Here is a 55,405-nt window from a genome sequence, read left to right as displayed (position 1 = left end):
TCTCAATTTGTTTGGTGGCGATAGCGAAGAGGTCACACCCGTTCCCATACCGAACACGGAAGTTAAGCTCTTCAGCGCCGATGGTAGTCGGGGGTTTCCCCCTGTGAGAGTAGGACGCCGCCAAGCATGGTAAAACCCAGCTCATTGAGCTGGGTTTTTTGTGTATTCAAGATCGATAAAATCAAACAAATACAAACACCGACAGCTTATATAGTCCATATACTGATTCCAAGTTTCGAAAAGATCTAAATAGTGTATACAATATCCGGTTTAAGGGAAGGCTAATTGTACGGAGGTGGGGACGATGGACGAAACAGTTAAACCTAATCATACATGTGTGATTTGTGATCAAGAGAAGAGTAGAGGCATTCATCTTTATACGAAATTTATATGCTTAGATTGTGAGAGAAAAGTAATTTCTACATCAACTTCCGATCCTGACTATGCCTTTTACGTAAAAAAACTAAAGAGCATTCATACACCGCCATTATATTCTTAGACCTGAAAAGGTCTTTTTTTGTATTCTTTCATAAGGAATGAGTTAATAAAAAGAAGATGAAACTTGTTTAGGGATTGAACGTAGTAGATAATAATATTAAAACTGAGTATATACACAGGAGTCGATTATCTCATGCAGAGATTTCTTCACTTTTTGATATGGAGTTTAACAAGCAGTGCGACTTTTGTTTTCATAGGGATATTGAGCTTTTTCGGTTTAAATCAGTCGCTTTTTTTATCTTTTGTTTATGGGCTCGCTTCAGGAGTGGTCGTATATACAGCTGGCATTTGGAACACCAGACGGTTGTTTCTTAAAAAGCATGCGTTGACAGGAAGAGAATATGCTTACATTAAGAAAAATCTCGAGGAAGCAAGGCTGAAAATCATACGCCTCCGGAAAGCTTTGTTTCAGGCAAAGAGCATACAAACGTTTAAACAAAATGCAGAAATGCTGAGACTTGTCAGAAGGATTTATATTCTCACCAAAAAAGAGCCAAAACGGTTTTATCAGGCCGAGCGCTTTTTTTATCAAACTCTCGATTCGGTTGTTGAATTGACAGAGAAGTATGCCTTTCTATCATCTCATCCAAAAAAAAGCAAAGAACTGTCGATGTCGTTGAGTGAGGCGCGTATCACACTTGCTGAGTTGACAAAGCGTGTAGAGGAGGATTTAACTCAAGTAATGGGTGATGAAATTGATGACCTGCAATTTGAATTAGATGCAGCAAAGCATTCATTAAAGAAATAATGGAAGAGGGTAAGAGCGATGAACCGAGATCAAAGCGACCTTCATATAGATGAATTATTGGCAGACCCTTTTGGCGATATAGAGATACCCAAGGCAGAGGCTGTAAAAGCAGAGAAACAGCAAGTACGTCTTGTTGATGTTCTTCCTGAGGAAAACAAGGAAAAGGCAATTCAGCTCGCTGGACAGATCGATCATAAAAACATGCAGAGCATTGTTTTATACGGCTCTCAAGCTCAGTCTAAGCTGCTGAATTTTTCTCATACCATGATTGATCATGTTCAAAAGAAGGATGTCGGAGAGATTGGCGAAATTCTTGGAGAGCTGATGAAAAAGCTGGAGCAGGTAAATCCTGATGATCTTCAGTCCAAGAAAAAGGGTTTTTTGGCGCGCATGTTTGGAAGAGTATCGAATTCTCTTCAGGAGGTGCTGTCTAAATATCAAAAGACAAGTGTACAGATAGACAGAATCAGCTTGAAGCTGGAGCATTCTAAAAATGCTTTAATCAGTGACAATAAGCTGTTAGAGCAGTTATATGAGAAAAACAAAGAGTATTTCACCGCGCTGAATGTTTATATTGCTGCAGGGGAACTGAAGCTGGAGGAATTAAGAACAAAAACGATTCCTGAACTGAAGCAACAGGCCGAATCAAGTGAGCACAACCAAATGGCCGTTCAAGAAGTAAACGATTTGATTCAATTTGCTGACCGGTTAGATAAAAGGGTGCACGATTTGCTTCTGAGCAGGCAAATTACAATCCAAAGCGCTCCGCAAATCAGGCTGATTCAGAATACAAACCAAGCGTTAGCTGAAAAAATCCAGTCATCCATTGTGACAGCGATTCCGCTTTGGAAAAACCAAGTAGCGATTGCGCTGACGCTTTTAAGGCAGCGCAATGCAGTAGATGCACAGCAAAAAGTAGCTGATACAACCAACGAGCTTTTACAGAAAAACGCTGATCTGTTGAAAACCAATACAATTGAAACTGTGCGGGCGAATGAACGAGGCCTTGTTGATATCGATACTTTAAAAAAGGTGCAGGAAAGCTTAATCAGCACGCTTGAAGAAACGCTGACGATACAAGAAGAAGGACGAATCAAACGCCGTCAGGCAGAAGAAGAGCTCATGATGATGGAAGGCGATCTGAAGCAAAAGCTGCTTACAATAAAGGAAAGATAGTTACCAGTAAGTCTAGCTTTAAGTTCTGTGAGAGGCACGATATAATAAAGTGTAAGAAGACACATTCAAAGGATTGTTTTAATGAACACACCTTTATATAAAGCACTGATTCAGCATGCGAGAAGAAATTCTCATTCATTTCATGTTCCGGGACATCACAATGGAGATGTCTTTTTTGATGACGCTAAGTCGATATTCAATCCGCTTCTCACCATTGATGTAACTGAACTGGCAGGATTGGACGATCTCCATCATCCTACTGGGGTGATTAAGGAGGCTCAAGAGCTTGTCAGTCAATTATATGGATCGGCGGAAAGTTTTTTTCTGGTGAATGGTACGACTGTCGGGAACTTAGCAATGATTTTATCTGTTTGTGAACCGGGCGATACAATTTTAGTTCAAAGAAACTGTCATAAATCTGTATTTCATGCTGTTGATTTGGCTGGTGCTGAGCCGGTTTATCTTGCACCTGACATTGATGCAGCGTTGCATGTGCCTACGCATGTTCCGCTTGATACAATAAAAGAAGCCTTGGCAGCATATCCAGATGCGAAAGGCTTGGTGCTGACCAATCCGACATATTACGGGCATAGTGCTGATTTAACCGAAATTATTTCAGAGGCCCATCGTTACGGGATTCCTGTTTTGGTGGATGAAGCGCATGGCGCACATTTTGTTTTAGGGGAGCCTTTTCCGGTCTCAGCTTTAAAAATGGGGGCAGATATTGTTGTTCAGTCGGCTCATAAAACGCTGCCTGCCATGACGATGGGTTCTTATTTGCACCTCAACAGCAGCTGCAGAATTGATCGGGATCGGGTGGCAGAGTATTTAACCCGATTACAAAGCAGCAGCCCGTCTTATCCGATCATGGCTTCATTAGACATTGCCCGTGCTTATGTGGAGCATATTATAGAAGAACAAAAGCTTGCTGACATTCTGCAGCGAATACAATCACTTAAACAAACGTTTGATTCACTTACAAATGCAGAAGCTGTCAAACCGGCCGACCCACGGATAATAACGGATCCGTTGAAGCTCACGATTCGTTCAAAACGGGGCCATTCTGGATATACGCTGCAAAACATATTAGAGCGTGTCAACATATTCACTGAGCTTGCTGATGAAAATCAAGTACTGCTCGTTCTTCCATTGGGAGGAAAGCGCAGAATAAACGCTGAAACGATTAAAAGCATTGATGAAGAGATTGAAAAAATGCCTCCGGATCAGATGTTTGTTTCTGCAGAATGGGGAGCGCAGCCTGTTACTGTCTTGCCATATCAAAAAAAGGTCTTACAAACGTTCAAGAAAGAATATGTGGACTTTGATGAAGCAGCAGGCCGGCTGAATGCAGATGATATCATCCCTTATCCTCCAGGTATCCCGATGATCATGGCGGGAGAAAGAATGACGAAAGAAAGTGTGCAAAAGCTCAGCCGCTTGATCAGCATGAAAACGCATGTTCAAGGGAATATGAAAATCAAAGAGAAACAACTACTTGTTTATATAGAAGAGGAGAAATCATGAGCGGTTTATTTATTACATTCGAAGGTCCTGAAGGTGCGGGAAAAACGACTGTTCTGCAGGAAATCAAAAACATACTGACAGCAGAAGGCCTTCAGGTTACAGCAACTCGAGAGCCGGGCGGCATAGACATAGCAGAACAAATTCGAGAGGTTATTCTGAATGAGAACAACACATTAATGGACCCGAAAACAGAAGCTCTCTTATATGCAGCTGCAAGACGCCAGCATTTAGTTGAAAAAGTAAAACCAGCATTGGAACAGGGGCATGTGGTTCTTTGTGACAGATTCATAGACAGTTCACTCGCATACCAAGGATACGCAAGAGGCCTTGGGATTGATGAGGTTCTGTCAATTAATCAGTTTGCCATCGGAGATATGATGCCCCATGTAACGGTTTATTTTTCAATTGATCCGGAAGTAGGCCTGCAACGTATTCACGCAAACGGCTCGCGGGAGAAAAACAGGCTCGATTTAGAAAAATTAAGCTTCCATACAAAGGTACAGGAAGGTTATCAAGAGCTGATGAAGCGATTCCCGAAAAGATTTCACTCAATTGATGCCAGCCAATCCAAAGATCTCGTCGTTCAGGACGTTCTAAAGGTTATCAATGAAGCGTTGAAAAAAATTCAATTGTGACCTGTTTCCCAATAGTTGATATAATAATGTAAACGAGATCATTGTTGTTTCCAATCTAAAGGAGGCCTTCACAGATGAAATTGATAGTGGCAGTTGTACAGGATCAGGACAGCAACAGACTTTTGAAAACCTTAACGGATCACAACTTTAGAGTCACAAAGCTTGCGACGACGGGAGGATTTCTTAAATCAGGCAATACAACGTTTATGATTGGTGTCGAGGATATACGCGTCGATAAAGCATTGAGTCTCATTAAAGAAAACGGACAGAAACGTGATCAGATGATTGCCCCTGTATCTCCAATGGGTGGAAATGCTGATTCATATGTCCCTTATCCAGTCGAAGTTGAAGTTGGCGGAGCGACAGTATTTGTCCTTCCAGTCGATGAATTTCATCAATTTTAAGGATTTGAAACTGTGAAAATTAATAAAGATATACGTACATTTATAGATAATAAGCAGCTTCCTTCTGTGAAAACATCTGAGATCACAGCGTCGTTTAAAACATCAATGGAAAACCAAAGCAGCAAATTGAAATTTGATCAGCTCACCAGGCTGTTATCGGATATAGAAGCGTTTGGAAAAAGACTGACGAAATCCCGGAATTTTAAAGACTTAGCGAGATTTAAAGGACTTGTGAAACGTTTTGTCAAAGAAGCTGTAGACAGCGGTCTGTCACATGAAACGTCAAAAAGCTTTGACCTGTACGGAAACAGCAGAACGCTGGGACTTGTGAAAGAAATAGATGACAAATTGATACAGCTTACGGAAGAAATGATGGATCAGGAAAAACCGGCAATTGATTTGCTGGAGCGTATTGGCGAAATAAAAGGTTTATTGATTAACCTTTACACATAGAGAGTGATACAATGGCAATATCCTGGAAGGAAATGACCGAGCTTCAGCCCAGAGTGATGAAGCTTTTATATAATAGTATTGAGAAGGACAGATTATCACACGCTTATTTGTTTGAGGGGAAAAAAGGAACAGGAAAGCTTGATGCTGCGATGCTTCTTGCGAAAAGCTTTTTTTGCCTGGAGGACGGCGCGGAGCCTTGTGAGAGCTGCCGAAACTGTAAACGGATAGAGTCAGGGAACCACCCTGATCTCCATCTTGTTCAGCCTGATGGTTTGTCGATCAAAAAGGCGCAAATTCAAGCGCTGCAAGAAGAGTTTTCTAAGACTGGGCTTGAATCGCATAAAAAGCTGTATATTATTTCGCACGCAGATCAAATGACAGCAAATGCAGCGAACAGCCTGCTGAAATTTTTAGAAGAACCGAATAAAGACACAATGGCCATCCTCATCACTGAGCAGCCCCAAAGGTTATTGGATACCATCATTTCAAGATGCCAAACCCTTCCTTTTCAGCCTTTGCAGCCTAAAGCAATTGAAGACAGATTAATCGAACAGGATGTTTCGCCTCATATGGCAAGGCTTCTGGCCAACATGACCAACAATGTAGCGGAAGCAGTCGAATTAAGTCGAAATGATGAGTTTGCAGAGTCTAGAGCGAAAGTGATAAAATTGTATGAAGTCCTACACCAGCGGAAAGGACATGCTTTTTTCTTTATTCAAGATCAATGGATGCCCTTTTTCAAAGAAAAAACCCATCAAGAAATGGGTCTTGATATGCTCTTATTGATATATCGTGATGTGTTGTCCATCCAAATAGGAAATGAAGATAAATTGATTTATCAAGACTTATTCCAATCAATAAAACAGCATGCGCTACAATCAACACAACAAAGCGTTACGAATCAAATTCTTGCTGTTTTAGAAGCAAAGAAACGGCTTCATTCCAATGTGAATGTACAAGGATTAATGGAGCACTTGGTGTTAATGTTGCAGGAGGGATAAGCTTGTACAATGTAATTGGAGTCCGCTTTAAGAAAGCGGGTAAAATATATTATTTTGATCCAAATGGATTTCATATAGAACATGACAGCTGCGTAATTGTAGAAACTGTCAGAGGCGTTGAGTACGGCCAGGTCGTGATTGCGAATAAACAGGTGGATGAGCATGATGTCGTGCTGCCCCTTCGAAAAGTGATACGTGTGGCTGACGAACGCGATCTTCTCATCGTAGAAGAAAATAAACAGGAAGCTTTATCAGCATTTGATATCTGCCAAAAGAAAGTGGCTGAACATGGCTTGGATATGAAGCTGGTCGATGTCGAATTTACGTTTGACCGCAATAAAGTTATTTTTTACTTCACTGCTGACGGCCGAGTAGACTTTAGAGAGCTTGTAAAGGATTTGGCTTCTATCTTTAAAACAAGAATTGAGCTGCGCCAAATTGGAGTAAGGGATGAGGCGAAAATGCTCGGAGGAATCGGTCCTTGCGGAAGAATGCTTTGCTGTTCAACGTTTCTTGGAGATTTTGAACCCGTTTCCATTAAAATGGCCAAGGATCAGAACTTGTCTTTAAATCCTACGAAGATTTCAGGTCTTTGCGGACGTTTGATGTGCTGTCTAAAATATGAGAACGATGAGTATGAGACGGCAAAAGAGCAGCTTCCGGATATTGGAGAAATGATTACGACAGCAAACGGCCCAGCGAAGGTCGTTGGACTAAATATTCTGGAACGGGTGCTTCAGGTGGAACTGATAAACCGTGAAAAAGTGATAGAATATACTTGGGAAGAGCTCTTGGAAGAGGGCGTCGTATCCGCACAAACCACAGATTAACGAGGTGTGGAACCTTGGATAAAAAAGAGTTATTTGATACAGTCATTAACTTAGAAGAACAAATTGGCTCACTGTACCGGCAGCTGGGGGATTTGAAGCAGCATATCGGTGAGATGATTGAAGAAAATCATCATTTACAGCTTGAAAACAAGCATTTGCGCAAACGGCTGGACGATACGACGCAGCAGATTGAAAAGTTCAAAGCTGATAAAAAAGAATCAAAAACACAGAAGACAGAGCAAACTGATATAGGGGAAGGGTATGATAATCTGGCACGTCTGTATCAAGAAGGATTTCATATCTGCAATGTCCACTATGGAAGCGTTCGAAAAGAAGATTGTCTTTTCTGTCTGTCATTCTTAAATAAAAAATAAGGAAAAGGCTTCCGCATAAGACGGGAGCCTTTTTCAAAGGTACTGAAAGGATAAGAAGATGGTTTCATTACGTGATGATGAAAGATTAGATTATTTGCTCGCAGAGGACATGAAAATCATACAAAGTCCAACGGTGTTTGCTTTTTCATTGGACGCTGTGCTTCTGTCCAAATTTGCGTACGTTCCGATTCAAAAAGGAAAAATCGTTGATTTGTGCACCGGCAATGGCATTGTGCCGCTGCTGCTCAGCACAAGATCAAAAGCAGACATTCTTGGAGTTGAAATTCAAGAAAGACTTCATGATATGGCTGTTCGCAGTGTGGAGTATAATAAGCTGCAGGATCAGATTCAGATCATACATGATGATCTGAAAAACATGCCGGAAAAGCTGGGACATAATCGATATGATGTTGTCACCTGCAATCCGCCGTATTTTAAAACGCCGAAGCAAACTGAGCAAAATATGAATGAGCATCTCAGAATCGCCAGACATGAAATTCACTGCACACTGGAGGATGTCATTTCAGTCAGCAGCAAGCTGCTCAAGCAAGGAGGAAAGACAGCCCTTGTTCACCGGCCGGGACGGCTTTTGGAGATTTTTGAACTGATGAAGGCTTATCAAATCGAACCGAAGCGTGTGCAATTTGTCTACCCGAAACAAGGAAAAGAAGCCAATACCATCTTGGTTGAAGGCATAAAGGGCGGACGTCCGGATTTAAAAATTCTTCCCCCTTTGTTCGTTTATGACGAACAAAATGAATATACAAAAGAAATCAGGACCATTTTATATGGAGACAAATAACCATTTCTTCTACGTCGTGAAATGTAAGGACAATAGTTGGTATGCCGGGTATACCAACGATCTGCAGAAACGAGTAAAAACACATAATGATGGAAAGGGCGCAAAGTATACAAAAGTAAGACGTCCGGTTGAATTGATTTTTGCCGAAGCTTTCACAACGAAACGGGAAGCCATGCAGGCGGAATATTATTTCAAAAAACTGACTCGAAAGAAAAAAGAGCTTTATATAGAAGAAAAGCGGAACAGCAAGGAGGCTGTATATGTTAAGGCGCCAAATGAGCTTTAATGGAAAGTCGGACATGGGGATTCTATATTTGGTCCCAACCCCAATCGGAAATTTAGAGGATATGACATTCCGGGCGATCGACACGCTGAAATCAGTGGATGCGATTGCTGCGGAAGATACGAGACAAACAAAAAAGCTTTGTCATGTATACGAAATTGAAACACCGCTTGTTAGTTATCACGAACATAATAAGGAGAGCAGCGGCCACAAAATCATTGAATGGCTGAAATCAGGAAAAAACATTGCCCTTGTCAGTGACGCCGGGCTGCCGACGATTTCTGATCCTGGAGCGGAAATCGTGAAGGATTTCACGGAGTTAGGCGGTTATGTCGTTCCGCTACCGGGAGCAAATGCTGCATTAACAGCCCTAATCGCTTCAGGAATTGTACCACAGCCTTTCTTCTTTTACGGTTTTCTTAACAGGCAGAAAAAAGAAAAGAAGAAGGAACTTGAAGCTCTTAAAAAACGGAGAGAAACAATTATCTTTTATGAAGCGCCTCACCGATTGAAGGAAACCTTGTCAGCGATGGCAGAGATATTAGGAGATCGGGAAATTGCTGTAACGCGTGAACTCACTAAGAAATATGAAGAGTTTATCAGAGGCACGATATCCGAAGTCATCGAATGGGCAAACGAAGACCAGATACGTGGTGAGTTTTGTCTTGTCGTAGAAGGAAGTAAAGCAGAGGAATCAGATGAGGAAGCACAATGGTGGGAAACCCTCACCGCGAAAGAACATGTCGAGCATTACATCTCGAAAGGCGCTACTTCTAAAGAAGCTATTAAAAAAGCAGCAGTCGATCGCAATGTTCCAAAGCGTGAAGTGTACGATGCTTACCATATTCAGCAATAAAAAAACGTTCTTGTGTCATAACAAGAACGTTTTTTGTAAAAGAAATGATTATTTAAGGTTTTGAAGCTGGTTTTGGATTTCGCTGATGATTTGCTCAGCGCCTTCTTTACTAAGAACCAATTTACCGCCTGCAAGTTTAAGGTTATCATCAGAAACTTCACCAGTTACTTGGCAAGTCATGTTTGGTTTATATTTTTTAAGGATGATTTTTTCATCATCAACATAAATTTCAAGAGCATCTTTTTCTGCGATTCCAAGAGTACGACGCAATTCGATAGGAATAACTACACGTCCTAATTCATCAACTTTACGTACAATACCAGTAGATTTCATAAACATTCTCCTCCCAAGAGATAATTATTTGTTTAAATTATATTTTTCTTCGTCATTATTCGACAAAATCCTTACCTTCATAGCATAACAAGGTTTCCAATAATCGTCAATCATTTTGTTTACTATTGATTGTAAGAATTAGTTCTTATAGTCAGTAATGTCTTGAAAACTACCGGAATAACAGCATTTTATAAATTTTTAATAAAGCTATTATCCTACTAAAACTCCTTTTAAATCAAGACTTTCGAACCAAGGTTTTTTATTTCATTTGATTATATACGACAAAATTCGACATAAACAGACTTTTTTTATTTTCATTAAAGATTTTTAATTTTAATTATTCTTTTTCAGGGCATACGTATATATTCTTGATCTTAAAGGCTAAGATGGTATCATAGATAAAGGATAAATATAAATAATAATCATATATGATTTGCACTTATCGCCGCTCTCGTCCTTTGGGCGGGAGCTTTTTGACATTCTGATTGGGAGGTTTCAAGATGCCGCAAGAAAACAATACATTTTATATTACAACACCGATTTATTATCCGAGCGGAAAATTACATATCGGCCATGCATATACGACAGTCGCGGGAGATGCAATGGCACGCTACAAAAGATTAAAAGGGTTCGATGTTCGCTATTTAACGGGAACGGACGAGCATGGACAAAAGATTCAGCAAAAAGCTGAGCAGGAAAACATTACACCTCAGGAGTATGTGGATCGCGCAGCGGCAGATATTCAGAAACTGTGGAAACAGCTTGAAATCTCAAACGACGACTTTATCCGTACAACTGAAAAACGGCATAAAGTTGTGATTGAAAAGGTGTTTCAAAAGCTTCTTGATAATGGGGACATCTATCTTGATGAATATGAAGGCTGGTATAGTATCCCAGATGAAACGTTCTACACGGAAACTCAGCTGGTTGATATCGAGCGGAATGAAAAGGGAGAGGTCATCGGCGGAAAAAGCCCTGACAGCGGACACCCAGTTGAATTGATCAAAGAGGAATCATATTTCTTCCGTATGGGGAAATACGCGGATCGTCTTCTGAAATATTATGAAGAAAACCCGACATTCATCCAGCCGGAATCACGCAAAAACGAAATGATTAACAACTTTATCAAGCCTGGACTTGAGGATTTGGCTGTATCGCGTACCACTTTTGACTGGGGCGTGAAGGTGCCGGAAAATCCAAAGCACGTTGTATATGTTTGGATCGACGCACTATTTAACTATTTAACAGCACTCGGCTATGATACAGAAAATGATGAGCTTTATCAAAAATATTGGCCTGCCGATGTTCATTTAGTCGGTAAGGAGATTGTGCGATTCCATACCATTTACTGGCCAATTATGCTGATGGCTCTTGATCTGCCGCTTCCGAAGCAAGTATTCGCGCATGGCTGGCTTTTAATGAAAGACGGAAAAATGTCGAAATCAAAAGGGAACGTTGTAGATCCCGTTACATTAATTGAACGCTACGGTTTAGACGAACTTCGTTATTACCTGCTTCGCGAAGTGCCGTTTGGATCTGACGGTGTCTTCACGCCGGAAGGTTTTGTTGAGCGGATTAACTATGATTTAGCGAATGATTTAGGAAACCTATTGAATCGTACGGTTGCAATGATCAATAAGTATTTTGACGGACAAATCGGTTCTTACAAAGGTGCAGTAACGGAATTTGATCAAACGCTCACTTCAGTTGCTGAAGAAACAGTGAAGGCTTACGAGAAAGCAATGGAAAACATGGAGTTCTCGGTAGCTCTTTCAACATTATGGCAGCTCATCAGCCGCACAAATAAATACATTGATGAGACAGCTCCATGGGTGCTTGCGAAGGATCCTGCAAAAGAAGAAGAACTGCAATCAGTTATGTATCATCTGGCTGAATCATTGCGTATTTCAGCTGTGTTGCTTCAGCCGTTCTTAACAAAGACACCGGAAAAAATGTTCGAGCAGCTGGGCATTACTGATGAAGCTTTAAAAGCTTGGGACAGCATTACAGCTTTCGGCCAGCTGAAAGATACAAAAGTACAAAAAGGCGAGCCTTTGTTCCCTCGTTTAGAGGCAGAAGAAGAAATTGCTTACATCAAAGGGAAAATGCAGGGCTCAGCGCCAGCTAAAGAAGAAACAAAAGAAGAAGAGCCGCAAGAGGTTGATCGCTTACCTGAAATCGCGATTGATCAATTCATGGATGTAGAACTTCGCGTGGCAGAGGTTATCGAAGCAGAGCCGGTGAAAAAAGCAGATCGACTATTGAAGCTGCAGCTGGATCTTGGTTTTGAAAAACGCCAAGTCGTATCCGGTATTGCGAAGCATTATACGCCTGAAGAGCTCGTTGGGAAAAAACTCGTATGTGTAACAAATCTAAAACCGGTTAAGCTGAGAGGAGAGCTTTCTCAAGGTATGATCCTTGCTGGGGAGGCAGACGGCGTATTAAAAGTCGTATCTATCGATCAGTCGTTACCGAAAGGCACAAGAATTAAATAATGACAAACAAAAGGTGTTTCACGTGTAACAATTCGTCGAACACCTTTTGTGTTTCGACAAGAAAGGAGTTTTCACTTATGTTGTTTGACACACATGCACATTTAAATGCAGAACAATATGATACTGATCTGGAAGAGGTTATTGAGCGGGCAAAATCTGAAAAAGTAGAACGAATAGTCGTAGTTGGTTTTGACCGACCGACCATTACCCGTGCGATGGAAATGATTGAGGAATATGATTTTATTTATGCAGCCATCGGCTGGCACCCTGTTGACGCGATTGACATGACAGAAGAAGATTTAGCATGGATTAAAGAGCTCTCTGCTCATGAAAAAGTGGTAGCGATAGGTGAAATGGGACTGGATTATCATTGGGATAAATCTCCTGAAGATGTTCAAAAAGAGGTGTTTAGAAAACAAATCGCCTTAGCAAAAGAGGTCAATCTGCCTATTATCATTCATAACCGTGATGCAACGGAGGATGTCGTGACGATTTTGAAAGAGGAAGGCGCAGAAGCCGTGGGCGGAATCATGCACTGCTTTACAGGAAGTGCGGAAGTGGCAAGAGAATGCATGAAAATGAATTTTTATTTATCATTTGGGGGACCGGTGACATTTAAAAATGCGAAGAAGCCGAAGGAAGTTGTGAAGGAAATACCAAATGATCGTTTGCTGATTGAAACTGACTGCCCATTTCTCACACCTCATCCTTTTCGCGGGAAAAGAAATGAGCCAAGCTATGTGAAATATGTGGCAGAGCAAATTGCTGAATTAAAAGGAATGACCTTCGAAGAGATTGCATCAATCACGACTGAAAATGCAAAAAGACTTTTCCGTATAAACTGACAAAAAACGCTAGCGGTTTTTGTAAGAGCTTGTCCCTTACGGCGTTTTTCTATAAAAGTTCTACATGCTTTCTTCTCCTCATAGGATAGGTTTGTCGACAAGTCTTTCTTCCGTTTCTCATTGTATTTCAGGATAATGAAGAAGACACTGAGCTTTTGGGAGAAAGAGAAGGGAGGGTTGACAGCCTTTTAGATACTCTATATAATCTCTCCGAGGAGAAGGAGGCGTTTTTCATCATACAAAAAATGAAAAAGCTGTTTTCCGTAAAGCTTAGCAAAAGCAAAGTCATTCTGGTTGCTGCTTGTTTGCTATTGGCAGGAAGCGGGACTGCGTATGCGGCTCATGAGCTGACAAAACAATCAGTCTCAGTTTCTATCAATGGCAAAAAGAAACATATACGCACACATGCAAAAACGGTCGGTGATCTTTTAGAGACGCTTGATATAAAGACAAGAGACGAAGACAAGATCACACCTGCTAAACAGACAAATATAACAGCAGATATGGACGTTGTGTACGAGGCTGCAAAACCTGTGAAGCTTACAAAAAACGGGGAAGAAAAGACATTATGGTCAACAGCAAAAACGGTCGGTGCATTACTGGACGAAAAAGATGTTGATGTAAAAGAACACGATCAAATTGATCCCGCAATAGATACAGATATTTCGAAAGACATGAAGATTAACATAGAACCCGCATTTCAGGTTACTGTGAATGATGCAGGAAAACAAAAGAAGATCTGGACGACTTCGACTACGGTCGCTGACTTTTTAAAACAGCAAAAGATGAACATAAAAGACGAAGATAAAATCAAGCCTGCGTTAGATGCAAAGCTGACGAAAGGAAAGGCTGATATTACAATTACTCGTATCGAAAAGGTCACCGATGTAGTTGAAGAGAAAATCGCGTTCGATGTGAAAAAGCAAGAAGACGCTTCTCTTGAAAAAGGGATAGAAAAGGTCGTCCAAAAAGGAAAAGAAGGCAAGCTTAAAAAACATTTCGAAGTCGTTAAAGAAAACGGCAAAGAAGTGTCCAGAGAGCTTGTAAAAGAAGAAACAGCTGAACAAAGCAAAGATAAGGTGGTTGCTGTCGGCACAAAGCAAAGCAGTCCAAAGATTGAAAAGGTCAGTGCTTCCGGTGATTCAAAAACAGTCGTGTCCCGCAGCAATGAATCAACAGGCAAAGTTATGACTGTATCATCTACGGCTTATACAGCAAGCTGCAGCGGTTGTTCAGGACATACAGCTACAGGCGTCAATTTGAAAAATAATCCGAATGCGAAAGTTATCGCTGTAGATCCAAATGTTATTCCGCTAGGCTCCAAAGTTCACGTTGAAGGCTATGGATATGCCATTGCTGCAGATACTGGTTCAGCGATTAAAGGGAACAAAATAGACGTCTTTTTCCCAGAAAAATCATCGGCCTACCGATGGGGAAATAAAACAGTCAAAATTAAAATCTTAAATTAATATATACTTATGTATTCAGAGGGTTTTGCGCCCTCTGTTTTTTTCGTTATAATAGACAAAGTGTATTTTCTGCTTATTAGACGCTCGACATAAGAAAAAGTTTCATGAATATACAAAAGTTTTTATTTTACCTTGGAGGAAATAATGAAAATTAAAGAGATCATTGTGGTCGAGGGGCGTGACGATACGGCCCGCATCAAATTGGCTGTTGATGCAGACACAATTGAAACAAATGGTTCAGCCATCGATGATCATGTGATTGACCAAATCCGTTTGGCCCAGAAGACCAGAGGCGTCATCATTTTGACGGATCCGGACTTCCCGGGAGAGAAGATCCGCAAAACCATTTCTGAGGCTGTACCCGGCTGTAAGCATGCTTTTTTACCAAAGCATCTTGCCAAACCTAAAAACAAGCGGGGAATTGGTGTGGAGCACGCATCGATTGAAAGCATTAGGGCATGTTTAGAAAACGTGCACGAAGAGATGGAAGCGCAGCCGAGTGATATTTCAGCTGAGGATCTGATTCATGCCGGACTGATTGGCGGATCTGCAGCCAAACGCCGCCGTGAACGATTGGGTGATTTATTGAAAATCGGCTATACCAATGGCAAACAGCTTCAAAAACGGCTGCAAATGTTTCAAATTAAAAAAAGTGATTTTATGAGTGCGCTCGATACCGTTATGCGGGAGGAACAGAATGAATAAAGACATTGCGACACCGATTAGAACGAAAGAGATACTGAAAAAATACGGTTTTTCTTTTAAAAAGAGCTTAGGACAGAATTTCTTAATTGATACGAACATTTTAGACAGAATTGTCGATCACGCGGAAGTGACGGAGAAAACCGGTGTCATTGAAATCGGCCCGGGAATCGGGGCTTTGACCGAACAACTCGCCAAGCGGGCGAAAAAGGTCGTGGCATTTGAAATTGACCAGCGATTATTACCGATCCTGAAAGATACGCTATCTCCTTACGACAATGTCACTGTCATTCATCAGGATGTATTAAAGGCTGATGTCAAGTCGGTCATTGAAGAACAATTTCAAGACTGTGATGAGATCATGGTAGTAGCCAACCTTCCTTATTATGTGACAACGCCGATTATCATGAAACTGCTTGAAGAACATCTTCCGCTGAAAGGGATTGTGGTCATGCTGCAAAAAGAAGTGGCTGAGCGCATGGCGGCAGACCCTTCATCTAAGGAATACGGTTCACTTTCAATCGCGGTGCAATTTTATACAGAAGCCAAAACGGTGATGATCGTTCCGAAAACCGTGTTTGTTCCTCAGCCTAACGTAGATTCTGCGGTCATTCGGCTGATTCTCCGCGACGGACCGGCAGTGGACGTGGAAAACGAAGCCTTTTTCTTTCAGTTAATCAAGGCAAGCTTTGCTCAGCGCCGTAAAACGCTACTCAATAACTTAGTCAACAACCTGCCTGAAGGAAAAGCACAAAAATCAACGATTGAGCAAGTGCTGGAAGAAACAAATATTGACGGCAAGCGCCGAGGTGAATCCCTGTCTATTGAGGAGTTCGCAGCGCTGTCTAACGGATTGTATAAAGCCCTTTTCTAAAAGGGCTTTTTGTTTTGCGCACCACATGGACTGCCGCTACATAGGCTAGAGAAGGACCTTTAATTCAATGATAAGAAAAACTTGGACTCAGCGAAAAAAGGCGCTTTCTCAAGGCTCTTTCTTTCATGATGAGGCTTAGTCTATGTGTGGAGTGAGGAACGTGCAATTTCAAATAGGGGATATGGTAGCCAGAAAATCTTATCAAATGGATGTTTTGTTTCGCATTATAGGAATAGAGCAAACAAGCAAAGGAAATTCAATCGCCATTTTGCATGGCGATGCAGTCAGGCTGATTGCTGATGCGGATTTTTCTGATCTGGTAGCAGTGAAAAAAGATGAGCAGATGATGCGGAAAAAGAAAGATGAGAGCAGAATGAATGAATCGCTCGAATTGCTCCGCCAGGATTATAAGCTGCTCAGAGAAAAGCAGGAGTACTATGCGACAAGCCAATATCAGCATCAGGAGCATTATTTTCATATGCCGGGCAAGGTGCTTCATCTGGACGGTGATGAAGCGTATCTGAAAAAATGCCTGAATGTCTATAAAAAAATTGGAGTGCCGGTCTACGGCATCCATTGCCATGAAAAGAAAATGTCTGCTTCTATTGAAGAATTACTCGACAAATATCGACCTGATATCCTGGTGGTAACAGGGCATGATGCGTACTCGAAGCAAAAGGGCGGCATTGATGATTTGAACGCGTACAGACATTCAAAGCACTTTGTTGAAACGGTTCATAACGCCCGAAAAAAGATCCCTCACTTAGATCAGCTTGTTATTTTTGCAGGGGCCTGCCAATCCCATTTTGAATCACTCATAAAAGCGGGGGCAAATTTCGCGAGTTCTCCATCAAGAGTAAACATCCATGCGCTTGATCCGGTGTATATCGTCGCGAAAATCAGCTTTACGCCATTTATGGAACGAATCAATGTATGGGAAGTGCTCCGTAATACGCTGACAAGAGAGAAAGGGCTTGGAGGTATTGAAACAAGAGGAGTGCTGAGAATTGGAATGCCTTATAAGTCCAATTAACAGATGAAAACCCGCATCGAAGATCTATGCGGGTTTTTTATTTTACATAATGATACATAATTTACCGAAACTTGCGGAAAATAATTGAGGAATCATAGAATTTTGTCAAAATAATTTTATTGACAACGTCTTATTAACGTTGATATAATTTAAATTTTATTTGACAAAAATGGGCTCGTGTTGTACAATAAATGTAGTGAGGTGGATGCAATGGCGAAGACGTTGTCCGATATTAAAAGATCGCTTGATGGGAATTTAGGTAAAAGGCTGACGTTAAAAGCAAACGGTGGCCGCCGAAAAACGATTGAGCGTTCGGGCATTTTAGCTGAGACGTACCCTTCTGTTTTTGTGATACAACTAGATCAAGACGAGAACTCGTTTGAAAGAGTTTCATACAGTTATGCTGATATTTTGACTGAGACTGTTGAGCTGACATTTAATGATGACGCCGCAAGCTCAGTAGCATTTTAACGGGCAGTGAACCTTTTGTTTACTGCTTTTTGTTTTGCCCTTTTTTGGTTTCCAGTAATTTTAACGAAAGTTCCATCTGATTTAACAAAAGATAAAACAGTCACATATTATCGTGAGTTGCACGAATGGCTATCACTTCTAAAAAAGGGGTTGTTTCGTTTGGGCAGACGTCGTGGAGTTATGTCAGATGAGTTTAAATATGAGCTGGCTAAAGACCTTGGTTTTTATGACACAGTCAAAAATGGCGGCTGGGGCGAAATTCGGGCTCGCGATGCCGGTAACATGGTAAAGCGCGCCATTGAAATCGCCGAACAGCAAATGGCTCAGAATCAGAATAACCGATAAGGATGTGACCCGGGGGACGTGCCGTTCCCCGGTTTTTTGTGTTGGATATAAATACATAATGGGCCGCAATATGGATATGTTCATCCTGTACTTCAAATGTGATACAATGTTCATACTTATGTTTAGATGGAGAAGTAGGTGAAAGCTATGCGTATTTTAGAAAAAGCGCCAGCAAAGATCAATCTGTCACTTGACGTAACCCGAAAACGCCCGGATGGCTATCATGAAGTCGAAATGATCATGACGACGATTGATTTAGCGGATCGGATTGAATTGACGGAGCTGGCAGAGGATGAAGTGAGGGTTTCCTCCCACAACCGTTTTGTGCCTGATGACCAAAGAAACTTAGCTTATCAGGCTGCCAAGCTGATCAAGGACAGATACAACGTGAAAAAGGGAGTTTCCATCATGATTACGAAGGTGATTCCGGTGGCTGCCGGTCTTGCCGGCGGAAGCAGTGATGCGGCTGCGACGCTCAGAGGGCTGAACAAACTGTGGAATTTAAATCTTTCTGCAGAAACGCTTGCTGAGCTTGGAGCGGAAATTGGCTCCGACGTTTCATTTTGTGTCTATGGTGGGACTGCACTAGCAACAGGACGCGGCGAGAAAATTAAACACATCAGCACGCCTCCGCACTGCTGGGTCATTTTAGCAAAGCCGACAATCGGTGTTTCAACTGCTGAGGTGTACAGACAGCTGAAGTTGGATGATGTAGAACATCCGGATGTACAAGGCATGATTGAGGCTATAGAGGAAAAGAGTTTTCAAAAGATGTGCAGCCGTTTAGGCAATGTGCTTGAATCTGTTACGCTTGATATGCATCCTGAAGTCGCGATGATCAAAAACCAGATGAAACGCTTTGGCGCAGATGCCGTGTTAATGAGCGGGAGCGGCCCGACTGTGTTTGGGCTGGTTCAGTATGAGTCGAAGGTGCAAAGAATTTATAACGGGTTAAGAGGCTTCTGCGATCAAGTTTATGCGGTAAGAATGATCGGCGAACAGAACGCTCTTGATTAAATCCGTATGTTAAGTTATATTGATCTTAAAATATTCGGATTTTGGGGGTAAGTTCATGAAGTTTCGTCGCAGCGGCAGATTGGTGGACTTAACAAATTACTTGTTAACCCATCCGCACGAGTTAATACCGCTAACCTTTTTTTCTGAGCGGTATGAATCTGCAAAATCATCGATCAGTGAAGATTTAACGATTATTAAGCAAACCTTTGAGCAGCAGGGGATCGGTACTTTACTTACTGTTCCCGGAGCTGCCGGAGGCGTCAAATATATTCCGAAAATGAAGCAGGCTGAAGCTGAAGAGTTTGTGCAGACACTTGGACAGTCGCTGGCAAATCCTGAGCGTATCCTTCCGGGCGGTTATGTATATTTAACGGATATCTTAGGAAAGCCATCTGTACTCTCCAAGGTGGGGAAGCTGTTTGCTTCTGTGTTTGCAGACCGCGAAATTGATGTAGTCATGACCGTTGCCACGAAAGGCATCCCTTTGGCGTACGCAGCTGCGAGCTATCTGAATGTCCCTGTCGTCATCGTTCGCAAAGACAACAAGGTAACAGAAGGCTCCACAGTCAGCATTAATTACGTCTCAGGTTCCTCAAACCGCATTCAAACAATGTCACTAGCGAAAAGAAGCATGAAAACAGGTTCAAACGTACTCATTATTGATGACTTTATGAAAGCAGGCGGCACAATTAATGGTATGATTAACCTGTTGGATGAGTTTAACGCAAATGTGGCGGGGATCGGCGTCTTGGTTGAAGCCGAAGGAGTAGATGAGCGTCTTGTTGATGAATATATGTCACTTCTTACTCTTTCAACCATCAACATGAAAGAGAAGTCCATTGAAATTCAGAATGGCAATTTTCTGCGTTTTTTTAAAGACAATCTTTTAAAGAATGGAGAGACAGAATCATGACAAAAGCAGTCCATACAAAACATGCCCCAGCGGCAATCGGACCTTATTCGCAAGGGATTATCGTAAATAATATGTTTTACAGCTCAGGCCAAATTCCTTTAACTCCTTCAGGCGAAATGGTGAACGGTGATATTAAGGAGCAGACTCATCAAGTATTCAGCAACTTAAAAGCGGTGCTGGAAGAAGCAGGTGCTTCTTTTGAAACAGTTGTAAAAGCAACTGTATTTATCGCGGACATGGAACAGTTTGCGGAAGTAAACGAAGTGTACGGACAATATTTTGACACACATAAACCGGCGAGATCCTGTGTTGAAGTCGCGAGACTCCCGAAGGACGCGCTGGTCGAGATCGAAGTTATTGCATTGGTAAAATAATAAGAAAAAGTGATTCTGGGTGAGCTCGGAATCACTTTTTTATTTACCTTATGCCCGAAATAAAAGCGTTATGACCTAATTGTGTAACTATATCCTATTTTTTCAAAAAATATTTTAAAAACGAGCAGGATTTCGGAAAAAACCGTGGAATTGATACACTAATGCTTTTATATAGGGAAAAGGTGGTGAACTACTGTGGAAGTTACTGACGTAAGATTACGCCGCGTGAATACCGATGGTCGCATGAGAGCGATTGCATCCATCACGCTGGATCACGAATTTGTTGTACATGATATTCGTGTGATTGATGGAAACAATGGTCTTTTCGTTGCGATGCCGAGTAAACGCACCCCTGATGGAGAGTTCCGCGATATTGCTCATCCAATTAATTCAAGCACGCGAGGAAAGATTCAAGATGCCGTGTTAAATGAGTATCATCGTCTGGGTGACACTGAAGCATTAGAATTCGAAGAAGCTGGAGCTTCTTAAAAAATAACCAAAAGCAAGGACTGCTGAAAGGGCTGACAAAAGCCTTTTGCCGGCAGTCCTTTTTTAATTCTGATTTTTCAAACTTAATTGCACTCAATAGAAAATTCTTGCACTTCATGAAGTCTCCTTGAAATCAGAAGATATTTAGGATATATTTTTCTATGGATAAAAGGGATATTGGAGGCCAATAAATGGATAAGCGGTTTGCAGTTGTTTTAGCGGCTGGACAAGGAACGAGAATGAAATCGAAGCTTTATAAAGTCCTTCATCCAGTTTGCGGTAAGCCTATGGTAGAGCACGTCGTGGACGAAGCCTTAAAGTTATCTTTATCAAAGCTCGTCACGATTGTCGGACATGGTGCGGAAGAAGTGAAAAAGCAGCTTAGTGATAAAAGCGAGTACGCGCTTCAAGCAGAACAGCTTGGCACTGCTCATGCGGTAAAACAGGCACAGCCATTTCTTGCTGACGAAAAAGGCGTCACGATTGTCATTTGCGGAGATACGCCGCTTTTAACAGCAGAGACAATGGAACAGATGCTGAAAGAACATACACAAAGAGAAGCGAAAGCTACGATTTTAACTGCGGTTGCAGAAGATCCAACCGGATACGGCCGTATTATTCGCGGCGAAAACGGAGCGGTTCAAAAAATCGTTGAGCATAAGGACGCCTCTGAAGAGGAACGTCTTGTGACTGAGATCAATACCGGCACGTATTGTTTTGATAATGAAGCACTATTCCGGGCCATTGATCAGGTGTCTAATGATAATGCTCAAGGCGAGTATTATTTGCCGGATGTCATAGAGATTCTTAAAAACGAAGGCGAAACTGTTGCCGCTTACCAGACTGGTAATTTCCAAGAAACGCTCGGAGTTAATGATAGAGTTGCTCTTTCTCAGGCAGAACAATTTATGAAAGAGCGTATTAATAAAAGGCATATGCAAAATGGCGTAACGCTGATTGACCCGATGAACACGTATATTTCTCCTGACGCTGTCATCGGAAGCGATACTGTGATTTATCCTGGAACTGTGATTAAAGGTGAGGTGCAAATCGGAGAAGATACGATTATCGGCCCTCATACAGAGATTATGAATAGTTCAATTGGCAGCCGTACGGTCATTAAACAATCGGTAGTCAATCACAGTAAAGTGGGGAATGATGTAAACATAGGACCTTTTGCTCACATCAGACCTGATTCTGTCATCGGGAATGAAGTGAAGATCGGGAATTTTGTTGAAATCAAAAAGACTCAATTCGGAGACCGAAGCAAGGCTTCTCATTTAAGCTATGTCGGTGATGCTGAGGTAGGCACAGATGTAAACTTGGGCTGCGGTTCAATAACTGTCAATTATGATGGAAAGAATAAATATTTGACGAAAATTGAAGACGGCGCGTTTATCGGCTGCAACTCCAACTTGGTTGCCCCTGTCACAGTCGGAGAAGGCGCTTATGTAGCGGCAGGTTCAACTGTTACGGAAGATGTACCTGGAAAAGCGCTTGCTATTGCCAGAGCGAGACAAGTAAATAAAGACGATTATGTGAAAAATATTCATAAAAAATAATCCTAAATTCGGAGGTTTATCCATGTCTAATCAATACGGAGATAAGAATTTAAAGATTTTTTCTTTGAATTCGAATCCAGAGCTTGCAAAAGAAATCGCAGATATAGTTGGAGTTCAATTAGGGAAATGTTCTGTCACAAGATTTAGTGACGGGGAAGTCCAAATTAATATCGAAGAAAGTATTCGCGGATGTGACTGTTATATCATCCAGTCTACAAGTGACCCCGTTAACGAGCATATTATGGAACTGCTGATTATGGTAGATGCGTTAAAACGCGCTTCTGCAAAAACGATTAACATTGTTATTCCTTATTACGGTTATGCGCGTCAAGACAGAAAAGCAAGATCCCGTGAGCCAATCACAGCAAAACTTTTCGCTAACCTGCTTGAAACAGCCGGTGCGACTCGTGTGATTGCACTTGACCTGCATGCGCCGCAAATTCAAGGATTCTTTGATATACCGATTGACCACTTAATGGGTGTTCCGATTTTAGGAGAATATTTTGAAGGCAAAAACCTTGAAGATATCGTCATTGTTTCACCAGACCACGGCGGTGTGACACGCGCCCGCAAACTGGCTGACCGACTAAAAGCGCCGATTGCGATTATCGATAAACGCCGTCCGCGTCCAAACGTGGCGGAAGTCATGAATATTGTTGGTAATATCGAAGGGAAGACCGCTATTCTTATCGATGACATTATTGATACTGCAGGTACCATTACACTTGCTGCTAATGCGCTCGTTGAAAACGGGGCGAAAGAAGTATATGCATGCTGTACACACCCTGTACTATCAGGTCCTGCTGTTGAACGGATTAATAATTCAACAATTAAAGAGCTTGTTGTGACAAACAGCATCAAGCTTCCTGAAGAAAAGAAAATTGAACGGTTCAAGCAGCTTTCAGTCGGACCGCTTCTGGCTGAAGCGATTATTCGCGTTCATGAGCAGCAATCAGTCAGCTATCTGTTCAGCTAAACCGATATTTGAGGTTTAAATCCTTATCGTTATGGGTATTGTTTGTAATAGGACAATAAAACGATAATAGGATGGTGCTGAATATGGCAACTTTAACGGCAAAAGAAAGAACGGACTTTACTCGTTCGTCTCTTCGGAATATCCGTACTTCAGGACATGTTCCAGGTATCATATATGGGAAAGACACGGGAAACAAACCTGTATCATTAGACAGTGTGGAGCTGATCAAAACGCTGAGGGACGAAGGTAAAAATACAGTCATCACGCTTGACGTCAGCGGAGAAAAACATTCTGTCATGGTAACAGACCTGCAAACGGACCCGCTGAAAAATGAAATCACTCATGCTGACTTTCAAGTGGTCAATATGAGTGAAGACATTGAGGTGGAAGTTCCGATTCATCTGACCGGAGAAGCCATTGGAGTGAAAAACGGAGGCGTATTGCAGCAGCCGCTGTATGCACTTACTGTAAAGGCTAAACCAAAGGCCATTCCGCAAACGATTGAGGCTGATATTTCAAAACTCGATGTAAATGAAGTACTGACTATTGCGGATTTGCCTGCTGGCGGTGACTACTCCTTTAATCATGAATCAGATGAGGTCGTAGCTTCTATCCTTCCTCCGCAGCAGCAGGAAGCAGCTGAGATAGATGAAGAGGAATCTGCCGATGCTCAGCCTGAAGGTGAAAACAAAGAACAATAATAGCTTAAGGCGTAACCCTCCCGAGGTTACGTCTTTTGTGCTAGAATGAGAAGAATTATAGACCGCTATGCAGGCGGGAGTTTATGTGACTAAGGGAGGATTCGCCATGCTTGTAATTGCCGGTCTCGGAAACCCCGGGAAGAACTATGAAAATACACGGCATAATGTCGGATTTATGGTGATAGATCAGCTTGCGAAGGAATGGAATATTGAGCTGAATCAAAATAAATTTAACGGATTATACGGAACCGGATTTGTTTCCGGCAAAAAGGTTCTACTTGTTAAACCGCTTACATATATGAATTTATCAGGAGAATGTTTGCGGCCTTTAATGGACTATTATGATGTCGATAATGAAGATTTGACAGTCATTTACGACGATCTTGATCTTCCGACTGGCAAGATCCGTTTAAGAACGAAAGGAAGCGCTGGAGGGCACAATGGCATCAAATCACTGATTCAACATCTTGGAACATCCGAGTTTGACCGCATACGCATCGGAATCGGCCGGCCTGTAAACGGCATGAAGGTCGTTGATTATGTGTTGGGCTCCTTCACCAAGGAGGAGGCACCTGAGATTGACGGAGCGGTCGATAAATCTGTGAAGGCTTGTGAAGCTTCTCTGAGCAAACCGTTTTTAGAAGTCATGAACGAATTTAACGCAAAGGTATAAAATGAATCAACAAAGTCCATACTACACCAAAATGACTTTTTCATCAGGAGGTCCCTTGTATGGCTTTGCATTATTATTGTCGTCATTGCGGAGTGAAAGTAGGCAGTCTTGAATCTTCCATGGTATCGACTGACTCACTTGGATTTCAGCACTTAACAAACGAGGAAAGAAACGATATGATTTCTTATAAAGATAATGGAGATGTCCATGTTTCGACGATATGTGAAGATTGCCAAGAGGCGCTTGACCGAAATCCGCATTACCACGAACATCACACATTTATTCAATAAAAAGCTTTGGTGTAGACACTAGACCAAAGCGTTTTTCTGTTCTCACAGGAAACAGAGAGGAGGGGCCATATGGACAACATTCAAACCTTTATAAAAGAAAGCGATGACTTTAAATCCATCATCAACGGTTTACACGAGGGGCTGAAGGAACAGTTGCTCGCGGGTCTGTCGGGTTCCGCGCGTTCTGTTTTTACTTCTGCCCTGGCTAATGAAACGAATAAGCCTATCTTTCTAATCACCCATAACTTATATCAAGCCCAGAAAGTAACGGATGATCTGACTGCACTTCTAGAGGATCGGTCTGTCCTTTTGTACCCCGTCAATGAACTTATTTCATCAGAAATCGCAGTCGCAAGCCCTGAATTGCGGGCGCAGCGATTAGATGTCATTAATAGATTAACGAATGGAGAAGCGCCAATTGTCGTTGCTCCTGTAGCTGCAATCAGAAGAATGCTGCCGCCTGTAGAGGTGTGGAAAAACAGCCAAATGCTCATTCAAGTGGGCCATGATATCGAACCTGATCAGCTTGCATCACGGCTGGTAGAGGTAGGATATGAGCGGTCTGATATGGTTTCTGCACCCGGGGAATTCAGTATTCGCGGAGGAATCATTGACATTTACCCGCTGACTTCAGAGCATCCGGTGAGAATTGAACTTTTTGACACCGAAGTTGATTCAATCCGCAGCTTTAACTCAGATGATCAGCGGTCAATTGAGACGCTTACCTCGATCAATATCGGTCCTGCGAAGGAATTGATTATCAGACCTGAAGAAAAAGCGCGGGCGATGGAAAAAATGGATGAAGGTCTTGCCGCAAGCCTGAAAAAATTAAAGCTCGACAAGCAAAAAGAAATCCTTCACACGAATATTTCTCACGACAAAGAACGCTTGTCTGAAGGCCAGACAGATCAGGAGCTGGTGAAGTATCTCTCATATTTCTATGAAAAGCCTGCTAGTTTACTAGATTATACACCTGATAATACACTTCTGATTTTGGATGAAGTCAGCCGGATTCATGAGATGGAAGAACAGCTTCAAAAAGAAGAAGCGGAGTTCATAACAAACCTTCTTGAGGAAGGGAAGATTTTGCATGACATCAGTTTGTCATTCAGCTTCCAAAAAATAGTGGCTGAGCAAAAACGCCCTCTGCTGTACTATTCTTTATTTTTGCGGCATGTACACCACACGAGTCCGCAAAATATCGTCAATGTGTCAAGCAGACAAATGCAGAGTTTCCATGGCCAAATGAATGTGCTGGCGGGTGAAATGGAACGCTTTAAAAAATCCAACTTCACCGTTGTATTCTTAGGAGCCAACAAGGAACGTACACAGAGATTATCTTCTGTTCTCGCTGATTATGAAATCGAAGCCGCCATGACAGACAGCAAAAAAGCTCTTGCTCAGGGACAGGTCTATATCATGGAAGGCGAGCTCCAATCGGGATTTGAGCTGCCGTTAATGAAGCTTGCCGTTATTACGGAAGAAGAACTGTTCAAAAACCGTGTGAAAAAGAAGCCTCGAAAACAGAAGCTTACAAATGCAGAGCGCATTAAAAGCTATTCCGAGCTTCAAATCGGTGATTATGTCGTTCATATTAATCACGGGATCGGAAAGTATTTAGGAATTGAAACCCTTGAAATCAATGGGATACACAAAGACTATTTAAACATCCATTATCAGGGAAGCGACAAGCTTTATGTCCCTGTAGAACAAATTGACCAGGTGCAAAAATATGTCGGCTCCGAAGGAAAAGAGCCGAAGCTGTATAAATTAGGCGGAAGCGAATGGAAACGGGTCAAGAAAAAAGTAGAGACATCCGTTCAGGATATTGCTGATGATTTAATTAAGCTGTATGCCGAAAGGGAAGCGAGCAAGGGCTATGCGTTTTCTCCTGACCATGAAATGCAGCGTGAATTTGAATCGGCGTTCCCTTATCAAGAAACCGAGGATCAGCTCCGTTCCATTCACGAAATCAAAAAGGACATGGAAAGAGAACGTCCGATGGACCGCTTGCTATGCGGAGATGTAGGCTACGGTAAAACAGAGGTTGCCATACGTGCCGCGTTTAAGGCGATCGGTGACGGAAAGCAGGTAGCTCTGCTCGTTCCGACAACAATTTTGGCACAGCAGCACTATGAAACCATTAAAGAGCGCTTTCAGGACTATCCGATTAATATCGGCCTGCTCAGCAGATTCAGAACGAGAAAAGAAGCGAACGAAACAATCAAAGGATTGAAAAACGGGACTGTTGATATCGTTATCGGGACGCACCGGCTGCTGTCAAAAGATGTCGTGTATAAAGACTTAGGACTCCTCATCATTGATGAAGAGCAGCGTTTCGGTGTAACCCATAAAGAAAAGATCAAACAGATCAAAGCCAATGTTGATGTATTAACTTTAACAGCGACGCCGATTCCGCGTACGCTGCATATGTCTATGCTTGGCGTAAGGGACCTTTCAGTCATCGAGACTCCGCCGGAAAACCGATTCCCCGTACAGACGTATGTTGTGGAATACAACGGCGCCCTTGTCAGAGAGGCGATTGAACGTGAGCTTGCACGCGGAGGCCAGGTCTATTTCTTGTACAACCGGGTAGAGGATATCGAGCGGAAGGCGGATGAGATCTCAATGCTTGTCCCTGACGCAAAGGTAGCGTATGCGCACGGGAAAATGACAGAAAACGAATTAGAAACCGTTATGCTAAGTTTCCTTGAAGGAGAATCAGACGTTCTCGTCAGCACAACCATTATTGAAACAGGCGTAGACATTCCGAACGTCAATACGCTGATCGTATTTGATGCCGACAAGATGGGTCTTTCTCAGCTTTATCAGCTGCGGGGACGCGTCGGCCGGTCTAATCGTGTGGCGTATGCGTACTTCACGTACCGCAGGGATAAAGTGCTGACAGAAGTGGCTGAAAAAAGGCTGCAGGCCATTAAAGAATTCACAGAGCTTGGTTCTGGTTTTAAAATCGCAATGCGTGACTTAACGATTCGCGGAGCCGGGAATCTTCTTGGCGCCCAGCAGCATGGCTTCATCGATTCGGTCGGATTTGACCTCTATTCACAAATGCTAAAGGAGGCCATTGAAGAGCGTAAAGGAGACACAGCGAAGACGGAGCAGTTTGAAACAGAAATTGATGTTGAGCTTGATGCATATATTCCGGAAACATATATTCAAGACGGCAAACAGAAAATTGATATGTATAAACGCTTCAGGTCTGTGGCTACAATCGAAGAGAAGAATGAACTTCAAGACGAAATGATCGACCGGTTTGGAAACTATCCAAAAGAAGTCGAATACTTGTTTACTGTTGCAGAAATGAAGGTTTATGCGAAGCATGAACGTGTTGAGCTGATTAAGCAGGATAAAGATGCTGTCAGATTGACAATTTCAGAAGAAGCAAGTGCTGAAATTGACGGCCAGAAGCTGTTTGAGCTAGGCAATAAATATGGCAGGCAAATCGGACTGGGAATGGAAGGCAAAAAACTCAAAATCTCCATACAGACGAAAGGCCGAAGTGCCGATGAATGGCTCGAAACCGTGCTGGGCATGCTGAAGGGCTTAAAAGATGTGAAAAAGCAAACCATTTCATCAACGTAAATTTTGTTACTCTCTGGTGTATATTACATTTGATGTTACGGATACTAATTTCAAGCGAGGCGGAAGGTACATAAAGTGACTTGCTTTAGGTCTTTCCCACATGTATATACCATCAAATGAAAGAGAGGCACCAGAGATGAAAGCAACCGGTATCGTACGTCGTATTGATGACTTAGGACGGGTCGTGATTCCTAAAGAAATTCGCAGAACTCTAAGAATCAGGGAAGGCGATCCGCTTGAGATTTTTGTAGATCGTGACGGAGAAGTGATTTTGAAAAAGTACTCTCCGATCAGTGAGCTTGGAGACTTTGCAAAGGAGTATGCAGACGCGCTTTATGACAGTCTCGGGCATTCAGTGCTTATTTGTGACCGTGACGTATATATTGCCGTGTCTGGCAGCTCAAAAAAAGACTACTTAAACAAGTCGATCAGCGAAATGCTGGAAAGAACAATGGATCAGCGCAGTTCCGTGCTTGAGAGTGATGCGAAATCAGTACAGCTTGTGAATGGCATAGATGAGGACATGAATTCTTATACTGTCGGCCCGATTGTGGCGAATGGCGATCCGATAGGCGCCGTGGTTATCTTTTCAAAGGATCAGACAATGGGCGAAGTAGAGCATAAAGCCGTTGAGACAGCAGCTGGATTTTTGGCGCGTCAAATGGAACAGTAGGTCTTATTCCTTTTATCGAAAATAGGTATGAAAAGAACAGCTCTCCATGGGATGCTGTTCTTTTTTTCATGCATGCCCAAAAAGGATTCCAAGGGTTGGGATGTGGTATAATAACCTCGTTTTTATTTGTGCCGCGGTAATACGTGAACCGTATTGCCCCTGACGTTGGGAAGGAGCTTTTGGATGGACGATTCAATAGGCGTCAAACGGCATTGGATTTGGCAGGGGGCATTTGTTTTAATTCTGGCAGGCGTTATCTCAAAAATATTAAGCGCCGTGTACAGAGTCCCGTTTCAAAACATTGTCGGCGATGTTGGATTTTATATATATCAGCAGGTTTATCCCTTTCTTGGTATTGCGGTCATGCTGTCAACATCAGGATTTCCGGTCATTATTTCGAAACTGATGAATGATTACAGTGAAAAAAGCCATCACACCATATTAAAAATGTCAGCGTTGTTTTTGTCTTTCATTGGTGTTTTATTATTTCTGTGCTTATATATGGGTGCTGTTCCAATCGCACTTTTTATGGGAGACTCACATCTCGCCGTGTTAATTCAAGTCACTGCGTTTGCATTTCTGCTGTTCCCGTTTGTCGCGTTGCTTAGAGGCGGGTTTCAAGGGCGGTACGATATGCTCCCGTCAGCCTTATCGCAGATGACAGAGCAATTTCTGCGGGTTGCGGTGCTCTTGGGATTATCATTTTGGCTCGTCAAAAAGGGAGCCTCGCTTTATACTGCGGGAGCGGCAGCTGCTTCCGGGTCTCTTGCCGGGAGTTTCATTGCGTTGATGATACTTGGATTTTTTTGGTTTAAAGTGAAAAGAGACAAACAAACGGAAACGCAAAATGAAAATGTCATAACAACAAAAGAACTAATGAAAAAACTGCTTTTATATTCGGTTACAATTTGTGTAAGCAGTTTGCTGCTTTTGTTTATCCAGCTTGTCGATGCTTTGAATTTATATTCTTTGCTTTCAGACGGTGAGGCGAGCGAAGAAGCGAAACGCCTAAAGGGGATTTATGATCGGGGACAGCCCTTGCTGCAGCTTGGTTCAGTTTTCGCAGTGAGCATTGCGACGTCACTCGTTCCGTATATTTCTAAGGCCGTAAAGAACAAAGAGCTGAAGATCATGAAAGAAAAAGTCACGTCTTCTTTAAAACTATGTCTTGTATTGGGTACAGGCGCGTCGGCTGGATTAATTTGCATTCTTGAGCCGGTCAATATCATGCTGTTTCAAAATGGTGAAGGGACAGCTGCATTACAGATATTTAGCTGCTCCATTTTGTTTGCATCTCTGGCAGTCACGGCAGCCGCAGTTTTGCAGGGGGCGGGATACACAGTTTTTCCTGCGATAGCGGTGGGCGCAGGTGTTGCAGTGAAATGGGTGTTAAACACCCTTTTGGTACCGCGCTATGGGATTGAAGGTGCATCACTTGCAACAGCGGCTTCCTTTGCTGCTGTCGCCGGGCTTAACTTGTATCAGCTTCGGCAAAAGGAATGGCTCGATAAGCTAAGAGCCGTTATGATTCCGATTATTGGATGTGCCCTTTTGATGTCGGCTGTCTTGCTTGCGTATATGCGTCTCTGGACTTTCTTGTATCCTGCAGCAGGAAGAGGAGCGGCTGCGATTGAAAGTCTTTCTGCTGTCGCCATTGGTGGCGCGGTGTTTATTTATTGTATGATGAAATTGGGAATATTTACAGATGAAGAGCTGAACAGTGTGCCTTTTGGCAGCAAGTTAAGCAAAATCATGAGAAGGAGAGAACAAAATGGCGGGTAATATTACAGTCGTCGGACTTGGTGCCGGAGACATGGACCAATTGACAATTGGTATACATAAGTTGCTGACAAAAGCTGATACGCTGTATGTCAGAACCAAGGATCATCCCTTAATTCAGGAGCTTGAAAAAGAAACGAAGAACATCCGTTTTTTTGATGATATATATGAGAAACATGACCAGTTCGATGAGGTATATGAAGAAATTGCAAATATCCTCTTTGAAGAGGCACAGCGCGAGGACGTGGTTTATGCTGTACCGGGACACCCTTTTGTCGCGGAAAAAACAGTACAGCTGCTGACGGAGCGGCAGAAAGAGAAAAACGTCCAAGTAAAAGTCGCGGGAGGACAAAGTTTTCTTGATGCCACATTCAATGCCTTGCAAATCGACCCGATTGAAGGCTTTCAATTTGTGGATGCCGGCACATTGTCCGCGGATGAGCTTGAGCTCAGACACCACCTGATCATATGTCAGGTTTACGACCAAATGACGGCTTCTGAAGTCAAGCTGACATTGATGGAGAAGCTGCCTGATGATTATGAGGTTGTGATCGTGACAGCGGCTGGAAGCCGTGACGAGGAGATCCGGACAGTGCCTTTATTCGAGCTGGACCGCAATGTCGCCTTGAATAACTTAACAAGTGTGTATATTCCGCCGATTAAAGAAGAGAAGCTGCTTTATCACGAATTCTCCGCGTTCCGAAGCATCATCAGAGAGCTTCGCGGGCCTAATGGATGTCCGTGGGATAAAAAGCAGACGCATCAGTCATTAAAACAGTACATGATTGAAGAGTGTTATGAACTTCTTGAAGCAATTGACGAAGAAGACACAGACCATATGATCGAAGAGCTTGGCGACGTTTTGCTTCAGGTCTTACTCCACGCGCAAATTGGCGAAGATGAAGGTTATTTCACAATTGATGATGTCATAAAAGGTATCAGTGAAAAAATGGTCCGAAGACATCCCCATGTGTTTAAAGATGTTAAGGTTCAGGATGAAAACGATGTTTTGGCAAATTGGGAAGACATAAAAAAAGCCGAAAAAAATACATCCGAAGCATCCTTATTAGACAGCGTGCCGAAAACCCTTCCAGCTCTTTCAAAAGCTGCTAAACTGCAGAAAAAAGCAGCGAAGGTCGGTTTTGACTGGGAAGACGTCAGCGATATTTGGGAAAAAGTAAGCGAGGAAATGAAGGAATTTTCTTCTGAGGTTTCTGAAGATCCTCATGAACACAATCTCAAGGCTGAGTTTGGCGACATTTTGTTCGCACTTGTGAATGTAGCCCGCTTCTACAAGATAGAACCGGAGGAAGCGCTGGCCATGACCAATGACAAATTCCGGAGACGGTTCTCGCATATTGAGAAAACAGCAAAGGAAAAGGGAATCAAGCTGGCTGATATGTCTCTTGAGGACATGGACAAACTGTGGAATGAAGCAAAAGAAACTGAGAGGAGATCATAAATATGAGATTAGATAAATTTTTGAAAGTATCACGGCTGATTAAACGACGTACACTAGCAAAGGAAGTAGCTGACCAGGGACGCATCTCTATTAACGGAAACCAGGCTAAAGCAAGCTCTGACGTAAAACCGGGGGATGAACTAACGGTCCGCTTCGGCCAAAAGCTTGTAACGGTTCAAGTCAATGAGTTGAAAGACACGACGAAAAAAGAAGAAGCTGCAAACATGTATACGATCCTAAAGGAAGAAAAACTCGGCGAATAGGCTTGTTCTAAAAAAATCCCCCGCCTCATACAATGCAGTAATAATGCTAAAAGTATCGAGGATATGGGGGCTGAATAGATGAATTCATATTATGAGCAAAAAGGTTCTTCGTCTGTTCCGGAACAGCATGATGTGACAATGAAAGGCCGGAAGCATTTAGATATTTCTGGAGTTAAGCAAGTGGAGAGCTTTGATAATGAAGAATTCCTGCTGGAAACTGTGATGGGAATGCTCTCAGTCAGAGGCCAAAACCTGCAGATGAAAAATTTAGATGTGGAAAAAGGGATTGTTTCCATTAAAGGCAGGGTATTTGATTTAGTGTACTTAGACGAACAACAAGGGGATAAAGCTAAAGGGTTTTTTAGCAAGTTGTTTAAATGACGCTGACGACACAATTCTATACAATGCTGGCGATGTCCGGTATGGGCCTCTGGCTTGGGGCGTCGCTTGATACATACCGGCTCTTTGTCATTCGTGCCAAAACAGCCAGATGGCTATTATTTATTCATGATATTCTTTTCTGGATTGTGCAAGGGCTGCTTTTCTTTTATGTCTTGCTTCATGTAAATGAGGGAGAATTCAGGCTGTACATCTTTTTAGCGGTTCTGCTGGGCGTTGCGACGTATCAGAGCCTTTGCAAACGAATCTATATAAAAATACTGAAATTCGGCATTTACCTTGTTGTTTCTGTTTATCAATTCTTCAAAAAACTCGTTCAGCACGTGTTATTTCGTCCTATTGTGTGGACATGCGGAGCGATCATCTGGCTGGCGGCGTTTTTAGTAAAGAAAATATACCGCTTGATCGTTTTTCTCTTGTTGTGTCTATATAAAATAGCCATGGTTCTGTGTTTTCCGATCCGTTTTATCGCAAAACAATGTTTGAAACTTCTTCCTGAAAAGATGCGTCTAACTTTTAGACGTTATTTTGAAAAAGGTGCAGGATTTCTCAAAAAGAAGAAGAAACTATTGGTAACCATAAGAACGACCATTACACGTTTTTTGAAGAGATGAAAGGAGGACCGTCTGGTTTGAATTTTTCCAGAGAACGAACGATAACTGAAATACAAAACGACTATAAAGAACAAGTAGAGCGGCAGAATCAGCTGAAGAAAAGAAGACGCAAAGGGCTGTACAGACGGTTGACTGTATTTGGCGCCCTAGTATTCCTGACGGCAATTGTGCTGGCAAGCTCTGTATGGTCCCAAACATCTTCCCTTAGCGCAAAAGAAGAAAAGAAGGAACAGCTTGAAAAAGAACTGAAAAGTTTAAAGACAAAACAAGCAGATTTAAAAGAAGAAATATCCAAATTGAAGGATGAGGATTACGTCACAGAGCTTGCCAGAAGGGACTTATTCATGTCTGGAGACGGAGAAATTATCTTCAATGTGGAGAAGAAGAGCAAGTAGCCTTGTTGACACTTAAATTTTTATTTAGGTATAATTAAGCAAACGATCTTTTTATAAGCCTAAGGAGGAGCACTTTTTTTATGTCGATTGAAGTTGGCAGCAAGTTGCAAGGGAAAATAACAGGTATTACAAATTTTGGAGCATTTGTTGAATTGCCTGGAGGCTCAACCGGTCTCGTTCACATCAGTGAGGTAGCTGATAACTATGTCAAAGACATTAACGATCACTTAAAAGTCGGCGACCAAGTTGAAGTGAAAGTCATCAACGTTGAAAAAGACGGGAAAATTGGTTTATCTATTAAAAAAGCTAAAGACCGTCCGCAAGCCAGACCTAGAAATGATTTCCGTCCGAAAGAATCTTTTGAACAGAAAATGAATAAGTTTTTAAAAGACAGCGAAGATCGCTTGTCATCTTTAAAACGCAATACGGAATCAAAACGTGGAGGGCGCGGAGCAAGAAGAGGATAACTTGCTGCTTTCTATAAATAAATGAAGCATCCGTTCATCCCGACGGATGCTTTTTTTGTTATCCTCTTTCACTTTAAAAGTCAGAAAATTATAACATTAAAGTTTCTGTTGACGAAAAGGACAAACCTTTGTATTATATAACTTGTGCTTAGAAGCACCAAACAATATGGCGGTGTAGCTCAGCTGGCTAGAGCGTACGGTTCATACCCGTGAGGTCGGGGGTTCGATCCCCTCCGCCGCTACCATATTTGTTTGGCCCGTTGGTCAAGCGGTTAAGACACCGCCCTTTCACGGCGGTAACACGGGTTCGAATCCCGTACGGGTCATCCTAAAAAATCGGTTTCTCTTGCAGAAGCCGATTTTTTTCATTTTTAGACAACATTCCAGAAATTCTTTTGATAACCGAATATCAAGGCAGAAACCGTCGAAGGTTTCTTTGGTATTGTTACCTTCTTTTGACAAAATCCTATCTGTGCTTTCGCTATAATGACAGGCAACGAATATAACAGGTGGGAGATGAGAGGAATGGAAAAAGCAGAAAGAAGAGTGAACGGGCCAATGGCGGGACAAGCTTTGGAAAAACTCCAATCGTTTTTTAACAGGGGCACGAAGCTGGTGACTCATCATTTGCATTCACTGTTTTTCTATAAAGGATTCATTTATGTCGTCATCGGATTTTTGCTTGGACGGGCTTTCATATTATCCGAGGTGCTTCCTTTTGCACTTCCTTTCTTTGGGGCGATGCTCCTCATCAGAAGAGACAAGGCGCTTTATGCGGTTTTGGCTGTGCTTGCAGGTGCGCTGACCATTTCTCCGAAGCACTCATTGCTCATACTAGCGGCATTGCTGGCATTCTTCGTATTTTCTAAAGTGGCCGCCTTCATCACCGACGATCGCGTGAAAGCACTCCCGATTGTCGTGTTTTTCTCCATGGCTGCAGCAAGAGCTGGATTTGTTTACGCTCAAAATGGCACGTTTACAACCTATGATTATGTGATGGCTGTTGTAGAAGCCGGACTATCCTTTATTTTGACGCTGATTTTCCTTCAGAGCCTTCCGATTTTCACTGTGAAAAAAGTAAAACAATCTTTAAAAATAGAAGAAATCATTTGCTTTATGATACTTATTGCTTCCGTTTTGACGGGGCTTGCGGGCTTGTCCTACCAAGGGATGCAGGCAGAGCATATACTGGCTCGTTATGTTGTATTGAGTTTTTCCTTTATTGGCGGAGCAAGCATTGGCTGTACAGTTGGTGTCGTGACCGGTCTGATTCTTGGCTTGGCGAATATCGGAAATCTTTATCAAATGAGTTTGCTCGCTTTTTCCGGTTTATTAGGCGGTTTACTGAAGGAAGGGAAAAAAGCGGGCGCAGCAATCGGACTGATCGTTGGATCACTTCTTATTTCTTTATATGGTGAAGGCTCTGCCGGTCTGATGACAACGCTCTATGAGTCATTAATCGCAGTCGGCCTGTTTTTGCTTACACCTCAATCAATTACTAAAAAAGTGGCGAGATATATTCCGGGAACTGTGGAGCATCTTCAAGAGCAGCAGCAATATGCAAGGAAAATCAGAGATGTCACTGCTCAGAAAGTAGACCAGTTCTCCAATGTATTTCACGCGCTGTCTGAAAGCTTTGCAACCTTTTATCAAGCATCAGACGAACAGACAGATGACAGCGAAGTTGATCTGTTTTTAAGCAAGATCACGGAGCATTCCTGTCAGACGTGCTACAAGAAAAACAGGTGCTGGGTACAGAACTTTGATAAAACATATGACTTAATGAAACAAGTTATGCTTGAAACAGAAGAAAAAGAATATGCATCAAACCGAAGGCTGAAAAAAGAGTTTCATCAGCATTGCTCTAAATCAAAGCAGGTTGAAGAGCTGATTGAGGATGAACTCGCACATCATCATGCCCATTTGACGCTTAAGAAAAAAGTCCAAGACAGCAGGCGTCTTGTTGCTGAACAGCTTTTAGGTGTTTCTGAAGTCATGGCAGACTTTTCTCGGGAAATAAAAAGAGAGCGAGAACAGCACTTTCTGCAGGAAGAGCAAATCATAGAGGCCCTTCAGCATTTCGGAATCGAGATTCAGCATGTGGAGATATATAGTCTTGAACAAGGAAATATCGATATCGAAATGACCATTCCGTTCAGCGGACATGGAGAAAGTGAAAAAATCATTGCCCCTATGCTTTCTGACATTCTCGAAGAACAAATTCTTGTGAAAGCTGAACAGCACTCTCCGCATCCGAGTGGATACAGTCATGTTGCCTTTGGGTCAACCAAATCATACAGGGTGTCTACAGGTGCGGCTCACGCTGCGAAGGGCGGCGGCCTTGTCTCGGGCGACAGCTACAGCATGATGGAGCTAGGAGCTAGAAAATATGCTGCGGCAATCAGTGATGGAATGGGCAATGGCGCAAGGGCGCACTTCGAAAGCAATGAAACGATCAAGCTTCTTGAGAAAATCCTTGAATCGGGCATTGATGAAAAAATAGCAATTAAAACGATCAACAGTATACTGTCCCTAAGGACAACTGATGAGATATATTCCACGCTTGACCTATCTATTATCGATCTTCAAGATGCCAGCTGTAAATTTTTGAAGGTCGGATCGACGCCTAGCTTTATCAAACGGGGAGACCAGGTAATGAAAGTTCAAGCGAGCAATCTGCCAATCGGTATAATTAATGAATTTGATGTGGAGGTTGTGAGTGAGCAGCTGAAAGCGGGTGACCTCTTGATTATGATGAGTGACGGCATTTTTGAGGGGCCTAAGCATGTAGAAAATCATGACTTATGGATGAAACGAAAAATGAAAGGATTAAAAACAAATGACCCGCAGGAGATTGCTGATTTGCTCATGGAGGAAGTCATCCGCACGAGATCCGGCCAAATTGAAGATGACATGACAGTTGTTGTCGTCCGGATTGACCACAACACACCGAAGTGGGCATCCATTCCTGTTCCGGCAATCTTTCAAACTAAACAAGAAATTTCATAACGCTTCCGTATAAATCAAATTTCTTCTGGCGAAGATGGGAATATAGGAATCTGAGAATCCTCGTATTCTCCAGGAGGAATGAATGTGAATAACGGACATTTAAATCAAATTTTGCTGATAACGGATGGCTGCTCGAATCATGGGGAAGACCCGCTTGCAATGGCTGCTTTTGCTAAAGAGCAGGGGATTACGGTAAATGTCATAGGTATAATGGAAGAAAACCAAATTGACCCTGAGGCAATGAAGGAAGTCGAAGGGATTGCGCTTGCCGGAGGCGGCGTGCATCAGGTCGTTTATGCATCTCAGCTTTCGCAAACCGTTCAGATGGTAACAAAAAAAGCAATGACGCAAACCTTACAAGGGGTAGTCAATCAAGAGCTGAAACAGATTCTCGGAAAGAATGTGGAAATGGAGGAGCTTTCTCCGGAAAAACGCGGCGAAGTCATGGAAGTGGTAGACGAGCTTGGAGAAACGGTGCATCTTCAGGTTTTGGTTCTTGTTGATACAAGCGCAAGTATGGCGCCTAAGCTCCCTACAGTAAAAGAGGCGCTGATTGATTTGTCTGTCAGTCTCAATTCCCGAATCGGGAATAACGAATTTGCGATGTGTATATTTCCCGGGAAAAAACAAGAGGTCGAGCTTGTGCTGAACTGGACACCGAAGCTGCAATCTCTTTCCACTCTCTTTGCAAAGCTTTCGACAGGCGGCATCACGCCAACAGGTCCGGCGATACGTGAAGCGACAATGCAATTTGAAAAAATCCGCTCAAGAAGGAGCATGCTGGCAGATGATGAACGACGCTTTGACGAGTTTGGCATGTAGCCTCAAGCCGGGTACGACAATCAAAGGCAAGTGGAATGGAAACACTTATACATTGCGTAAACAGCTTGGAAAAGGGGCCAATGGAATTGTGTATTTGGCAGAAGCATCAGATGGACATGTTGCCTTAAAGGTGAGTGATGACAGCCTGTCTATTACTTCTGAAGTGAATGTCTTGAAATCTTTCTCAAAGGCCCAGTCCGTTACGATGGGGCCTTCTTTTTTTGATACGGATGATGCCTATATTCCCAGTGCCAATACGAAAGTTTCATTTTATGCAATGGAATACATAAAAGGCCCGCTGCTTTTGAAGTATGTCAGTGATAAAGGAGCAGAATGGATACCGGTATTGATGATTCAGCTGTTATCCAGCTTATCTGTACTTCACCAGCAAGGATGGATATTCGGCGATCTTAAACCTGATAATCTGATTGTAACCGGTCCACCCGCAAGAATCCGCTGCATTGATGTAGGCGGCACGACAAAGGAAGGTCGGGCGATAAAAGAGTATACGGAGTTTTACGACAGAGGCTATTGGGGGTATGGAACAAGAAAAGCAGAGCCATCCTATGATCTGTTCGCAGTTGCCATGATTATGATCAACAGTGTGCATAAAAAAGAATTCAAGAAAACAAACCAGCCTAAGGAACAGCTTAGGTCTCTAATCGAAGGAAACCCGCTGCTGCAAAAGTATAAAAAAGTGCTTTTGTCAGCATTGAACGGAGATTATCAATCCGCAGATGAAATGAAGAAGGATATGCTCGACGCGGGGCAAAAGGCAGTACAAAGAAAACAAGCTGCAAAAGCACCACCGCAGCCTGCTACAAGACAAAGACAGCAGAAACCGCGCCAGGGAAAAGTAACGAAGACTCGATACGCCCCTAAACAAAAGGCGGCTAAGTCGGGCGGATTATTTGAAACAACGCTTATCGTGATCAGCGTTTTAGCGCTTTATTTCGCCTACATTATCTTTTTCTTAATCTGAATGGCACAAACTGCAAAGCCTATGCTTCTTCTTTGCTTGGAAGGATTGAAAGTGATAGGATATGAATATCTTTAAAATACCTGCTCATTGTGAGGAGGACATTGTGAAAAGTGTCAAAGATTTTTTTAGCAAACATCATCTTGCATTAAAAGGGGCGACAATCATTGTAGGCGTTTCCGGCGGTCCGGACTCAATGGCTCTTCTTCACGCGCTGCATACGTTATGCGGCCGTTCAGCAAATATTATTGCGGCTCACGTTGACCATCGGTTCAGGGGCACGGAATCCGAGGAGGACATGCGTTTTGTCCAAGCTTATTGTAAGGCTGAACAGCTCGCATGCGAAACGGCTCAAATCAATGTAACCGCTTATGCAGAGGAAAAAGGTCTCAATAAGCAGGCTGCAGCACGTGATTGCCGCTATCAGTTTTTTGAGGAAATCATGTTGAAGCATCAAGCGGACTATCTGGCGCTTGCGCATCATGGTGATGACCAAGTTGAAACGATGCTTATGAGACTGGCTAAGGGCACGCTTGGAGCAGGACTTGCAGGAATGCAGCCGGTCAGACGTTTTGGGACAGGGCGGATCATCAGGCCGTTCTTAACCATTACAAAGGAAGAGATCCTTCACTATTGCCGTGAAAACGGCTTGAGCTACCGGACGGATGAAAGCAACGCTAAAGATGATTACACAAGAAACAGGTTCAGAAAAACAGTGCTACCATTTTTGAAACAGGAATCACCGGATGTGCATAAAAGGTTTCAGAAAGTGAGTGAGGCACTGACGGAAGATGAGCAATTCTTACAGTCATTAACGAAAGACGAAATGAATAAAGTAATCACAAGCCAGTCTAATACATCAGTTGAAATCAATTCCTCTCAATTGCTTGCCCTCCCGATGCCTTTACAAAGAAGAGGAGTTCAACTAATATTAAACTATCTTTATGAAAACGTTCCATCATCCTTTTCAGCTCATCATATTCAGCAGTTTCTTGATTGGGCGGAAAAGGGCAGTCCTTCAGGAGTATTGGACTTTCCAAAAGGGCTGAAGGTGGTCAAATCATATCAGACATGTTTGTTTACATTTGAACAATGGCAGTGCAAAAATGTTCCCTTTGAATACCAAATAAGCGGAGCTGCTGATGAAACGGCAGTGCTCCCCAATGGATTTCTGATAGAGGCAAAGCATTATGCGGATTTGCCTGAAGAACATGGGAATGCTGTTTTTATTACAAGTGAAAAAAAGGTGCGATTTCCCTTAACGATCCGGACAAGAAAAGCTGGAGACCGGATCAAACTAAAAGGGATGAACGGCTCGAAAAAGGTAAAGGATATATTTATTGATAAGAAATTGCCTCTCCGAGAAAGAGACAACTGGCCGATTGTAACGGATGCAAGCGGTGAAATTATCTGGATACCGGGCTTGAAAAAATCAATTTTTGAAGATCTTGTGATTCCAAACAGCGACCGCATTGTATTACAATATAGACAGCATGAAAAGTGTAGGGGGCAAGCAAAATCATGATGAAACATGATATCGAGAAAGTACTGATCTCAGAGGAAGAGATACAAGAGAAAGTAAAAGAGTTAGGCACAGAATTAACGAGCGAGTATCAAGATACATTTCCGTTGGCAATCGGTGTGTTAAAAGGAGCACTTCCTTTTATGGCGGATCTTATCAAGCATATTGATACATATTTGGAAATGGATTTCATGGATGTATCAAGCTACGGAAATTCTACGGTTTCTTCTGGAGAAGTAAAAATCATTAAAGATTTGGATACATCTGTAGAGGGCCGGGACATCTTAATTATTGAAGATATCATCGACAGTGGGTTAACCTTAAGTTATCTAGTAGAGCTCTTCCGATACCGTAAAGCAAAATCAATTAAGATTGTTACCCTTTTGGATAAACCGAGCGGAAGAAAAGCAGACATCAAAGCAGACTTTGTAGGCTTTGAAGTTCCTGACGCGTTTGTAGTGGGTTACGGACTTGATTATGCTGAGCGCTATCGCAATCTGCCTTATATCGGAGTGTTAAAACCGGCAGTTTATGAAAGCTGATCGGCAGCCTGCTTCCGAGATGGTTATTGTTTGTATTGGAATGATTTTCTATGGTACTATTGAACATAGTTGTGCTTACTGTGGGAGGAGGTAAGGAATGAATCGGGTCTTCCGTAATACCATTTTTTATTTACTTATTTTATTAGTAGTAATCGGGGTTGTGAGCTACTTCCAGACCTCAAATCCGAAAACAGAAAATATGTCGTACAGTACGTTTATCAAAAACCTGGATGACGGGAAAGTTGATAGCGTATCGGTTCAGCCTGTCAGAGGTGTTTATGAGGTAAAAGGACAGCTGAAAAATTACGACAAAGATCAATACTTTTTGACTCATGTTCCTGAAGGAAAGGGAGCAGACCAGATATTTAATGCTTTGAAAAAGACAGACGTAAAGGTTGAGCCCGCTCAAGAAACAAGCGGATGGGTGACGTTCCTGACGACCATCATCCCTTTTGTCATTATCTTTATTCTGTTTTTCTTCCTGCTCAATCAGGCTCAAGGCGGTGGCAGCCGTGTCATGAACTTTGGTAAGAGCAAGGCGAAGCTGTATACAGAGGAAAAGAAACGTGTCAAATTTAAAGACGTTGCAGGGGCTGACGAAGAAAAACAAGAACTCGTTGAAGTTGTTGAGTTTCTTAAAGATCCCCGCAAGTTTGCCGAGCTTGGCGCAAGAATACCTAAAGGCGTGCTTTTAGTCGGACCTCCGGGTACCGGTAAAACATTGCTGGCAAAAGCTTGTGCAGGTGAAGCTGGCGTTCCTTTCTTCAGCATCAGCGGATCTGATTTCGTTGAGATGTTTGTAGGTGTCGGTGCTTCCCGTGTACGTGACTTGTTTGAAAATGCGAAAAAGAATGCGCCTTGTTTGATCTTCATTGACGAAATTGACGCAGTCGGACGCCAGCGTGGAGCGGGTCTCGGCGGCGGACACGATGAACGTGAACAGACGCTTAACCAATTGCTTGTTGAAATGGACGGATTCAGCGCCAATGAAGGAATCATCATCATTGCTGCGACGAACCGTGCGGACATCTTGGACCCAGCCTTACTTCGTCCGGGACGTTTTGACCGTCAGATCACAGTGGACCGCCCAGATGTCATTGGCCGTGAAGCTGTATTGAAAGTCCATGCGAGAAACAAACCGCTGGATGAAACGGTTAACCTGAAATCAATTGCCATGAGAACACCAGGCTTCTCAGGCGCGGACTTAGAAAATCTATTGAATGAAGCTGCTCTTGTGGCGGCTCGTCAAAACAAGAAAAAAATCGATGCGCGTGATATTGACGAAGCGACGGACCGTGTCATTGCCGGACCTGCTAAGAAGAGCCGCGTCATCTCCAAGAAAGAACGCAATATCGTGGCTTATCACGAAGGCGGACACACCGTTATCGGACTCGTTTTAGATGAGGCTGATATGGTTCATAAAGTAACGATTGTTCCTCGGGGCCAGGCTGGCGGTTATGCAGTTATGCTTCCAAGAGAAGACCGTTACTTCCAGACAAAGCCGGAACTGCTTGATAAAATTGTCGGTCTCTTGGGCGGACGTGTCGCTGAAGAAATTATCTTCGGTGAAGTCAGCACAGGAGCGCACAATGACTTCCAGCGTGCGACGAATATTGCAAGACGAATGGTTACAGAATTCGGTATGTCAGAAAAACTGGGACCGTTGCAATTTGGACAGTCTCAGGGTGGTCAGGTATTCTTAGGCCGTGATTTCAACAATGAACAAAACTACAGTGATCAAATCGCTTACGAAATTGATCAGGAAATTCAGCGCATCATCAAAGAATGTTATGAGCGTGCGAAACAAATCCTGACTGAAAATCGTGACAAGCTTGAATTGATTGCTCAAACGCTTCTGAAAGTTGAAACACTTGACGCTGAACAAATCAAACACCTTGTTGATCATGGAACATTGCCTGAACGCAATTTCTCTGATGATGAAAAGAACGATGATGTGAAAGTAAACATTCTGACAAAAACAGAAGAAAAGAAAGACGATACAAAAGAGTAATTCGCTTTCTATCTAAAAACTGCCGGCTGACGCTGGCAGTTTTTTTTGTGTAAATCATGCCTCGGCAGCCGCTTTTGCAATCATCCAATTCTGATATCGATTTGTTTACAAATGAGCCGCTGATCGTGTATGGTATTGTAGAATGTTTGTAAAAGTAATATAGAGAAACTATTCAAAAGTGGTGATAGAGGTTGTTACTGGTTATTGATGTGGGGAACACCAATACTGTACTTGGTGTATATCATGAGGGAAAATTAGAATATCACTGGCGTATAGAAACAAGCAGGCATAAAACAGAAGATGAGTTTGGGATGATTTTACGCTCTTTATTCGAGCACTCTGGGCTCATGTTTGAACAGATAGATGGCATTATTATTTCATCAGTAGTGCCGCCAATTATGTTTGCATTAGAAAGAATGTGCACAAAATACTTTCATATCGAACCGCAAATTGTCGGTCCGGGTATGAAAACCGGTTTAAATATAAAATATGACAATCCGAAAGAAGTGGGAGCAGACAGAATCGTAAATGCTGTCGCTGCGATACACTTATACGGCAATCCATTAATTGTTGTCGATTTCGGAACTGCCACAACATACTGCTATATTGATGAAAACAAACAATACATGGGCGGAGCGATTGCTCCTGGGATTACGATTTCGACAGAGGCGCTTTACTCGCGTGCGGCAAAGCTTCCGCGTATTGAAATCACCCGGCCTGACAATATTATCGGAAAAAACACTGTAAGCGCGATGCAATCTGGAATTTTATTTGGCTATGTCGGTCAAGTGGAAGGAATCGTCAAGCGAATGAAATGGCAGGCAAAACAGGAACCAAAGGTCATTGCGACAGGAGGCCTTGCGCCGCTCATTGCAAACGAATCAGATTGTATAGACATCGTTGATCCATTCTTAACCCTAAAAGGGCTGGAATTGATTTATGAACGAAACCGCGTAGGAAGTGTATAGGAGGTTTTGTAATGGATTATTTAGTAAAAGCACTTGCGTATGACGGAAAAGTTCGCGCTTATGCAGCGAGAACAACTGATATGGTAAGTGAGGGACAAAGACGCCATGGTACGTGGCCGACAGCATCCGCTGCACTGGGCCGCACAATGACAGCTTCGCTTATGCTCGGCGCTATGCTGAAGGGCGATGATAAGCTGACAGTGAAAATCGAAGGCGGAGGTCCGATCGGAGCAATTGTGGCTGATGCCAATGCAAAAGGGGAAGTCAGAGCATACGTCTCTAACCCGCAAGTTCATTTTGATTTAAATGAACAAGGCAAGCTTGATGTCAGACGTGCCGTTGGTACAAGCGGAACGTTAAGTGTCGTAAAAGATTTAGGGTTGCGCGAGTTCTTCACAGGACAAGTAGAAATTGTTTCAGGAGAATTGGGCGATGATTTCACCTACTATCTTGTGTCTTCGGAGCAGGTTCCTTCGTCGGTGGGCGTAGGTGTGCTCGTGAATCCTGACAATACCATTCTTGCGGCAGGAGGCTTTATTATTCAGCTTATGCCGGGAACAGACGATGAAACGATCACAAAAATTGAACAGCGTCTATCTCAAGTAGAGCCGATTTCTAAGCTCATCCAAAAAGGGCTTACACCAGAAGAAATTCTGGAAGAAGTCCTAGGCGAGAAGCCTGAGATTTTGGAAACGATGCCTGTCAGGTTCCATTGCCCTTGTTCAAAAGAACGTTTCGAAACAGCCATTTTAGGACTAGGCAAAAAAGAAATTCAAGATATGATAGAAGAAGATGGACAAGCCGAAGCAGTATGCCATTTTTGTAATGAAAAGTACTTATTTACAAAAGAAGAGCTGGAAGGGCTTCGTGACCAAACTACCCGCTAAGCTCTTTAGCGGGTTTTTTTAATTTGAGAAAAGGGGCTGAAAGCAGGTTTGAAATCAAGAACAATCTGGACCGTTATTTTAGGGGCGCTGTTGGTTTGCTGTATTGCTGTTGCATATACGCTGACGAAATCCCAGGCAGGCGCATCGCCGTCCGGTGAGTCTATTGCGACGATCGGAGGCAAAAGCGTGACAAGAGAAGAATGGCTGAAAGAAATGGAAGATCAATATGGAAAGTCGACACTTGAAGATATGATCAATGTCCGAGTCGTTGAGCAGCTCGCCAAAAAGAACGATCTCAAAGTGTCTAAAAGCGAAATTGATCGTGAGTTTTTGCTGATTAAAGCGGTCAACAATTCTTTTTACGAAGACGAACATACAACTGAGAAGGAGTGGAAAGACCAAATTCGTTATAATATCCTCCTTGAAGAGTTGTTAACAAGGGATATTGATATCTCAAACAGTGAAATGAAATCATTCTATAATAAAAATAAAGAACTGTATCAGTTTGATGATTCGTATCGAATTCGGCACATTGTTGTAAAAGATGAAGAAGAAGCGAGAGAAGTCTTGAAAGAACTTGAAGGCGGCTCAAGCTTTGAAGCTGTCGCAGCGGAAAGGTCTACAGACAGATATACATCGCCATATGGCGGAGATTTAGGTTTTGTCACAGAAGCATCAGACAACATTCCGTCAGCATACATTGAAGAAGCAAAAACACTCAATGAGGATGAATGGTCTGAAGAACCGATAAAGGTCAGTAACGGATATGCCGTGATTCAGCTGAAAGAAAAGCTAAAGGCAAGGACATTCTCATATGCTGAAGTAAAGGATCAGATCAGACGGCAAATCGCAATGGATCAGTTAGGCGATAAAGCTACAGTCAAAACGCTTTGGAAAGAAGCCGATGTATCTTGGTTTTATGGGGAAAAAAGTACTAAGTGATTGACAAAAAATTTTGAAATTGATAGATTATATACATAATACCAATACAAATAGTCGGAAATTGAGGTGTCGAGAATGGTACGTGTAGCAAACTCCATTACTGAATTAATTGGGAATACGCCAATCGTTAAATTAAATCGCTCAGATGAAAACAGTGCGGATGTATATCTAAAGCTTGAATACATGAACCCTGGAAGCAGTGTAAAAGACCGTATCGGTTTAGCCATGATTGAAGCCGCTGAAAAAGAAGGAAAATTAAAAGCCGGTGATACAATCATTGAACCGACAAGCGGAAATACTGGAATCGGGCTTGCGATGGTTGCAGCTGCTAAAGGATTAAAAGCCATTTTGGTTATGCCTGATACAATGAGCATGGAGCGCCGCAACCTTCTTCGCGCGTACGGTGCTGAGCTTGTGCTGACTCCTGGTGCGGAAGGCATGAAAGGCGCCATTAAGAAAGCGGAAGAGCTTGCTGAAAAGCACGGATACTTTGTGCCTCAGCAGTTTAACAACCCTTCTAACCCAGAAATCCACCGCCAAACAACGGGTAAAGAAATCGTTGAGCAATTCGGTGATGACCAGGTTGATGCATTTGTAGCCGGGATCGGAACAGGCGGAACGATTACAGGAGCGGGCGAAGTTCTGAAGGAAGCATACCCTTCTATCAAAATATACGCTGTTGAACCGTCAGACTCTCCAGTGCTTGCAGGAGGAAAACCAGGCCCCCACAAAATTCAGGGAATCGGAGCTGGATTTGTGCCGGACATCTTAAACACTGAAGTATACGATGAAATCTTCCCTGTGAAGAATGAAGAAGCATTTGAATATGCGCGCAGAGCTGCACGTGAAGAAGGAATTCTCGGAGGCATCTCATCAGGTGCGGCAATTTATGCTGCTCTTCAAGTAGCGAAAAAACTCGGAAAAGGCAAAAAAGTTTTGGCCATCATTCCAAGTAACGGCGAACGTTATCTGAGCACGCCGCTGTATCAATTCGATTAAAAAAGCAAAACTCCCGGTCCGCCGGGAGTTTTTTTATATTCGTGCATCAAATATGCCGTGTCTGCGACGAATGTTATTCTTGGAAGAGAAATTCACTTTTTTCACTAACAAGATTGCTTTACAATAAAAAACAAGCAAAAAAGAAAATAGAGGAATGATATAAATGGCACAACGCAGACCGGCAGGCAAAAAAGTACCTTTTCAAAAAGATTCATTCTTACAACAATTTGAGAAACTTGCGCAATCCAAAAAACAGCATGTACTGCTTGAAAGTGCAAGAGGCGGCAGATACACTATAGCCGGTCTTGATCCAATTGCGACTGTAAAAGGAAAAGACGGAATCACCACTATTAAGCATGGTGATGAGATGCTGTTTCAAGAAGGTGATCCATTACGTGCCTTCCACAGCTGGTTTAAAACGCTGGAAACAGAAACAGATCATGAGCTTCCGGATTTTCAAGGCGGGGCAATCGGTTTTCTCAGCTATGATTACGCACGTTACATTGAAAACTTTAAAATGCTCTCATTAGATGATCTGGAAACACCGGATATTTATTTTCTTGTTTTTGATGATATAGCAGTTTATGACCATCAAGAAGAGACTCTGTGGCTGATTACTCATGTTAATGGTTCTGATCAGGAATCTGCGGAGGTGAAGCTATCTGAGCTGGAGCGGATGTGGCTGACTGAGCTTCCTGCTGTCCCTTCGAGAGAGATGAAGCATGAAACAGAAGGTTCCTTCGCGGCACCATTTACTGAGGACGGATTCTCACAAGCTGTAGAGAAAATCAAACAATACATTGCCAGCGGAGATGTGTTTCAAGTCAATCTATCATTAAGACAGTCACAGTCACTGTCTGCCCATCCATATCAAATATACAAAACACTGAGAGAAGTAAATCCTTCTCCGTATATGGCCTATTTAGAAACACCTGATTTCCAAATCATTTGCGGATCACCTGAACTTCTTGTCAGCAAAAAGGGCAAACGATTAGAGACGAGACCGATTGCAGGCACTCGTTCCAGAGGGAAAACTGATGAAGAAGACGAGGCGCTCGCAAACGAATTGATCCACAATGAAAAAGAACGCGCTGAACATGTCATGCTGGTTGACCTTGAGCGAAATGATCTGGGAAGAGTATCACGTTACGGGTCTGTGCGCGTGAACGAATTCATGGCAATTGAAAAATACTCGCATGTGATGCACATTGTGTCTAACGTCCAAGGTGAATTACAGGATGGGTATGATGCTGTAGATATTATTCATGCTGTATTTCCCGGAGGAACCATTACAGGTGCTCCCAAAGTAAGAACGATGGAAATTATAGAAGAACTTGAGCCGACACGCCGCGGGCTTTATACTGGATCTATAGGATGGTTTGGATATAATCACGATCTGCAGTTTAATATCGTAATTCGAACCATTTATGCAACCGGAGGGCAGGCATTTATGCAATCCGGCGCAGGAGTTGTGATTGATTCTGTTCCAAAGCACGAATACAGAGAATCATTCAAAAAAGCTTTTGCGATGCAAAAGGCGTTAGAGCTGAGCAAAGAAGAGACAAAAATTAGATGAGGTGAGCGGAGAAATGATTTTAATGATTGATAACTACGATTCATTCACGTACAACTTGGTGCAGTATTTGGGCGAGCTTGGGGAAGAACTGATTGTGAAACGCAATGATGACATCACGATCGAAGAAATCGAAGAGCTTTCTCCTGATTTTCTGATGATATCACCTGGACCATGCAGTCCTGATGAGGCAGGGATCAGCCTTGAAGCAATTAAACATTTCGCAGGCAAAATTCCCATTTTTGGTGTATGCCTCGGACATCAGTCCATCGCACAAGTGTTTGGTGGTGACGTCGTTAGGGCAGAGCGGCTTATGCACGGGAAAACCTCTGATATCAAGCATGACGGCAAGACGATCTTCGAAGGACTGAAAAATCCCCTTGTCGCGACTCGTTACCACTCGCTGATCGTAAAACCTGAGACGCTGCCAAGCTGTTTTACAGTAACAGCACAAACGAAAGAAGGAGAAATCATGGCCATTCGCCACAATGACCTCCCGATAGAGGGCGTGCAATTTCACCCAGAGTCTATTATGACCTCCTTTGGGAAAGAAATGCTCAGAAATTTCATTGAGACATACCGCAAGGAAGCTATTGCGTGATGATATATGTTAACGGCCGGTATATAGAGGAGAAAGATGCAGTTCTTTCTCCTTTTGACCATGGATTTTTATATGGGATCGGTATTTTTGAAACCTTCAGGCTCTACGAAGGCTGCCCATTTTTGCTTGATTGGCATATAGAAAGGCTTGAACGTGCGCTTAAGGATCTGCAAATCGAATATACTGTTTCAAAGGATGAGATCCTCGAGATGCTGGACAAGCTGCTTTGGCTGAATGATATAAAGGATGGCAATGCGCGCGTCAGGCTGGACATATCAGCAGGATTCAGCGATAAAGGCTTTGTCGCCCAGACATACGATAAGCCGACTGTTTTATGCTTTGTGAACCAGCTGAAACCAGAAAGTCTTCCTTTGCAAAAAGAAGGAAAGGTATTATCGATACCGAGAAACACACCAGAGGGACCGTTCCGATTAAAATCTCATCATTATTTAAATAATATGTATGCGAAACGGGAAATCGGAAATGATCCGGGTGTCGAAGGGATTTTCTTAACTGAGGATGGAGCTGTTGCGGAGGGCATCATATCAAATGTTTTCTGGAGAAAAGGCAGCTGCATCTATACTCCATCGCTCGACACCGGCATTCTGGACGGTGTCACGAGACGTTTTGTCATGGAAAATGCAAAGAAAATAGGACTGGAACTCAAAACGGGCCGATACGAGCTCGAAGCTCTTTTGACAGCTGACGAAGCGTGGATGACGAACTCGGTTCTTGAGATCATCCCGTTTACTAAAATAGAAGCAGTAAACTATGCAGGCCAAAGCGGAGAAGCAGCCTCTGCTCTTCAAACGCTATACAAAAAAGAAATAAAGAACATGATTCATGAAAAGGGAGGAAGAGAATGGCGCAGCAAACGATAGACCAAACACAAGTAATCCACACCAAGCCCAGCGCTTTATCATATAAAGAGAAGACATTGGTGATGGGGATTTTAAACGTAACGCCTGACTCTTTCTCAGACGGCGGAAAATATGACAGCTTGGACAAGGCGCTGCTGCACGCGAAAGAGATGATCGATGACGGCGCTCATATCATTGATATCGGAGGAGAATCGACAAGGCCTGGCGCTGAGTATGTGTCAGAGGATGAGGAGATGTCCAGAGTGATTCCGGTAATTGAGCGGATCACAAAAGAATTAGGCGTCCCGATTTCTGTAGATACGTACAAGGCTTCTGTAGCAGATGAAGCTGTGAAAGCCGGCGCATCCATTATCAATGATATTTGGGGAGCGAAACATGATCCTAAGATGGCTTCCGTTGCAGCAGAACACAATGTTCCAATTGTTCTCATGCATAACCGTCCAGAGAGAAATTACAATGACTTATTGCCGGATATGCTGTCGGACTTAATGGAGAGTGTAAAAATCGCTGTTGAGGCCGGAGTAGAGGAGAAGAACATTATCCTTGACCCCGGTATCGGTTTTGCAAAAACCTATCACGATAATTTGGCAGTGATGAACAAACTTGAGATTTTCAGCGGACTGGAATATCCGGTTCTTCTCGCAACCTCCCGAAAAAGATTCATCGGACGTGTTCTGGATCTTCCGCCTGAAGAGCGGGCTGAGGGCACAGGTGCGACCGTGTGTCTCGGCATTCAAAAAGGCTGTGACATTGTCAGGGTCCATGACGTAAAACAAATTGCCAGAATGGCGAAAATGATGGACGCGATGCTGAATAAGGGAGGGGTGCACCATGGATAAAGTCTATGTAGAAGGCATGGAGTTTTACGGATACCACGGTGTGTTCAAAGAAGAAAATAAGCTTGGACAGCGGTTTAAAGTTGATTTAACCGCTGAGTTGGATTTAAGTAAAGCCGGACAAACAGACGACCTTGAGCAAACGATTAACTATGCTGAGCTCTATCACGTATGTAAAGATATCGTAGAAGGGGAGCCTGTGAAATTGGTGGAAACGCTGGCGGAACGTATTGCTGACACTGTGCTTAAGAAATTTGAGCCGGTGCAGCAATGTACTGTGAAAGTGATTAAGCCTGATCCGCCAATTCCCGGACACTATAAATCAGTAGCAATCGAAATCACGAGAAAAAAATCATGAACAACATAGCTTATATTGCACTCGGATCTAACATTGGAGATAGAGAAACGTATTTAAGGCAAGCAGTGGCATTACTGCACCAGCATGATGCGGTGACAGTCACTAAAGTGTCGTCCGTTTACGAAACTGACCCGGTCGGATACGAAGACCAAAATGAATTTTTGAATATGGCTGTTGAAATCAAGACGTCGCTGAATCCTTTTGAACTCCTTGAACTAACGCAGCATATAGAAAGTGACTTAGGCAGAACAAGGGAAGTAAGATGGGGACCGCGGACGGCAGACCTTGACATTTTGCTGTTTAATCGTGAAAATATTGAAACAGAGCAACTAATTGTTCCGCATCCGAGAATGTATGAGCGTTTGTTTGTCCTTGCACCGCTTGCGGAGATTTGCCCGCAGGTTGAAAAAGAGGCAACAAGCGCGGAAACAGACCAAGAAGGTGTAAGAGTATGGAAGCAGAAATCTGGGGTAGACGAATTCGTGCATTCAGAAAGCTGAAAGGTTATACTCAAGAAGGATTTGCAAAAGCATTAGGTATATCAGTTTCTATTCTCGGCGAAATTGAACGCGGAAACCGATTGCCGTCAGCTGCCATTATTCAAGGTGTAGCAGATGTTTTAAATATAAGCGCGGACGAATTAGCGCCGCCAGAAAAATATAACAAATGAAAGGAGGAAAAAATGTTTAAAATCGGTGATATTCAATTGAAAAACCGGGTTGTGCTTGCCCCAATGGCTGGTGTCTGCAACTCAGCATTCAGATTGACTGTCAAGGAATTCGGAGCTGGATTGGTATGTGCTGAAATGGTCAGTGATAAAGCGATCCTTTACAACAATGCAAAAACCATGGGTATGCTTTACATTGATGAACGTGAAAAACCGCTTAGCCTTCAAATTTTCGGTGGAAAAAAGGAAACCCTTGTGGAAGCGGCGAAGTTTGTAGATCAAAACACAACTGCTGACATTATTGATATTAATATGGGATGTCCTGTACCAAAGATTACAAAATGTGACGCGGGAGCGAAATGGCTTCTCGATCCAGATAAGATCTATGAAATGGTTTCTGCAGTAGTGGATGCCGTTGATAAACCAGTTACAGTGAAAATGAGAATGGGCTGGGATGAAGACCACATTTTTGCAGTGAAAAACGCACAAGCTGTAGAACGTGCGGGCGGAAAAGCAGTTGCACTTCACGGCCGCACAAGAGTGCAGATGTACGAAGGAACGGCAAACTGGGACATCATCAAAGAAGTAAAACAATCAGTATCGATTCCGGTTATCGGAAACGGCGATGTCAAGACGCCGCAGGATGCTAAGCGCATGCTTGAGGAAACAGGAGTAGACGGTGTTATGATCGGCCGCGCTGCACTGGGCAATCCGTGGATGATTTACCGTACGGTTCAATACCTCGAAACAGGCGAATTAAAAGAAGAGCCGCAAGTACGCGAAAAAATGGCGGTATGCAAACTGCATCTTGACCGCCTGATTAACTTAAAAGGTGAAAACGTAGCGGTAAGAGAAATGAGGAAACACGCTGCGTGGTATCTGAAAGGCGTAAAAGGCAATGCAAAGGTTCGTAATGAAATCAACCATTGCGAGACAAGAGAAGAGCTTGTACAGCTTTTAGATGCATTTACTGTTGAAGTTGAGGCAAAAGAGCTTCAAGACGCAAAAGTAGGATAATACTAACCTCTATTTGCTGCTCACTGCCAGTTTTGCGCTGGCAGTTTTTCTGCTTTTTGCATGAAACAATATCTGTAATGGAGTGATAACAATGAGTCAAGAAGAGCATAACCATGAAGAATTGAACGACCAGCTGCAAGTCAGACGCGATAAAATGAATCAGCTGAGAGATAACGGCATTGATCCGTTCGGCGCACGTTTTGAAAGAACTCATCAGTCTCAGGAAGTTATTTCGGCATATCAAGATCTAACCAAAGAAGAGTTAGAAGAAAAAGCAATTGAAGTCACAATCGCAGGCCGCATGATGACAAAACGCGGCAAAGGAAAAGCCGGCTTTGCGCATCTACAGGACTTAGAAGGCCAAATCCAAATCTACGTAAGAAAAGACAGTGTCGGTGACGACCAATATGAAATCTTCAAGTCTTCTGACCTCGGTGATCTTATCGGTGTAACCGGAAAAGTCTTCAAAACAAATGTAGGCGAATTGTCTGTTAAAGCCACTTCTTTTGAATTGCTGACAAAAGCGCTACGTCCGCTGCCTGACAAATACCATGGTTTAAAAGACGTTGAGCAGCGCTACCGTCAGCGCTACCTGGATCTTATCGTAAATCCAGACAGCAAACATACGTTCATTACACGCAGCAAGATCATTCAAGCTATGAGAAGATACCTTGATGATCATGGATACTTAGAAGTAGAAACACCAACAATGCACAGCATTCCTGGGGGAGCTTCTGCACGTCCGTTTATCACCCATCACAATGCGTTAGATATTCCGCTCTATATGCGTATTGCCATTGAACTGCACCTAAAACGCCTGATCGTCGGCGGTTTAGAAAAAGTATATGAAATCGGCCGTGTTTTCCGTAATGAAGGTGTCTCTACACGCCATAACCCTGAATTCACGATGATTGAGTTGTATGAAGCGTATGCAGACTATAAAGATATCATGAGCTTAACTGAAAACCTTGTTGCTCATATCGCCCAAGAAGTGCTTGGAACAACTATGATCCAATACGGGGATGAACAAATCGATCTTAAACCTGAGTGGAAAAGAATCCATATGGTTGACGCAGTCAAGGAAGCGACTGGTATTGATTTCTGGGAAGAGGTTACTGTTGAGCAGGCGCGCGAATATGCAAAAGAACATGGCGTAGAGATTAAAGACTCAATGACAGTAGGCCATATCATCAACGAGTTCTTCGAACAAAAAATTGAAGAAACGCTTATTCAGCCAACGTTTATTTACGGACATCCTGTAGAAATTTCTCCTTTAGCTAAGAAAAACCCAGAGGACCCGCGCTTCACAGACCGTTTTGAACTGTTTATCGTTGGCCGTGAACACGCAAACGCGTTTACAGAGCTGAATGATCCTATTGATCAAAGAGAACGCTTTGAAGCGCAATTAAAAGAGCGTGAAGCTGGTAACGATGAAGCTCATCTAATGGATGAAGATTTTGTTGAAGCTCTGGAATACGGTATGCCGCCAACAGGAGGCTTAGGCATCGGTATCGACCGTCTGGTTATGCTTCTGACGAATGCTCCTTCTATTCGCGATGTGCTGTTATTCCCGCAAATGAGACAACGCTAATAAAGAAGAGCGGCATCCTTTCTCTATGAAGGGATGCCGCTCTTTTTAAATTCCTAAGTATTTCTTCAAAAAAACTATTGCACTATTATTTACAAGGTGGTATATTATTATTCGTTGCCGCTAAACAAGGCGATAACGAAAAAAAGAACTTCAAAAAAGTTATTGACTTCACTGGTTCAACGAGTTATAATAATAAAGTCGCTTGAACGAAGTGAACAAAAATGATCTTTGAAAACTAAACAAGACAAAACGTACCTGTTAATTCATTTTTAAAATAAATCGCACAGCGATGTGCGTAGTCAGTCAAACTACTTTATCGGAGAGTTTGATCCTGGCTCAGGACGAACGCTGGCGGCGTGCCTAATACATGCAAGTCGAGCGGACAGATGGGAGCTTGCT

59 protein-coding genes, 2 tRNA genes and 2 rRNA genes are annotated in these 55,405 nt (G+C 42.8%); 62 read left to right on the top strand and 1 reads right to left on the bottom strand.

All coding sequences use genetic code 11. From position 1 onward, the window contains the following. The first annotated feature begins 10 nt into the window (after nt 1–10). The 14 genes from rrf to rsmI all read left to right on the top strand — a co-directional run bounded on the left by rrf (nt 11) and on the right by rsmI (nt 9,584). A 5S ribosomal RNA gene (gene rrf, locus KHQ79_RS04965) occupies nt 11–126 on the top strand. Nucleotides 127–304: 178 nt separating this feature from the next. Beyond that, nucleotides 305–499 (top strand): anti-sigma-G factor, encoded by a 195-nt coding sequence (csfB, locus tag KHQ79_RS04960; protein ID WP_032732378.1) that lies wholly within the window; start codon nt 305–307, stop codon nt 497–499. A gap of 132 nt (nt 500–631) precedes the next feature. Next, nucleotides 632–1,246: a 5-bromo-4-chloroindolyl phosphate hydrolysis family protein gene (locus KHQ79_RS04955; protein ID WP_060397754.1), complete on the top strand. Its 615-nt coding sequence runs from the start codon at nt 632–634 to the stop codon at nt 1,244–1,246. Between the two features lie 18 nt (nt 1,247–1,264). Continuing rightward, on the top strand, nt 1,265–2,422 hold the full coding sequence (locus tag KHQ79_RS04950; protein ID WP_225514290.1) for a toxic anion resistance protein: 1,158 nt from the start codon (nt 1,265–1,267) through the stop codon (nt 2,420–2,422). A gap of 81 nt (nt 2,423–2,503) precedes the next feature. Then, on the top strand, nt 2,504–3,946 hold the full coding sequence (locus KHQ79_RS04945; protein ID WP_225514289.1) for an aminotransferase class I/II-fold pyridoxal phosphate-dependent enzyme: 1,443 nt from the start codon (nt 2,504–2,506) through the stop codon (nt 3,944–3,946). Continuing rightward, entirely contained in the window at nt 3,943–4,581 is a 639-nt protein-coding gene (gene tmk / locus KHQ79_RS04940; RefSeq protein ID WP_003242164.1) for a dTMP kinase, read from the top strand. Before KHQ79_RS04945 ends, tmk begins: the two co-directional genes overlap by 4 nt. 74 nt (nt 4,582–4,655) lie before the next feature. Further along, the gene (darA, locus tag KHQ79_RS04935; protein ID WP_003218295.1) at nt 4,656–4,985 is read left to right on the top strand and encodes a cyclic di-AMP receptor DarA; all 330 of its coding nucleotides are present in this window, start codon (nt 4,656–4,658) and stop codon (nt 4,983–4,985) included. 12 nt (nt 4,986–4,997) lie between these two features. After that, nucleotides 4,998–5,438, top strand: coding sequence for a YaaR family protein (locus tag KHQ79_RS04930; RefSeq protein ID WP_003242162.1), 441 nt, complete (start codon nt 4,998–5,000; stop codon nt 5,436–5,438). An 11-nt stretch (nt 5,439–5,449) separates the two neighbouring features. Next, complete coding sequence (holB, locus tag KHQ79_RS04925; protein WP_084993281.1) at nt 5,450–6,439, top strand: DNA polymerase III subunit delta'; 990 nt, start codon at nt 5,450–5,452, stop codon at nt 6,437–6,439. A gap of 2 nt (nt 6,440–6,441) precedes the next feature. Continuing rightward, a complete protein-coding gene (gene ricT / locus KHQ79_RS04920) occupies nt 6,442–7,269 on the top strand; it encodes a competence/sporulation regulator complex protein RicT (protein WP_003242158.1) in 828 nt (275 codons plus the stop codon). 14 nt (nt 7,270–7,283) lie between these two features. After that, nucleotides 7,284–7,643: a replication initiation-control protein YabA gene (gene yabA / locus KHQ79_RS04915; RefSeq protein ID WP_003218308.1), complete on the top strand. Its 360-nt coding sequence runs from the start codon at nt 7,284–7,286 to the stop codon at nt 7,641–7,643. A gap of 58 nt (nt 7,644–7,701) precedes the next feature. Next, entirely contained in the window at nt 7,702–8,445 is a 744-nt protein-coding gene (locus KHQ79_RS04910) for a tRNA1(Val) (adenine(37)-N6)-methyltransferase (RefSeq protein WP_225514288.1), read from the top strand. Then, the gene (locus KHQ79_RS04905; protein WP_003242154.1) at nt 8,432–8,731 is read left to right on the top strand and encodes a GIY-YIG nuclease family protein; all 300 of its coding nucleotides are present in this window, start codon (nt 8,432–8,434) and stop codon (nt 8,729–8,731) included. Before KHQ79_RS04910 ends, KHQ79_RS04905 begins: the two co-directional genes overlap by 14 nt. Further along, nucleotides 8,706–9,584 carry a 16S rRNA (cytidine(1402)-2'-O)-methyltransferase gene (gene rsmI, locus KHQ79_RS04900; RefSeq protein ID WP_225514287.1) on the top strand — a complete coding sequence of 293 codons (879 nt, stop codon included), beginning with the start codon at nt 8,706–8,708 and terminating at the stop codon, nt 9,582–9,584. Before KHQ79_RS04905 ends, rsmI begins: the two co-directional genes overlap by 26 nt. 48 nt (nt 9,585–9,632) lie before the next feature. Here the strand turns inward: rsmI and abrB are convergent, their stop codons facing one another. Further along, a complete protein-coding gene (gene abrB, locus KHQ79_RS04895) occupies nt 9,633–9,923 on the bottom strand; it encodes a transition state genes transcriptional regulator AbrB (RefSeq protein ID WP_003226760.1) in 291 nt (96 codons plus the stop codon). A gap of 494 nt (nt 9,924–10,417) precedes the next feature. Here abrB and metG point away from each other — a divergent pair, with 494 nt between their 5' ends. The 48 genes from metG to KHQ79_RS04655 all read left to right on the top strand — a co-directional run. After that, entirely contained in the window at nt 10,418–12,412 is a 1,995-nt protein-coding gene (gene metG / locus KHQ79_RS04890) for a methionine--tRNA ligase (RefSeq protein WP_003242150.1), read from the top strand. 77 nt (nt 12,413–12,489) lie between these two features. Beyond that, nucleotides 12,490–13,257 (top strand): TatD family hydrolase, encoded by a 768-nt coding sequence (locus KHQ79_RS04885; protein ID WP_119913292.1) that lies wholly within the window; start codon nt 12,490–12,492, stop codon nt 13,255–13,257. A 155-nt stretch (nt 13,258–13,412) separates the two neighbouring features. After that, nucleotides 13,413–14,726 carry a ubiquitin-like domain-containing protein gene (locus tag KHQ79_RS04880; protein WP_225514286.1) on the top strand — a complete coding sequence of 438 codons (1,314 nt, stop codon included), beginning with the start codon at nt 13,413–13,415 and terminating at the stop codon, nt 14,724–14,726. A gap of 144 nt (nt 14,727–14,870) precedes the next feature. After that, nucleotides 14,871–15,431 carry a ribonuclease M5 gene (gene rnmV / locus KHQ79_RS04875; RefSeq protein ID WP_019257248.1) on the top strand — a complete coding sequence of 187 codons (561 nt, stop codon included), beginning with the start codon at nt 14,871–14,873 and terminating at the stop codon, nt 15,429–15,431. Next, a complete protein-coding gene (gene rsmA, locus KHQ79_RS04870; protein WP_003242142.1) occupies nt 15,424–16,302 on the top strand; it encodes a 16S rRNA (adenine(1518)-N(6)/adenine(1519)-N(6))-dimethyltransferase RsmA in 879 nt (292 codons plus the stop codon). The genes rnmV and rsmA overlap by 8 nt, the downstream gene beginning before the upstream one ends. A gap of 160 nt (nt 16,303–16,462) precedes the next feature. Beyond that, the gene (prtG, locus tag KHQ79_RS04865) at nt 16,463–17,335 is read left to right on the top strand and encodes a sporulation-specific protease PrtG (protein WP_060397768.1); all 873 of its coding nucleotides are present in this window, start codon (nt 16,463–16,465) and stop codon (nt 17,333–17,335) included. A gap of 210 nt (nt 17,336–17,545) precedes the next feature. Continuing rightward, nucleotides 17,546–17,806 (top strand): biofilm formation stimulator Veg, encoded by a 261-nt coding sequence (gene veg / locus KHQ79_RS04860; protein WP_003218330.1) that lies wholly within the window; start codon nt 17,546–17,548, stop codon nt 17,804–17,806. 159 nt (nt 17,807–17,965) lie between these two features. Continuing rightward, on the top strand, nt 17,966–18,151 hold the full coding sequence (locus KHQ79_RS04855; RefSeq protein WP_003218333.1) for a small, acid-soluble spore protein, alpha/beta type: 186 nt from the start codon (nt 17,966–17,968) through the stop codon (nt 18,149–18,151). 147 nt (nt 18,152–18,298) lie between these two features. Continuing rightward, nucleotides 18,299–19,168: a 4-(cytidine 5'-diphospho)-2-C-methyl-D-erythritol kinase gene (gene ispE / locus KHQ79_RS04850; protein ID WP_003242137.1), complete on the top strand. Its 870-nt coding sequence runs from the start codon at nt 18,299–18,301 to the stop codon at nt 19,166–19,168. A 55-nt stretch (nt 19,169–19,223) separates the two neighbouring features. Further along, complete coding sequence (gene purR / locus KHQ79_RS04845; protein ID WP_003242134.1) at nt 19,224–20,081, top strand: pur operon repressor; 858 nt, start codon at nt 19,224–19,226, stop codon at nt 20,079–20,081. Beyond that, the gene (gene ridA / locus KHQ79_RS04840) at nt 20,078–20,455 is read left to right on the top strand and encodes a 2-iminobutanoate/2-iminopropanoate deaminase (protein ID WP_003226738.1); all 378 of its coding nucleotides are present in this window, start codon (nt 20,078–20,080) and stop codon (nt 20,453–20,455) included. The genes purR and ridA overlap by 4 nt, the downstream gene beginning before the upstream one ends. A 195-nt stretch (nt 20,456–20,650) precedes the next feature. Further along, nucleotides 20,651–20,944, top strand: a complete 294-nt coding sequence (gene spoVG / locus KHQ79_RS04835) for a septation regulator SpoVG (RefSeq protein ID WP_003218346.1) — start codon at nt 20,651–20,653, stop codon at nt 20,942–20,944. Between the two features lie 191 nt (nt 20,945–21,135). After that, the gene (gene glmU / locus KHQ79_RS04830) at nt 21,136–22,506 is read left to right on the top strand and encodes a bifunctional UDP-N-acetylglucosamine diphosphorylase/glucosamine-1-phosphate N-acetyltransferase GlmU (RefSeq protein ID WP_060397769.1); all 1,371 of its coding nucleotides are present in this window, start codon (nt 21,136–21,138) and stop codon (nt 22,504–22,506) included. 22 nt (nt 22,507–22,528) lie between these two features. Further along, on the top strand, nt 22,529–23,482 hold the full coding sequence (locus KHQ79_RS04825) for a ribose-phosphate diphosphokinase (protein WP_003218353.1): 954 nt from the start codon (nt 22,529–22,531) through the stop codon (nt 23,480–23,482). Between the two features lie 83 nt (nt 23,483–23,565). After that, nucleotides 23,566–24,183 carry a 50S ribosomal protein L25/general stress protein Ctc gene (locus tag KHQ79_RS04820; RefSeq protein WP_060397770.1) on the top strand — a complete coding sequence of 206 codons (618 nt, stop codon included), beginning with the start codon at nt 23,566–23,568 and terminating at the stop codon, nt 24,181–24,183. Nucleotides 24,184–24,289: 106 nt separating this feature from the next. Then, a complete protein-coding gene (pth, locus tag KHQ79_RS04815; RefSeq protein WP_003242126.1) occupies nt 24,290–24,856 on the top strand; it encodes an aminoacyl-tRNA hydrolase in 567 nt (188 codons plus the stop codon). A gap of 59 nt (nt 24,857–24,915) precedes the next feature. Beyond that, nucleotides 24,916–25,146 carry an anti-sigma-F factor Fin gene (gene fin, locus KHQ79_RS04810; protein WP_003242124.1) on the top strand — a complete coding sequence of 77 codons (231 nt, stop codon included), beginning with the start codon at nt 24,916–24,918 and terminating at the stop codon, nt 25,144–25,146. 69 nt (nt 25,147–25,215) lie between these two features. Continuing rightward, the gene (mfd, locus tag KHQ79_RS04805) at nt 25,216–28,749 is read left to right on the top strand and encodes a transcription-repair coupling factor (RefSeq protein ID WP_225514285.1); all 3,534 of its coding nucleotides are present in this window, start codon (nt 25,216–25,218) and stop codon (nt 28,747–28,749) included. Between the two features lie 136 nt (nt 28,750–28,885). Beyond that, the gene (spoVT, locus tag KHQ79_RS04800; protein ID WP_003218365.1) at nt 28,886–29,422 is read left to right on the top strand and encodes a stage V sporulation protein T; all 537 of its coding nucleotides are present in this window, start codon (nt 28,886–28,888) and stop codon (nt 29,420–29,422) included. Nucleotides 29,423–29,605: 183 nt separating this feature from the next. Beyond that, nucleotides 29,606–31,204, top strand: a complete 1,599-nt coding sequence (locus KHQ79_RS04795; RefSeq protein ID WP_225514284.1) for a putative polysaccharide biosynthesis protein — start codon at nt 29,606–29,608, stop codon at nt 31,202–31,204. Next, a complete protein-coding gene (yabN, locus tag KHQ79_RS04790) occupies nt 31,194–32,663 on the top strand; it encodes a bifunctional methyltransferase/pyrophosphohydrolase YabN (RefSeq protein WP_225514283.1) in 1,470 nt (489 codons plus the stop codon). Before KHQ79_RS04795 ends, yabN begins: the two co-directional genes overlap by 11 nt. Nucleotides 32,664–32,665: 2 nt before the next feature. Continuing rightward, nucleotides 32,666–32,926 carry an RNA-binding S4 domain-containing protein gene (locus KHQ79_RS04785; RefSeq protein WP_003226716.1) on the top strand — a complete coding sequence of 87 codons (261 nt, stop codon included), beginning with the start codon at nt 32,666–32,668 and terminating at the stop codon, nt 32,924–32,926. Between the two features lie 78 nt (nt 32,927–33,004). Beyond that, nucleotides 33,005–33,307, top strand: a complete 303-nt coding sequence (gene yabP / locus KHQ79_RS04780; protein ID WP_003242114.1) for a sporulation protein YabP — start codon at nt 33,005–33,007, stop codon at nt 33,305–33,307. Then, nucleotides 33,304–33,939, top strand: coding sequence for a spore cortex biosynthesis protein YabQ (gene yabQ, locus KHQ79_RS04775; protein WP_003242112.1), 636 nt, complete (start codon nt 33,304–33,306; stop codon nt 33,937–33,939). Before yabP ends, yabQ begins: the two co-directional genes overlap by 4 nt. 17 nt (nt 33,940–33,956) lie before the next feature. After that, on the top strand, nt 33,957–34,334 hold the full coding sequence (divIC, locus tag KHQ79_RS04770; protein ID WP_003242110.1) for a cell division protein DivIC: 378 nt from the start codon (nt 33,957–33,959) through the stop codon (nt 34,332–34,334). Between the two features lie 80 nt (nt 34,335–34,414). Continuing rightward, nucleotides 34,415–34,801, top strand: coding sequence for a S1 domain-containing RNA-binding protein (locus KHQ79_RS04765; protein WP_003218379.1), 387 nt, complete (start codon nt 34,415–34,417; stop codon nt 34,799–34,801). A gap of 168 nt (nt 34,802–34,969) precedes the next feature. Then, a tRNA-Met gene (locus KHQ79_RS04760) sits at nt 34,970–35,046 on the top strand. A 9-nt stretch (nt 35,047–35,055) separates the two neighbouring features. Continuing rightward, a tRNA-Glu gene (locus KHQ79_RS04755) sits at nt 35,056–35,127 on the top strand. A gap of 199 nt (nt 35,128–35,326) precedes the next feature. After that, on the top strand, nt 35,327–37,810 hold the full coding sequence (gene spoIIE, locus KHQ79_RS04750; RefSeq protein WP_133489363.1) for a stage II sporulation protein E: 2,484 nt from the start codon (nt 35,327–35,329) through the stop codon (nt 37,808–37,810). Nucleotides 37,811–37,894: 84 nt separating this feature from the next. Then, on the top strand, nt 37,895–38,632 hold the full coding sequence (locus KHQ79_RS04745) for a vWA domain-containing protein (protein WP_003242107.1): 738 nt from the start codon (nt 37,895–37,897) through the stop codon (nt 38,630–38,632). Then, nucleotides 38,598–39,614, top strand: a complete 1,017-nt coding sequence (gene prkT, locus KHQ79_RS04740) for a protein kinase domain-containing protein (protein WP_225514282.1) — start codon at nt 38,598–38,600, stop codon at nt 39,612–39,614. Before KHQ79_RS04745 ends, prkT begins: the two co-directional genes overlap by 35 nt. Nucleotides 39,615–39,717: 103 nt before the next feature. Further along, complete coding sequence (tilS, locus tag KHQ79_RS04735) at nt 39,718–41,136, top strand: tRNA lysidine(34) synthetase TilS (RefSeq protein ID WP_003242103.1); 1,419 nt, start codon at nt 39,718–39,720, stop codon at nt 41,134–41,136. After that, the gene (gene hpt, locus KHQ79_RS04730; protein WP_003218388.1) at nt 41,133–41,675 is read left to right on the top strand and encodes a hypoxanthine phosphoribosyltransferase; all 543 of its coding nucleotides are present in this window, start codon (nt 41,133–41,135) and stop codon (nt 41,673–41,675) included. Before tilS ends, hpt begins: the two co-directional genes overlap by 4 nt. Nucleotides 41,676–41,772: 97 nt before the next feature. Then, the gene (gene ftsH / locus KHQ79_RS04725; RefSeq protein ID WP_003242099.1) at nt 41,773–43,686 is read left to right on the top strand and encodes an ATP-dependent zinc metalloprotease FtsH; all 1,914 of its coding nucleotides are present in this window, start codon (nt 41,773–41,775) and stop codon (nt 43,684–43,686) included. Between the two features lie 191 nt (nt 43,687–43,877). Then, nucleotides 43,878–44,654, top strand: a complete 777-nt coding sequence (locus tag KHQ79_RS04720) for a type III pantothenate kinase (RefSeq protein ID WP_003242097.1) — start codon at nt 43,878–43,880, stop codon at nt 44,652–44,654. A gap of 11 nt (nt 44,655–44,665) precedes the next feature. Beyond that, entirely contained in the window at nt 44,666–45,541 is an 876-nt protein-coding gene (gene hslO, locus KHQ79_RS04715; RefSeq protein WP_003242095.1) for a redox-regulated molecular chaperone HslO, read from the top strand. Nucleotides 45,542–45,589: 48 nt separating this feature from the next. Further along, nucleotides 45,590–46,483: a peptidyl-prolyl cis-trans isomerase gene (locus KHQ79_RS04710; RefSeq protein ID WP_060397779.1), complete on the top strand. Its 894-nt coding sequence runs from the start codon at nt 45,590–45,592 to the stop codon at nt 46,481–46,483. A gap of 75 nt (nt 46,484–46,558) precedes the next feature. Next, a complete protein-coding gene (gene cysK / locus KHQ79_RS04705) occupies nt 46,559–47,482 on the top strand; it encodes a cysteine synthase A (RefSeq protein WP_225514281.1) in 924 nt (307 codons plus the stop codon). A 163-nt stretch (nt 47,483–47,645) separates the two neighbouring features. After that, on the top strand, nt 47,646–49,058 hold the full coding sequence (locus KHQ79_RS04700) for an anthranilate synthase component I family protein (RefSeq protein ID WP_084995333.1): 1,413 nt from the start codon (nt 47,646–47,648) through the stop codon (nt 49,056–49,058). A gap of 13 nt (nt 49,059–49,071) precedes the next feature. Continuing rightward, entirely contained in the window at nt 49,072–49,656 is a 585-nt protein-coding gene (gene pabA, locus KHQ79_RS04695) for an aminodeoxychorismate/anthranilate synthase component II (RefSeq protein WP_225514280.1), read from the top strand. After that, nucleotides 49,656–50,537 (top strand): aminodeoxychorismate lyase, encoded by an 882-nt coding sequence (gene pabC, locus KHQ79_RS04690; protein ID WP_225514291.1) that lies wholly within the window; start codon nt 49,656–49,658, stop codon nt 50,535–50,537. The genes pabA and pabC overlap by 1 nt, the downstream gene beginning before the upstream one ends. Then, complete coding sequence (folP, locus tag KHQ79_RS04685) at nt 50,519–51,376, top strand: dihydropteroate synthase (RefSeq protein WP_225514279.1); 858 nt, start codon at nt 50,519–50,521, stop codon at nt 51,374–51,376. Before pabC ends, folP begins: the two co-directional genes overlap by 19 nt. Next, the gene (folB, locus tag KHQ79_RS04680) at nt 51,369–51,731 is read left to right on the top strand and encodes a dihydroneopterin aldolase (protein ID WP_225514278.1); all 363 of its coding nucleotides are present in this window, start codon (nt 51,369–51,371) and stop codon (nt 51,729–51,731) included. Before folP ends, folB begins: the two co-directional genes overlap by 8 nt. After that, the gene (gene folK / locus KHQ79_RS04675) at nt 51,728–52,231 is read left to right on the top strand and encodes a 2-amino-4-hydroxy-6-hydroxymethyldihydropteridine diphosphokinase (protein ID WP_225514277.1); all 504 of its coding nucleotides are present in this window, start codon (nt 51,728–51,730) and stop codon (nt 52,229–52,231) included. Before folB ends, folK begins: the two co-directional genes overlap by 4 nt. Next, nucleotides 52,183–52,401 (top strand): helix-turn-helix domain-containing protein, encoded by a 219-nt coding sequence (locus tag KHQ79_RS04670; RefSeq protein ID WP_003242076.1) that lies wholly within the window; start codon nt 52,183–52,185, stop codon nt 52,399–52,401. The genes folK and KHQ79_RS04670 overlap by 49 nt, the downstream gene beginning before the upstream one ends. A 12-nt stretch (nt 52,402–52,413) precedes the next feature. After that, nucleotides 52,414–53,415 (top strand): tRNA dihydrouridine synthase DusB, encoded by a 1,002-nt coding sequence (dusB, locus tag KHQ79_RS04665; RefSeq protein WP_003242073.1) that lies wholly within the window; start codon nt 52,414–52,416, stop codon nt 53,413–53,415. 91 nt (nt 53,416–53,506) lie between these two features. Then, entirely contained in the window at nt 53,507–55,006 is a 1,500-nt protein-coding gene (gene lysS, locus KHQ79_RS04660) for a lysine--tRNA ligase (RefSeq protein WP_225514276.1), read from the top strand. A 313-nt stretch (nt 55,007–55,319) separates the two neighbouring features. Further along, a 16S ribosomal RNA gene (locus KHQ79_RS04655) occupies nt 55,320–55,405 on the top strand; the annotation flags it as partial.

The organism is Bacillus sp. TSO22 (genome assembly GCF_020223595.1).
In the GTDB taxonomy this organism is placed as follows: Bacteria; Bacillota; Bacilli; order Bacillales; family Bacillaceae; genus Bacillus; species Bacillus inaquosorum.
The sequence above is the reverse complement of the archived record's forward strand: the minus strand, read 5'-3'. Positions and strand labels throughout refer to the sequence as shown.

What these genes read in the sequence shown, in the direction of transcription:
- csfB (WP_032732378.1), top strand. Translation starts at nt 305, where the DNA reads ATGGACGAAACAGTTAAACCTAATCATACATGTGTGATTTGTGATCAA.
- KHQ79_RS04955 (WP_060397754.1), top strand. Translation starts at nt 632, where the DNA reads ATGCAGAGATTTCTTCACTTTTTGATATGGAGTTTAACAAGCAGTGCG.
- KHQ79_RS04950 (WP_225514290.1), top strand. Translation starts at nt 1,265, where the DNA reads ATGAACCGAGATCAAAGCGACCTTCATATAGATGAATTATTGGCAGAC.
- KHQ79_RS04945 (WP_225514289.1), top strand. Translation starts at nt 2,504, where the DNA reads ATGAACACACCTTTATATAAAGCACTGATTCAGCATGCGAGAAGAAAT.
- tmk (WP_003242164.1), top strand. Translation starts at nt 3,943, where the DNA reads ATGAGCGGTTTATTTATTACATTCGAAGGTCCTGAAGGTGCGGGAAAA.
- darA (WP_003218295.1), top strand. Translation starts at nt 4,656, where the DNA reads ATGAAATTGATAGTGGCAGTTGTACAGGATCAGGACAGCAACAGACTT.
- holB (WP_084993281.1), top strand. Translation starts at nt 5,450, where the DNA reads ATGGCAATATCCTGGAAGGAAATGACCGAGCTTCAGCCCAGAGTGATG.
- KHQ79_RS04910 (WP_225514288.1), top strand. Translation starts at nt 7,702, where the DNA reads ATGGTTTCATTACGTGATGATGAAAGATTAGATTATTTGCTCGCAGAG.
- KHQ79_RS04905 (WP_003242154.1), top strand. Translation starts at nt 8,432, where the DNA reads ATGGAGACAAATAACCATTTCTTCTACGTCGTGAAATGTAAGGACAAT.
- rsmI (WP_225514287.1), top strand. Translation starts at nt 8,706, where the DNA reads ATGTTAAGGCGCCAAATGAGCTTTAATGGAAAGTCGGACATGGGGATT.
- abrB (WP_003226760.1), bottom strand. Translation starts at nt 9,923, where the DNA reads ATGTTTATGAAATCTACTGGTATTGTACGTAAAGTTGATGAATTAGGA.
- metG (WP_003242150.1), top strand. Translation starts at nt 10,418, where the DNA reads ATGCCGCAAGAAAACAATACATTTTATATTACAACACCGATTTATTAT.
- KHQ79_RS04885 (WP_119913292.1), top strand. Translation starts at nt 12,490, where the DNA reads ATGTTGTTTGACACACATGCACATTTAAATGCAGAACAATATGATACT.
- rnmV (WP_019257248.1), top strand. Translation starts at nt 14,871, where the DNA reads ATGAAAATTAAAGAGATCATTGTGGTCGAGGGGCGTGACGATACGGCC.
- rsmA (WP_003242142.1), top strand. Translation starts at nt 15,424, where the DNA reads ATGAATAAAGACATTGCGACACCGATTAGAACGAAAGAGATACTGAAA.
- veg (WP_003218330.1), top strand. Translation starts at nt 17,546, where the DNA reads ATGGCGAAGACGTTGTCCGATATTAAAAGATCGCTTGATGGGAATTTA.
- ispE (WP_003242137.1), top strand. Translation starts at nt 18,299, where the DNA reads ATGCGTATTTTAGAAAAAGCGCCAGCAAAGATCAATCTGTCACTTGAC.
- purR (WP_003242134.1), top strand. Translation starts at nt 19,224, where the DNA reads ATGAAGTTTCGTCGCAGCGGCAGATTGGTGGACTTAACAAATTACTTG.
- ridA (WP_003226738.1), top strand. Translation starts at nt 20,078, where the DNA reads ATGACAAAAGCAGTCCATACAAAACATGCCCCAGCGGCAATCGGACCT.
- glmU (WP_060397769.1), top strand. Translation starts at nt 21,136, where the DNA reads ATGGATAAGCGGTTTGCAGTTGTTTTAGCGGCTGGACAAGGAACGAGA.
- KHQ79_RS04825 (WP_003218353.1), top strand. Translation starts at nt 22,529, where the DNA reads ATGTCTAATCAATACGGAGATAAGAATTTAAAGATTTTTTCTTTGAAT.
- KHQ79_RS04820 (WP_060397770.1), top strand. Translation starts at nt 23,566, where the DNA reads ATGGCAACTTTAACGGCAAAAGAAAGAACGGACTTTACTCGTTCGTCT.
- pth (WP_003242126.1), top strand. Translation starts at nt 24,290, where the DNA reads ATGCTTGTAATTGCCGGTCTCGGAAACCCCGGGAAGAACTATGAAAAT.
- fin (WP_003242124.1), top strand. Translation starts at nt 24,916, where the DNA reads ATGGCTTTGCATTATTATTGTCGTCATTGCGGAGTGAAAGTAGGCAGT.
- mfd (WP_225514285.1), top strand. Translation starts at nt 25,216, where the DNA reads ATGGACAACATTCAAACCTTTATAAAAGAAAGCGATGACTTTAAATCC.
- spoVT (WP_003218365.1), top strand. Translation starts at nt 28,886, where the DNA reads ATGAAAGCAACCGGTATCGTACGTCGTATTGATGACTTAGGACGGGTC.
- KHQ79_RS04795 (WP_225514284.1), top strand. Translation starts at nt 29,606, where the DNA reads ATGGACGATTCAATAGGCGTCAAACGGCATTGGATTTGGCAGGGGGCA.
- yabN (WP_225514283.1), top strand. Translation starts at nt 31,194, where the DNA reads ATGGCGGGTAATATTACAGTCGTCGGACTTGGTGCCGGAGACATGGAC.
- KHQ79_RS04785 (WP_003226716.1), top strand. Translation starts at nt 32,666, where the DNA reads ATGAGATTAGATAAATTTTTGAAAGTATCACGGCTGATTAAACGACGT.
- yabP (WP_003242114.1), top strand. Translation starts at nt 33,005, where the DNA reads ATGAATTCATATTATGAGCAAAAAGGTTCTTCGTCTGTTCCGGAACAG.
- yabQ (WP_003242112.1), top strand. Translation starts at nt 33,304, where the DNA reads ATGACGCTGACGACACAATTCTATACAATGCTGGCGATGTCCGGTATG.
- KHQ79_RS04765 (WP_003218379.1), top strand. Translation starts at nt 34,415, where the DNA reads ATGTCGATTGAAGTTGGCAGCAAGTTGCAAGGGAAAATAACAGGTATT.
- spoIIE (WP_133489363.1), top strand. Translation starts at nt 35,327, where the DNA reads ATGGAAAAAGCAGAAAGAAGAGTGAACGGGCCAATGGCGGGACAAGCT.
- prkT (WP_225514282.1), top strand. Translation starts at nt 38,598, where the DNA reads ATGATGAACGACGCTTTGACGAGTTTGGCATGTAGCCTCAAGCCGGGT.
- hpt (WP_003218388.1), top strand. Translation starts at nt 41,133, where the DNA reads ATGATGAAACATGATATCGAGAAAGTACTGATCTCAGAGGAAGAGATA.
- ftsH (WP_003242099.1), top strand. Translation starts at nt 41,773, where the DNA reads ATGAATCGGGTCTTCCGTAATACCATTTTTTATTTACTTATTTTATTA.
- hslO (WP_003242095.1), top strand. Translation starts at nt 44,666, where the DNA reads ATGGATTATTTAGTAAAAGCACTTGCGTATGACGGAAAAGTTCGCGCT.
- cysK (WP_225514281.1), top strand. Translation starts at nt 46,559, where the DNA reads ATGGTACGTGTAGCAAACTCCATTACTGAATTAATTGGGAATACGCCA.
- KHQ79_RS04700 (WP_084995333.1), top strand. Translation starts at nt 47,646, where the DNA reads ATGGCACAACGCAGACCGGCAGGCAAAAAAGTACCTTTTCAAAAAGAT.
- pabA (WP_225514280.1), top strand. Translation starts at nt 49,072, where the DNA reads ATGATTTTAATGATTGATAACTACGATTCATTCACGTACAACTTGGTG.
- pabC (WP_225514291.1), top strand. Translation starts at nt 49,656, where the DNA reads ATGATATATGTTAACGGCCGGTATATAGAGGAGAAAGATGCAGTTCTT.
- folP (WP_225514279.1), top strand. Translation starts at nt 50,519, where the DNA reads ATGGCGCAGCAAACGATAGACCAAACACAAGTAATCCACACCAAGCCC.
- folB (WP_225514278.1), top strand. Translation starts at nt 51,369, where the DNA reads ATGGATAAAGTCTATGTAGAAGGCATGGAGTTTTACGGATACCACGGT.
- folK (WP_225514277.1), top strand. Translation starts at nt 51,728, where the DNA reads ATGAACAACATAGCTTATATTGCACTCGGATCTAACATTGGAGATAGA.
- KHQ79_RS04670 (WP_003242076.1), top strand. Translation starts at nt 52,183, where the DNA reads ATGGAAGCAGAAATCTGGGGTAGACGAATTCGTGCATTCAGAAAGCTG.
- dusB (WP_003242073.1), top strand. Translation starts at nt 52,414, where the DNA reads ATGTTTAAAATCGGTGATATTCAATTGAAAAACCGGGTTGTGCTTGCC.
- lysS (WP_225514276.1), top strand. Translation starts at nt 53,507, where the DNA reads ATGAGTCAAGAAGAGCATAACCATGAAGAATTGAACGACCAGCTGCAA.